The following is a 45449-nucleotide window of genomic DNA, read 5'->3' as shown; positions in this document are numbered from 1 at the left end:
CGGGCAGAAGCCGTCCGTGACGGCATCCTGCCCGCTACACTCCCACCGCTCGACGTTTCCCCAGGTCAAGCCACGAAGTACTGCTGGAGTACTAGGAGCTGTTCGGGGTTCGGATCATGTGATTGAGGTGATGTGCTTCAACCACATGATCGAGGCTCTGAGGTGCAGTCCTGCCTCATAGCTCTCGGGGGACTTGTCGTAGCGGGTGGCGAGGCCGCGCCAGGTCTTGATCTTCTGGAAGCAGCGCTCCACGGTGTTGCGCTGCCCGTAGCGGTGCGTGTCGAAGGCGACGGGGCGACCGCCGGCCGAGCCTTTCCTGCGGCGATTGGCGGCCTGGTCGTTCTTTTCCGGGATGACCGCGGTGATCCCGCGTCTGCGCAGGTAGGCGCGGTTGTCCTTGGACGAGTAGGCCTTGTCGGCGGCCACCGCCCCGGGCCGGGTGCGCGGGCGACCCCTCGGACCTGCGACACGGACCCGGTCGAGTACCGCCCGGAACTGCGGGCAGTCCGCAGCCTGACCTGGGGTCAGCACGAGCACCAGAGGCAGTCCCGCCGCATCGACCGCAGCGTGGACCTTGCTGCTCAGACCGCCTCTGGACCTGCCGAGCCCGGCGGCCTTCGCCCTAGCCCGGCGACGACGCCGTGCCGCGGACCGCTTCCGGCCCTCCTCCTGTGCGTCGCCCGCACCGGGTGCGGCCTGCGGCGCATCACCCGCAGAACGGGTCCCTGCTCCGGCAGCGGAACCCCCTTTTCCTCGGTCAGGGCCTGTTCGAGAGCGTCCAGGGTCTCCCCGGCGATCGCCAGGCCTGCCGATTCGTGATGGGCCCGCACGATCGTGGAATCCACACTGACCAGTTCCAGCCCGACCCGCCCGCGTGCGGCCGCCTCGGCGATCAGGCCGTCCATCAACCCCTGGAACACCCCGACCTTCGACCAGGCGTTGAACCGCGAATACACCGTGGACCAGGGCCCGTAGCGCTCCGGGACATCACGCCATCCGCCGCCGGTACGGAACCTCCACAACACCCCGTTGAACTGGTCCCGCACCCGCCGCGGCAGCGGACCCGTCGCCGCCACCGGCAGACGAGCCTCGACCAACGCCCACTCGGCATCCGTCACATCAAAACGCGCCACACCCGACTTCTACCAGCCCGGACCAGCACACCACCGAGCATCAAGAAGATCCGAACTCCGAAAAGCTCCTAGAACCCAGATGGTCGGGCCGACCGTGGCCCCAACCAACCATGGTTGAGGTCTGGTGGTCGGGTTGGAGGTGGCGGGTTTTCTCGTCGTTGACCAGACACTCCCCTCAACAACGGTACGCGGTTGTCGCGATCTCGATGAAGGATCGGATCAACGGGTTGGTGTCGCCCTTGTTCCACGCCGCCACCACTCGGCTCGGAGGCATGTCGATCAGCGGCACCAGGGCCAGTCCCCCGGGCAGGTCGTGCCCGAGCGGGGCCAGGCCGACCGTGCCGTTCCACAGCACGGCCTGCAGGCATTCCTGGACGGCGCGCACCACTGGGCCCTCACGCGGCCTGCCACCGTTCCAGTACGACTGCCAGACAGGGTCGGTGCCCTGCGGGAACTGGAACCAGCGGCGGTCGCTCAACTCTGCCAGCCGCAGCCCGTCGCGGCCGGCCAGCGGATCGTCGGCGCGCAGAACCACGCCGACCGGATCGGTCCGCAGTTCACGCACCGTCAGTGCGGTCTCGTCGAACGGCGCCCGGGTCAGCGCGACATCGACCAGTCCGGCGCGCAGCCCGCAGGTCGGGTCGGTCAGATCGGTCTCGCGGATGCGGATGTCGATGCCGGGGCGGCTGCGGCGGTAGACGGCGGCCAGCCTGGCCACTCCCGGGTCGGTTCCGTCGCCCAGGAGACCGATGGTGATGGTCGCGACGCCGGCCGCCGCGCTCACGCGTACCCGTACGCGGTCGGCATGGTCGAGCAGGGCCCGCGCCTCGTCCAGCAGCACCGAGCCCACTGCAGTGAGCGTGACCCCCGCAGGCGAGCGGGTGAACAGCGGGGCACCGACCTCGGCCTCCATCTGCTTGATCGCCCGGCTCAGCGGCGGCTGACTCATGTGCAGTCGGGTGGCGGCCCGGCCGAAATGGAGTTCCTCGGCAACCGCCACGAAGTAGCGCAGGGTCCGTAGCTCCACGCTGCAACAATACCCACGCGATATCAGCGCCACAGGACGAGTCTTGGACACCGGCGGGTCCCCGCCGGTGAACTCGTGGACATGGCCGAAGAAGCGAAGACCGACAAGCCGCAGACTCACCCCGGTGTATCGGTGGTGGGTGCCGGCGACGGCGAGACGATCGTTCTGGGCACCACACGCATGCGCGTTCTGGAAGACGGCAGCCACACCGGGCACCGCCTCGCGATCGCCGAGTCCGTTCTCGCCCCGTACACCCAGGGACCGCCGCAGCACCGCCACGCCCGCCACGACGAGGGCTTCTACATCCTCTCCGGCACCGTGCGATTCACCGTCGGGGACGAGGACCACGACGCCGCCGCGGGCACGCTCGTGATGGTTCCGCCCGGTACCCCGCACACCTTCGCCAACCCGACCGGCCAACCCGCCGTCATGCTCAGCACCTTCACCCCCGACCTGTACGTCCAGTACTTCCGGGACCTCCAAGACGCGCTCGCCGACGGCCGGCCGCTGACGCCACAGGCCAACATCGACGCGATGAGCCGCTACGCGACCGTGCCCGCCACCGGCCCGGCCTGAAGCGGCATGGCCAAGGACCGTGGGCTGACACCAGGCCGAAACCCCGTACCCGCTGCGTCCGCATGGCGCGTGAGGGGCTCTTGACGCAGAACCGCCGAACTGAAGAGATCGTTCGTGCGGCCGTTCGCAACCTACACAGATCGCTCTGAAAGGGAGACCCGATGCGATTACCGTTGTTCCCTTCCCGTACCAGGACACGCTCCGGCCCACGCGGATCGCGGCTGACCGCCGTCCTGACCTCCGCGCTGCTGGCTGCCGGACTGCTGGTCGGTGCCGCACCTGGCCCGGGTGGCTACTCGGCGCGGGCCGACGACCGGCGGACAGACCCATCGTCAGACGGCAGCCTGTCGTTCGCCACCTACAACATGCAGGGTTCCAGTCGCGGGTTGCGCTGGAACGGCGAGGTCGGACCACTGACGATGCGACACCAGGTCGTCGCCCTCCAGGAGGTCGGCAACGGACCGCCCCCAGAACCGCACCAGACCCGGGCACCGGTGAATCGATCCCCATCCCCGGTCCGTTCCCGGCCGGCCTGCCGAACCATGTGAGCCACACGCAGTGGGAGTACCACCACCACCGCCTTCACGTCTACTACCTGCAGACCGACCCGCGTCGCGACAGCGCCACGGGACGGGATCGCTGGCAGGGCGGCCGGGTCAACCTGGCAGTCGTCACGCACGCCCGCGCGGCCGAGGTCCGCGTCATCGAGAACCCGCTGTACGACCGCGACGAACCTCGCGACGACTACCGCTACCGCCGCGCCCTCGGGGTACGGATCGGCAACACCGTCTACTACAACGTGCACGCCCGCGGCGGCGACGTCCCCGGCCTGCTCGCGGGAATCCGCGCGGCCGCCCGGCCCGGCGAGAACTGGGTCATGGTCGGCGACTTCAACCTCAACATCCGCAACCGTACCGACCAGCAGGCCAGGAACCAGAGTCTGCACCTGCGTGCCAACGAGCAACTGGCCCGTCCCGACCGCCCCACCCACCAACAAGGCGGCGAACTCGACTACGCGATCACCCGCGGTACACCCCGGTTCAACGCGGACATTCCCGCGGCGCGCGGGGCGGACCACTATCCCGTCCAGTTCGAACCGGCTCCCACTCCCGTTCCGGCCGCGCCCGACGGCCCGGTGCACAACTTCACCTCGAGCCTCGAGAACGCCCGGACCGGGTTGGTCCTGGACGCCCAGAACAGAGCCTGGGGTGAGGTGACCACCACCCAGGAGCGTTACAACCTGCGTCAACGGTTCCGTGTGAACACCGTGCAGGCGCACTGGTACGGCTTTGCCGTCGGCAGCAGCCCCGCGGCGAGGTCCGGCGCCCGAAGCGCTCTCGCCGACCGCGCCACCGGGATGTGCCCCGGCCTCAACCCGTTCCTCCCTCTGTCCGTCATCGTGCTGTCGTGCGACTCCCCCCTCGCACAGTGGCAACCCGACGACCTCGGGACACCCGGCGGCCCGCTGCGCTGGCACAACTCGGCCTATCCGGGCCTGTGTCTGACCGGTCTGGGCAACGAACAGCGTGTCCTGGCCCTGGCGTGCAACGACAGTCCCTCACAGCAGTGGTGGGACAATTCCCGCGGGGTGTCCGACCGCGCGTGGGAGGACGGTGACCTGCGGGTCCGGCTGCGTGCCTGGAACGGCCTCTACCTGGACCAGTTCGGGGAGCCCGGCCGTGACGGCACCCGACTGACCACCCGTTCGCGCAACAACGTGTTCACCCAGCGCTGGGACATGGAATACGCCGGCCTGGGCGACAACATCGTCCGGCTGAAGGCGTTCGGCAGCGGTGGTCGCTGCGTCGACATCCTGGACACCCATCAGCCCCGGCCCGGCGCACCATCCCTGCTGCACGACTGCAGCGACCGAGGCGCCAGGGACGACGGCACGGGGCACCGCTGGCAGGCGGAGATGTACGAGGACGGCTCCCTCCGTTTCCGCAACGAGGCCGCACACCAGTGCCTGGTGCCGTCGGCGCGGGAAGCGGCCTACGTGACGATCGAGAACTGCAACGACGACGCCCGGCAGCGGTGGACGATCGTGCCGTAGCCGTGACGCCGTAACCGTCACCTCGCGGCGGCGGGGCGAACCGGGCCTGGGCCGACGCGCAGCAGTCGGCCCAGGCCCCACCGACGGGCCTCCGCCCTCTCCTCACCCGTGCTCAGTGACCGACCGGCCCAGAGCGCCGCGACACCCCTCGACCGGATCACCGCCACGGAGAACTACACACACAGCAGCGGCACGTGGAGGCGTAACGTGCACCCGACGCTGCAGCGAAGAGCTGGCGCCAGACATGATCCGTTTGTTGCGGGTGTTGACGCCTTCGGTCCGACCATTGTGGTGCGGGACGGTGAAGCTGGCGTTGACGGCCGCGCGGTCGAGTTCGAGGCCCGAGGCGGTGGAGCTCGGCACGCGCTCTTACGACGAGTCCGGATTGGACACGGTCCGCCGTCGTACGGCACGCCCGGTGAACATCTCGGCGTAGGTACGGCCGGGGGTCAATCGGTCGTTCTGGGAGCCGGATCCGGTGATGCGGCCGCTGCCGAAGACGTGGATGGTGTCGCAGAACTCGCCCCGGGCCACGGTGCGTTGCGCGCCGACATCGAGGCCGCGCACGACAGAGGCACCGCCGAGCGCATCCCCCGTGAGAGCTACCGGCGCTGTCCGCCCACGGGTGAGTCGCGGAGGTCGTGGCGTTCCTAGCCTGATCACAGGGCCGCCGCCTGCGCGGCCCGTACCAAGGGGGAGGCCATGATGCACACGACATCCACCACACACGACGAGACAGGCCCGGACCGGCTTCCGGACGGCTCCGGTCCGAACGGCGGGCGCGTCGGGCGGATCTGCCGCTCTCCGTTGGGCTGGATGCTGACCGGAATCGTCGGCGTCGGCGTGGTATCGGCCGCGACAGCGACCGGCCCCGGACCGGTGCCGGTGCTGGGGGCCGCCGTCGCGGTGGCCGTGTACTGGGCGGTCATGCGGTTCGTCGCACGACGGCCGGTGCCGGAGATCGCGCGGCGGGGGGCCGTGCGGGAGGCGGTGCTCGGCGGCGGGATCGGCCTGGGCTTCATCCTCGTGTCCGCCCTGGCGATCGCGGCGTTCGGAGGCTACTCGTTCTCCTGGGCCGGAAACGGCTTCTTCTCCGTTGTGACGTCCGCGGTCGTCGTGCAGGCGGGTGCGGCGGTCACGGAGGAGCTGATGTTCCGGGGCTTCGCCCTGCACGCCCTGGAGCGGCTGTTCGGCAGCCGTGCCGCTGTCGCGATCACCGCGCTGCTCTTCGGCGCCCTGCACCTGGCGAACCCCGGGGCCACCGCGTGGAGCGGGCTGGCGATCGCGGTCGAGGCCGGCGCGCTGCTCGGAGCGGCGTTCCTGTGGCGGCGCAGCATCTGGTTCGTCGTGGGTCTCCACTTCGCCTGGAACGCCACCGAGCAACTGCTCGGCATCCCGGTCTCGGGCAACAAGGCGAACGGACTGCTCTCGCTGCACACCAGCGGTTCGGGCCTCCTGACGGGCGGAAGTTTCAGTCTGGAGGCGTCGATCGTTACCGTCCTCATCAGTGTGGCGCTGACGGTCCCGATGTTCGTCCTCGCCCACCGACGGGGCGGTCTGCTGCCCCGCCGGGGCGTTGCCCGCTGAACCCCCCCGCGGCACCCCCGGCTGACCGGAACGGAACGGAGACGGACGTGATGACGCCCAGGTGGTCCCGGACACCGCTGCTGCCGCGGAGGCCGTTCAACTGGCTGACGGAGCGTCAGCAACCTTTCAAGGACGGCGTTCTCGCGCTGGTTCTCACCGTGCTGGCCTTCGTGCCGACCCTGTCGCAGATCGGGGCGCAGATCGGCGACCTGTCCGATCGCCCGTCAAGTCCGTTGACCGTCGGGCTGACCCTGGCGCAGACCCTGCCGCTGGCGGTACGCACCCGACGGCCCGCGCCCTGCCTGGCCGTCGTCGGCGGCGCCTTCGCCGTGCATCAGGCCCTGGGCGGTCCGGCGACGTTCGGGAGTGTCGGGCTCTACGCGGCCCTGTACTCCGCCGGAGCCCATCAGGTCTCCTTCCGCCGCGCCCTCGCCGCCGTGGCCGGGGCGGGCTATGCCGTGCTGGCGGTTGTCCTGCACCGCCTGGGCTCACCGGAGCGGATCCCGGACTACCTCGCGTTCTTCCTGGTCCTGGCCGGGGTCTGGCTGGTGGGCGGCGGCGTCCGCAGGTGGCGGGCAGAGGAATCCGAGCGGCGGCGGCTGGCCGCCGAGGTGGCCGCCGCCGACGAGCGCGCACGCATCGCGCGCGAACTGCACGACGTGGTGACCCACCATGTGACGGCCATGGTGGTGCAGGCCGACGCGGCGCAGTTCCTGCTCACATCCGCGCCGGAACGTGCTGGTGACGGTCTGACAGCTGTCAGCGACACCGGCCGCAGGGCGCTGACCGAGCTGCGGTACCTGCTCGGCGTGCTGGAGGCGACCGGCCAGTCCGCGTCCGTGGACCGGGCACCCACCCCGGGAAGGGTGGGGGACCTGGTCGCGCAGGCCCGTATGTCGGGCCAGCCCGTCGAGTTCACCGAGCGGGGCGAGTGGCGGGCGCAGGGCGTGGACGTGGAACTGGCCGTGTACCGCGTGGTGCAGGAGGGGCTCACCAACGCGATGAAGCACGCGGCCGGGCAGCGGACACAGGTCCTGGTCCAGTACGGTGACGAGCACATCGAGATCGAGGTGGCCACCGAAGGATCCGCCCCCTCCTCGGCGGCCGTACCCGCCGCCCGCGGAGCGGGCCGTGCTGGAGGACGTGGTCTGACCGGGCTGCGTGAACGGGTGCGGATGCTCGATGGTGAACTGGTGGCCGGGCCCCGCCCCGACGGCGGGTTCCGCGTCCGTGCCGTGATCCCCGCCCAGCCCGCGCAGGAGTAAGCCGTGAGCGATGTGCCGCCGATCCGTGTTCTCGTCTGCGACGACCAGGCACTGGTGCGTACCGGCTATGTCACCATCTTCTCCGCCCAGCCCGATCTGGAGGTCGTCGGGGAGGCCGAGAACGGGCACGCGGCAGTCCAGGCCGCGCAGCGGCTGCGCCCCGACGTGGTCGTGATGGACATTCGGATGCCCCTGCTCGACGGCATCGAGGCGACCCGCATGCTGGCCGGCCCCGACGCCTTGGCACCCCCGAAGGTACTGGTCGTCACCACCTTCAACGTCGACGCCCACGTCTACGACGCGTTCCGGGCCGGAGCGAGCGGCTTCCTCCTGAAGGACTCACCTCCGGCGGAGCTGGTGGGCGGAATCCGTACGGTCGCCCGGGGCGAGGCACTGCTGGCACCGGCCGTCACCCGCCATCTCATCGGCCACTTCGCCGAACGGCTGCGCCCGGCGGACACCTCCCGGCCGGCCAGGGAGGAAGTCGTGAGCGCGCTGACCCTCCGTGAACTGGAGGCGCTCCGACTGATCGCCGGGGGACTGTCGAACGCGGAGATCGCCGCGGCGATGTTCATCACGCCCGAGACGGTCAAGACCTATGTGTCGCGGATCCTGACCAAACTCGACCTGCGCGACCGTGTCCAGGCTGTCGTCCTCGCCCACCGGATCGGCCTGGTGTCCGCCACGCCCTGAGCCGGTGCGGCCTCAGGACACCGTCACGACGATCTTCCTCCCGGCGTGGAGCCCCTTCTCGAGGTGCCGGTGTGCCTCGACGACGTCGTCGAGGGCGAACACCTTGTCGTCGACGGCGGGCCGCAGGGCACCGAGGCCCACACCCGCGTTCAGGAAGGCCGTCATGCGCTTCACCACGACGGCGTCGAGAGTGTGCTCGAAGCTCCGGTAGCTGAAGATCGTGAGCGGCGGGCCTCCCGGGAAGGGTGTGGGCCGCGGGTCCAGGAAGCCCGCGGCGACCAGTGTTCCGCCGGGGCGGGCCGCCCTCAGGAGATCCTCCTGGCCGGGGCCCATGACAAGGTCGAGGACGATGTCCGCGCCGGTCCCGCCGGTGTGGTGGCCGACGGCTTCGGCGATGTCCTCGTGGTCGGTGGCGACGACCGCGGCGGCGCCGGCGGCGAGCAGCTCGTCCTTCCTCGTGGAGTGCCGGGTGACGGCGATGGGCACGGCACCGATCTGACGGGCGATCTGCGTCGCCGCCCGGCCGACGCCGCCGGACGCGGCGGTGATCAGGACGTGGTCGCCGGGCCGCATCCCCGCCTTCTCGACGAGCGCGCCGTAGGCGGTGGAGTAGGCGACCCAGATCGCCGCCGCCTCCGTGATTCCGAGCCCGGCCGGCCGGGCGGCGACCCGGCTCGCGGAGACCGTGGTGTATTCGGCGTAGCTGCCCCGGGCGCTCGCGTCGGGAACGGCCGTCAGGATGACCGGATCGCCGATCTTCAGCCCGGTGGTCCCGGGGCCCAGCGCGTCCACGACGCCGGTTCCTTCGACACCGAGGCGAGCGTGCGGCAGGGGGACGGGTGCGGGCGAGGTGCCGGAACGCATCATCCGGTCGAGCGGGTTGACGGCGAACGCCTCGATCCTGACCCGGACCTCGCCGGCCGCGGGTTCGACGACGGGCTCCTCGACGACGTGCATGACCTCCGGCCCGCCGAACTCGTCGAACACGACGACTCGTGGCATGGTGACTCCTCCGCATTCGGTGCTGGCTGATTGCTCGAGGAAGACGTTACGGAGCCGTGCGTTACCTCCTGGTACCTTCGGTTTCCATGCAGAACGTGGACGGAGCAGCCTCCCTCGCCGACTGCCCCACGCGTCTGGCGGTCGAGATCATCTCCGACAAATGGGCCGTGCTCGCGCTCTTCGGGCTCAGCCAGAGGCCTCGCAGGCATGGCGAGCTCGTCGACCTCATCGGCGGCGTCTCGCGCAAGGTCCTCACCCAGACGCTGCGCCGGCTCCAGCAGTACGGCCTGGTCGACCGCCATGCCGAAGCGCCGCGGCGGGTCGAGTACAGCCTCACCGACCTCGGCCGGACCCTCATCGAGCCCATCGAGGTCCTGACGAACTGGGCGAGGGAGTACGGCGGGGACATCGCCGACTTCCAGGAGACGGCGGAAGCCACTGCTTCTGCCCGGGTTCGCCCGGCGGGTTGATCTCGGCGAGAGGCGGCGCCCCGCCGGTGGGGCGAAGGCAACGCCGGTGTCCCGCGGCCTCCCGGCACGGGGCGGCGCGGCCGGCCGGGCTCACACGGTGATCGACTCTCCCTCCGGGACGATGGTCAGAGGCACCTCGGTCAGCGCCGCCGGGCTCAGGAACCGGGCCATCGACTCCTGGCCGGTCCGGCTGAGCATGATCTCGTGGATCTGGACGAGACGGTTCGGGGCGACCTCGCGTACGTAGTCGGCCGCCCGGCCGAGCTGGGTCCACGGTCCGCTGGTGGGCAGCAGCAGCGTGTCGACGGGCGCGGGCGGTACGTGGTAAGCGTCGCCGGGGTGGTGGACCCGGCCGTCGACGAGGTAGCCGACGTTGGTGACGCGGGGGATGTCGCGGTGGATCGCGGCGTGCAGGTCGCCGGACACCGCCACGTCGAAACCGGCGACGTCGAGGCGGTCGCCGTCGGCGACCGCGATGACCTGGCCGCGCCGGGCCGCCCAGCGTCCGACCACACTGTCCGGTCCGTAGACCCGCAGGCCGGGGCGGGCGTCCAGGGCCCGGGCGATCAAGTCCTCGTCGAAGTGGTCGAAGTGTTCGTGCGTGATCAGGACGGCGTCTGCGGCGGCAACCACCTCCTTCGCGTCAGGGGTGAACGTGCCCGGGTCGATGGCGATCCGCCTGCCGTCCTCGACCAGCGACACACATGCGTGGGCGTGCTTGATCAGCTGCACTGCCGGCTCCTATCGGTGTGATGTACAGGGTTCGCTGCGCAATATGTACAGGGCACACTGTAATACAGCTCCCCCTGTATTTCTTTGCTAGGTTGAGGGATGTGAACGACGCGCCTTCGAACGAACCGGCTCCCCTCTCCGACGAGTTGGCCGTCCGCCTCCGGGCGGTTGTCGGCACCCTGGTCCGTAGCACCCGTACCGTCGATCGGCTCGCGTCCGTCCCGGCGGCGGTGCTCGGCCTCCTCGACACGCGGGGGCCGATGACCACGGCGGACCTGGCGGCGACCCGCGGAGTGCGCCACCAGACGATGGCCGCGACCGTCAGGGAACTGACCGAGGCCGGCTTCCTGGCCTCACGCGCCGATCCGGGCGACGCCCGCAGGAAGGTCCTCACTCTGACGAAAGCGGGGAAGAAGGCGCTCGACGCGGACCGCCGTCAGCGCGTCGGCGTGCTTGCCGACGCGCTGGAGGAAACGCTGGACGAGGAGGACCGGCGCGCCTTGGCGCATGCCCTCGATCTCATCGACCGGATCAGCGGCAGCATCCGGGGCGGCCACTCCTTCTCCGGCGAGCGCGAGTTCAACAGCGGGGCATGGTGACGAGGCTCAAGTAGCCCGCAGCTCGTACACGTTCCGGACCATGGGGGTCGTGTCGGCACGAGGAACTGTCCAGCGCGGGCCCTCCAACTCCTCGAGGGAAACGCAGGCGGGAGGCCTTCCCGTCGGAGTGAACCGATCTTCCTGAAAATCTTAGGGTCGGATGCGTGCCCGTGTAGAGTGCCGAGCGCCCTTGACCTGCAGAAAGCAGGCAGGGAGCAGACAACCCGGGAGTTTCTCCGTGCTTCGAACCATGTTCAAGTCCAAGATTCACCGTGCCACCGTCACCCAGGCCGACCTGCACTACGTCGGATCCGTGACCATCGACGCCGATCTGCTCGACGCCGCCGATCTGCTGCCCGGTGAGCTCGTCCACATCGTCGACATCACCAACGGCGCCCGCCTGGAGACGTACGTCATCGAGGGGGAGCGCGGATCGGGTGTCGTCGGGATCAACGGAGCGGCGGCGCATCTCGTGCACCCCGGTGACCTGGTGATCATCATCAGTTACGCTCAGGTCACCGACGCCGAGGCGCGGGCGCTGCGGCCGGCGGTCGTGCACGTGGACCGCGACAACCGGATCGTGTCCCTCGGCGCCGACCCGTCCGAGCCGGTACCGGGCTCGGACCAGCAGCGCAGCCCGCAGGCCGTCGCCACCATCGGCTGAGGCGCGGCGGCATCGCAGCACCCCTGGAACCGAGGACCGAGGAGTGGCCGTGAGCGACATCGAGATCCGTGACGACAGGCCGGCCGGCCGCCTTGAGGCGTTCGCCGACGGTCAAGTGGTCGGGCACATCGAGTACTTCGTCCTGGAGGAGCCCGCGCGAGCCCTCGTCCCGGTGCACACCATCGTGGAACCGGAGCACGAGGGCCACGGCATCGCCGGCTCCCTCGCCCGCGAGCTGTACGGCATCGCCGCACGCGAGGGCGTCGTCGTCGCACCGCTGTGCCCGTACGTCGTGAAGTGGGCGCAGCGGCACCCCGAGGAGGCTCCGGCGGCCGACCCCGAGCTGCTGAAGGCGGCGATGGACTGGCTCAAGGCGCACCCGGGGCGCTTCTGATGGCCCCCGGCCCGGACCCCGCGCCGGTGTCGCCCCCGCCCCGGTCCGGACCGCTCGCCCTGCTGCACACCTCACCGGCGCACATCCCCGCCTTCGACGCGCTGCGCGACGCGGACCACCCGGACCTGGAGCTGCGCCACCTGGTCGACGAGGAACTGCTCGCTCGGGCCCGGCGTGAAGGACCCGAAGCGGTGGCCGACGAGGTCCGGGTCCTGCTGGCCGGCGCCGTGGCCGACGGCGCCCGGGGCGTCCTGTGTACGTGCTCGACCATCGGCGCGGTCGCCGAACGGACCGACGCCGGGGTGCCCGTGCTCCGCGTGGACCGGCCGATGGCCGCCGCCGCGGTGGCCGCGGGTGCTCGGGCCGGTGCGCGGGTCGTCGTCCTCGCGACGGTGGCGAGCACGCTGGAGGCGACCGTCGCCCTGATCGACGAGGAGGCCCGGCGGGCGGAGCGTCCCGTCGAGATCCGTACGGCCCTGGTCGAGAAGGCTTGGGCGTTGTTCGAGGCGGGTGACACGGACGGCTGCGCCCGCGCGGTCGCCGGTGCAGCCGACGCGGTCGCCGACGCGGATGTGATCGTCCTCGCCCAGGCGTCCATGACCGCGGCCGGGGGATACATCACGACCTCGGTGCCGGTGCTGTCGAGCCCCCGCCCCGGCCTCGCCGCCGCGGCGGCCGCGCTCCGCGGGGTGCGCGCCGCGTAGAGCCTCGGCGGGAGTGGCCTGCGGGGTGCGCGCCGGACAGGCCTCCGGTTGCCGCGTTCCGCGGGGTGCGCGCCGGACAGAGCTCCGGCTGTCGTGGCCCGCGGGGTGCGCGCCGGGCAGGGCCCCGGTCGTGGCGGCGCGCAGAGTGCACGCCGAGGCAGGACGATGGGCGTCGTGGCCCGTACGGTGTACGACGGACACGGTCCCGGCCGTCTTCCGGGTGTGGGGCCGACTCGCCCGCCGGCGTCCACCCACTGGTCCGGTGGTGCGTACAGGACTGGGCCGTCCGGGCGCCGTCCCCGCGCGAAGGAGTGAGTGGGGGCTCGGGCGCTGGGTACGCGGGAGACAAGTCCAAAGGGCCGCCGTAACCGACTGGCTGGAGGACCGCCATGACACAGCCGTATCCCGACCCCGTGCCGCCGGGGCCCACCCCCGGGCCGAGCCCCGAACCTCCGGGGCCGTCACCCTTCCCCGACCCGGTGCCGAATCCGGGCGGCCCCGATCCCGCGCCCAGGCCGAAGCCCGGGCCGAGGCCCGGCCCCACCCCGGTGCCGAACCCGGGCGGGCCCGATCCCGTACCGGGTCCTGAGCCCGTCCCCACACCGTCCCCGGTCCCGAAGCCGCCGGGCCCCGATCCGGTGCCCGAACCCCAGCCCCGGCCCGGGCCGCTGACCTGACGGGTTCGAAGGACCGACCGCCCCGGTCACCGGACCGACCGGCCCCGGTCATCAGATCCCGGAGCCGTTCAATACACTCCGCGGGTGAACGACATACGGTGCACTCAGTGCGGTGTTGTGGGGCTGGAACCGGGCTTCGTCGAGGACTCCGGGCAGGGCGCTCGCGGGTTCTCGCGGTGGGTCGAGGGCGTGCTCCAGCTGGGTCCGCTGGGCGGTGCCCGGCTGATGGGCCGGCCGCGCTGGCAGATAGAGGCCTTCCGCTGCCCCAACTGCGCCCACCTGGAACTGTTCGCCGCCCAGCGAAGCTAGAGGCTGACCGCGCCCGACAGCCCGACAGCCCGGGTGGCCGGTAGCCCCCCGCCGCTCGCGCCCCGCACCCCGCACACACCGAAGCCGTCACGCGTCCCCTTCCGGGAGCGTGACGGCTTCGACGCGGGTGCGAACTCAAGGTCGCCTGGTGGCGGCCCCGCCGGGTAATGGTGACGGCCCCGCCGGGATCTGGGGAGACCCCGCCAGGTGCCGCTACGCCTCGACCTCCGACCGGTCGCCGCCCCACAGCGTGTGGAACGACCCCTCGCGGTCCGTCCTGCGGTAGGTGTGCGCTCCGAAGAAGTCCCGCTGCCCCTGGGTGAGCGCGGCCGGCAGGCGTTCGGCGCGCAGGGCGTCGTAGTAGGCGAGGGCCGCCGAGAAGCCGGGGGTGGGCACGCCCTGGCGGGTCGCCGCGACGAGGACCTCGCGCCAGTCGTCCTGGGCCGCCCCGATCTCCTGGGCGAACGTCTTGTCCGACAGCAGGCTCGGCAGGTCGGGCCGGGCGTCGTACGCGGCGCGGATGCGGTCGAGGAAGGCCGCCCGGATGATGCAGCCGCCGCGCCAGATGGAGGCCACGGAACCGAGGTCGATGTTCCAGTCGTACTCGTCGCTGCCGGCGGTGATCTCATGGAATCCCTGCGTGTACGAGACGATCTTCGACGCGTACAGCGCCTGCTCGACCCGGTCCGCGAAGGCCGCCGCCTCGGACTCCTCCAGCCGCCGCGCCGTCGGACCGGCGAGGTCGCGCGAGGCCTCGCGCAGGCCGGCGTGTCCGGACAGCGAGCGGGCGAACACCGCCTCGGCGATACCGGACACCGGCACACCCAGGTCCAGCGCGATCTGCACGGTCCAGCGGCCCGTGCCCTTCTGCTCGGCCCGGTCCTGGACCACGTCCACGAAGGGCTTGCCCGTCGCCGCGTCCACGTGCGACAGCACCTCGGCGGTGATCTCGATCAGATACGAGTCGAGCCGGCCGGTGTTCCAGGTGCGGAAGATGTCCGCGATCTGCGCGGGGGAGTACCCGGCGACATCGCGGAGCAGCTGGTAGGCCTCGCCGATGAGCTGCATGTCGGCGTACTCGATGCCGTTGTGGACCATCTTCACGAAGTGCCCGGCGCCGTCGGGACCCACATGCGTGACGCACGGCGACCCGTCCGTCGCCTTCGCGGAGATCTTCTCCAGCATCGGGCCGAGCGAGGCGTACGACTCCACGGAGCCGCCCGGCATGATGCTCGGCCCGTTCAGCGCGCCCTCCTCGCCGCCGGACACACCCGTGCCGACGAAGTGGATGCCCTGTTCGCGCAGCGCGCGCTCGCGGCGCCGGGTGTCCGCGAAATGGGCGTTGCCGCCGTCGATGATCATGTCGCCGGGCTCCAGGAGCGGGGCGAACTCCTGGATCACGGCGTCGGTCGGCTCGCCCGCCTTCACCATGATCACCAGGCGTCGGGGCCGCTCCAGCGCCGCCACGAACTCCTTCGCCGTCTCGGCCGCCACGAACGTGCCCTCGTGGCCGAACTCCTCCACCAGCGCGTTCGTCTTCGCCGCCGTGCGGTTGTGCACGGCGACCGCGTAGCCGTTGCGTGCGAAGTTGCGGGCGAGATTGCGCCCCATGACCGCGAGACCCGTGACGCCGATCTGGGCTGATGTGCTCATTAGGTTGGCTCCTAAGAAGTGCGGTAAGTCCGTTGGCCGGTAGGGGACATGTTCCGGTGCCGATGCCGCCGGTCGTGCCCGTCCGTGCTGTTCGCCAGTATTGCCCCAGGCCATCCTGACGTGTCGCAGGTGTCCACGCAGGGGGACGTCCCGGCGGTGCGGGGCGAATTTCGGACAGACCGTGCGGGGCCGGACCCCGGCGGCCGGCGCGTCGCGCGGCCCGGGCGCGGTCGCGGCTTCCGCGCGGCCGGGGCGGCCGAACGGGCCCGACGCCCGTCGCCGGACACAGGAACCCGATGTCCGCGGGCCGTGGAGCGGCCGGCGGCGCACTCCGGTCCCGCGGGGCACGGTCACCCACCGTGCGGCGGCCACCTCGCCCGGCGACGGTCCGAAAGTCGGCCAACCGCCTTTTCGGAGCGACCGGTTGCCGCCTTGTCCCGGCCTGTTCCCAGCGCTTACTTTTGCCGCTCCTGACGCATGTCTAGGGGGGCTCCCTCATGGCCGTACGCGGCCGGCACCGCCGGTATCAGCCGAACAGGATCAACCGCGCCTCACTCACCGTCACGGTGGGCGGTGCCGGGATCGCGCTCCCGCTGGTCGGGGCCGGACTCGCCCACGCGGCCGACGTCGGGACCTGGAACAAGGTCGCCGCCTGCGAATCCAGCGGCAACTGGAGCATCAACACCGGCAACGGCTATTACGGCGGACTCCAGTTCACCCAGTCCACCTGGGAGGCGTACGGCGGCAAGGGCTACGCCCGGCGCGCGGACCTGGCCACCAGGGACCAGCAGATAGCCGTGGCCGAGAAGGTGCTCAAGGGGCAGGGACCCGGCGCGTGGCCGGTGTGCTCGGTCCGCGGCGGGCTGACCGGAGGGGGCGCGGCCCCCGACATCAGCCCGGCCGGGACAGCGCCGCAGACGGCGAAGCAGCGGTCGGTTCGTGACGTGAAGCCGCAGACCACCCCGCAGTCGCAGGCCGGGACCGCCGAGATGTACACCGTCGTGCGCGGCGACACCCTCTCCGGCATCGCCGACTCCCGACATGTCCAGGGCGGCTGGCAGGGGCTGTACGCCGCGAACCGCACGACCGTCGGCTCCGATCCGGACCTGATCCTGCCGGGCCAGCGGCTCGCCGTGAACGGCCGGACCAAGGCACCCGAGCACACCCGGCACACGCCGGCGAAGAGCCCTTCGAAGACGCACCCCCGGACGCCGGAGAAGAAGACGCCGGCCCAGAAGGCCTCGGCCGAGCGGCCGTCCTCGCACACGACGACCCGTCCCGGGACCGGGACGCACGGACTCGTGGCCCCGGTGCACGCGGCGACCGGCACTCCGTACCACGCCACCGGCTCGCACTGGTCGAAGGGCTACCACACGGGCGTCGACTTCCCCGTGCCGACGGGCACCTCCGTCGCGGCGGTCGCCGCCGGGCACGTGGTCAGCTCGGGCTGGGGCGGATCGTTCGGCTACGAGGTGGTGATCCGGCACGCCGACGGCCGCTACACGCAGTACGGCCACCTCTCCGCGATCTCCGTCAAGGCGGGGCAGAGCGTGGTGGCCGGCCAGCGCATAGGCCGCTCGGGGTCCACGGGCAACAGCACGGGCCCGCATCTGCACTTCGAGGTGCGGACCGGGCCCGGCTTCGGATCCGACATCGACCCGATGGCGTACCTCCGGGCCGGCGGCGTCAGGATTTGACTCGGGTGCGGCGGTGGCTCACGAACGGCATCGGTACGTAGGGCACGCCGAGCATGAAGGTCGGGTAGAGCGGTTCGTCCCCGGCCGCCGGGTTCTGCGCGGCGACGACGTCCATCGCCGGCACGGCGGCCGTGGGCGAAGGCGCGGCCGGTACGAACGCGCCCGCGACCGCAGGCTGCGCCGCCGGGGAGAACGCGCTGCCGCCGGCCGCCCCGGGAGCCAGTGGCGCGCTCCCGGCACCCGGCTGCGCAGTCGGTACGAATCCGTCCGCGCCCTCCGCGGGTCTGGGCAGCCCGGCCAGCAGTTCCGCCACGGCGGTCTCGGTGACCGTGAGAGCCCCGAGGCCGGCGACGGCCGGGACAGCGGGCTCCGCCGGGCGCGGGCGCCCGACGGCCGGCTCGGGGAACCGCGGCTCGGTCGGGGCCTCGGCGACCGGGACGGCGGTGGGCGGGTGCCCATTGTCGGTCACGGAGGCCGGGACGGGGGTGGGCCGGCGTCCTTCGTCGGCCGGCTGCCCGGCGTCCGCTTCCGGTACGGCCGCGGGCCCCGGGCTGGCGGCCACGACTCGGTCGCCGCTGCCGGTCTGCTCGCTGCCGGTCCGCTCCGAGGTGATCCGCTCGGTGGTGAGCAGGATCAGACCGCCCGCCGCCACGACGCCGCAGGCGAGGGCGAGCGCGGTGCCGGTCGCGCCGTAGCGGAAGGTTTCGCCGAACATCGTGATGCCGACCGCGGCCGCCACGACGGGGTTCACGACCGTCAGGGTGGCCAGCGGTGCCTCCAGGCCGGCACCTCGGTAGGAGGCCTGCGAGATCAGCATGCCGGCGGTCGCGAAGGCACCGATGGCCGCGAGGCTCGACAGGTCGGCGAGCGAGACGTGCCGCGACCAGTCGACGGCCACGGTCTTGGTGAACACGGAGGACATGCTGAACGCGATGCCCGCCGCGACAGCCAGCAGCACACTGCGCACGGCCGCGTGCCGGTGCGCCGCGCGTCCCGCCACCATCAGGGCCGCGACCGCGCCGCCCGACACCACGCCGAGCGCCAGACGCTGGGGATTGCTCAGGGACTGCGCGTCGGACGCGCCGACCAGGGACAGCAGGCCGGCGAGGCCCACCGTGGCCATGATCGCGCCGCGCCAGGCCGTGGCTCCGGCCTTGCGGCCGACGAACAGGGCCGCCATCGGCAGCGCGAAGACGATCGTCAGCGCGCCGAGCGGCTGTACGAGGCTCAGCGGGCCGAAGGCGAGGGCGACCACGTGCAGCAGACCGCCGACGCCGGTCAGCGCGACGGCCGCCCACCAGCCCGGCCTGCGCAACGGAGCGTAGGTCTGGCCGGGAGAGGTCACCGCGACCCGCTCCTGGATGATCGCGCCGCCCGCGTACGCGACGGCCGAGACGAACGAGAGCACCACGGACAGAGCGAGGGCACTCATGAGTCCCTCCTCTGCGTACGGCGCGGAGCTGCGGTCCGGCGCGACGAACGGTCGGCTTCCATGCAAACAACGATGCCGTGCGATTTAGTTCTCGTCGTCGTCCCTGAGCAGTCATTGGGTCCTACTGCCGATGGAGTACGAATCGCCCCTTGTCCTCCCCAGGGTGGGCGACACCACGGTCCGATCCACTGGTGGTCCCCCCTAGGGGGCTTGGTACTACTGCTCTTCGTGGACCTCGACCCCCGGCTCAAGGCGCTCGACGCGCTCGGCGGCTTCTTCGTACTACGTACCGGCGTACCGCCGCGCGGCCCCCTGCCGACCCTCGCGAACGCGTTCGCGGAACCGCGATCCGCGACCTCCCCGGAGGTTTACGGAGATCCGATGACTTTTCGCGTCGACAAGGTCGCGCGAAGTATCCGGGCCCCGGAACCGCGGGTCGCGGCCTCGGTGGCGCAGCAGGGTCTCGCGGCCCGCTTCTGGTCGGTCGCGCTCGGCGCCGCCGCGCTCTGCGGCCGGCTGCCCGACCTCGATCCGGAGCTGCTGTTCTGGGACCCGGACGCCAGTGCCCCGGACGACCTCTGGCTCGGCGAGGTCCGCTTCCGGCCCGTGACCGATCTCGACGCGGTCGTACGTGCCGGGCTCGTCGTACCGCTGAGCGCGGCCCTGCGCTCGCGCCACCGTGTCTCGGCGGCCCTGCTGTGGGGCAACGCGGGCTCCGCCCTGGCCGGGACCGTCCGTCAGCTGGACCGCTGGGCGCTCGTCCACGGACGCCCGGACGTGGGGGAGCGGGCCAGGGCACTGGCGGGCGGGCTCTTCGCGCACCCCGATCTCGCCGGCACCCTCGACCCCGCGACGCTACGCCGCCGCAGCTGCTGTCTCTACTACCGGGTACCCGGCGGCGGAGTCTGCGGCGACTGCTGCTTCGAGCGCCCACCGCGCCCGGCACCCGGCCGATCCTGACGCACGGGTTCCGCCGCACCCGCCCCAGCGCCCCGCCGCACCCGACCCGACCGCTCCGCCATGCCCGGCCCGGCCGCCCTGCCTGGCGCGATCCGGCTGCTCCGCCATGCCCGGCCCGGCCGCCCCGCCGGGCCCCGCGCCGTCGCCCACCGGATCGTGCACCGTCACTCACCCGATCCGGCACCGTCGTCCACCCGATCCGGCACCGGCCTACGACGGACCGGACGCCGGCGGCCGACGGACCCCGGCGTCGGTGCCTGCCCCGGCATCCCACCGGACCCGGCGCGGGCGCACCTGTCGCGGTCTTCCGTATCGGCTTCAACTGAGTGACCATGAGGGGCACCAGCCGGTTAGGACGGGGGTTCTGTGTGCGCGTGGGACTGCTGACCCGGGAATATCCGCCGGACGTCTACGGCGGCGCGGGCGTCCATGTCGAGTTCCTCGCGAGGGAGTTGCGGGCCCTCACCGAACTCGACGTGCACTGCTGGGGCGAGGGCGGCTCCGGCGGAGTCGTCCGTCATCGGCCCTGGCCCGCGCTCGACGGCGCCAACGACGCCCTGCGCACCTTCTCCGCGGACCTCTCCATCGCCGCCGCGCTCGAAGGCCGCGAACTCGTCCACTCCCACACCTGGTACGCCAACCTCGCGGGACACTTCGGAAAGCTCCTGCACGGCATACCGCACGTGATGACAGCCCACTCCCTCGAACCGCTGCGCCCCTGGAAGGCCGAGCAGCTCGGCGGCGGCTACGCCCTCTCCAGCTGGGCCGAGCGCACCGCCATCGAGGCCGCCGACGCCGTGATCGCCGTCTCCGGCGCCATGCGCGACGACATTCTCGGCTGCTACCCGGACCTGGACCCGGCCAGGGTTCGTGTCGTGCACAACGGCATCGACACCTCCCTCTACCGGCCCGACCACGGAACGGACGTCCTGGAGCGGATCGGCCTGGACACCGGGCGCCCGTACATCCTGTTCGTCGGCCGCATCACCCGGCAGAAGGGTGTGCCCCATCTCCTGCGCGCCGTAAGGGACATCGACCCGGCCGCGCAGGTGGTGCTGTGCGCGGGTGCCCCCGACACACCTGAGATCGACCGTGAGTTCCGTGAGTTGTACCAGGAGTTGAGCGCCGTCCGCGACGGCGTGCACTGGATCCCGCAGATGCTGCCCCGGCCCGAGGTCATCCAACTCCTCACGCACGCGGCGGTGTTCGTCTGTCCCTCGGTGTACGAGCCGCTCGGCATCGTCAATCTGGAGGCGATGGCCTGCGGGACGGCGGTGGTCGCGTCGAGTGTCGGCGGCATTCCCGAGGTGGTCGAGGACGGCGAGACGGGCCTTCTCGTGCCGCTCGGGGACGACTTCGAGGCGGGGCTCGCGACGGCGCTGGACTCCGTTCTCGCCGACCCCGGCACGGCCCGGCGTATGGGCGAGGCCGGACGGCGGCGCGCGGAGGGGGAGTTCGGCTGGGACACCGTGGCCCGACGAACCGTCCAGCTGTACGAGGAAGTCCTCAAAGCTGGGTAACCGTTCAGTCGGGCGAACTTCATTCGGACGAACTTCAGTCAGGCGGACTCCGGTCGGGCCATCTTCGGTCAGGCGGACTACGAGCAGGCGGACTTCGGCCGGGCCAACTCGGGTCAGGCCGGCTTCGGCCGGGTGAACTTCGGCAGGTGAACTTCGGAACGCGGGACGGGTCCGGGCAGCCGGGCACGGCCCGAACGGGCGTGGAAGGGGCGGCAGCATGCGGCGTGGTGGGCGCGGTGGACCTTCGGTGCTGGGAATCGTACTGGCGGGAGGCGAGGGCAAGCGGCTGATGCCGCTGACCGCGGACCGGGCGAAACCGGCGGTGACCTTCGGCGGCACGTACCGCCTCGTGGACTTCGTACTCTCCAATCTCGTCAACGCCGACATCCTGCGCATCTGCGTGCTGACGCAGTACAAGTCGCACTCGCTCGACCGGCACATCACCACCACCTGGCGGATGTCCAGCCTGCTCGGCAACTACGTGACGCCGGTCCCGGCCCAGCAGCGGCTCGGGCCCCGCTGGTATCTCGGCAGCGCGGACGCGATCCTCCAGTCGCTGAACCTGATCCACGACGAACAGCCCGAGTACGTCGCGGTGTTCGGCGCCGACCACGTCTACCGGATGGACCCCCGGCAGATGCTCGCCCAGCACATCGAGAGCGGGGCGGGGGTGACGGTGGCCGGAATACGGGTGCCGCGCGCCGAGTCGTCCTCCTTCGGCGTCATCAGCCCCGGTCCCGACGGTCAGAGCGTGCGGGGCTTCCTGGAGAAGCCCGCCGACCCGCCGGGGCTCGCGGACGACCCCGAGTGCGTCTTCGCCTCGATGGGCAACTACATCTTCACCACCAAGGCGCTGATCGAGGCGCTCCAGCGGGACGCCGAGGACGACGGCTCCGTGCACGACATGGGCGGTTCGATCCTGCCCGCGCTCACGGAGCGGGGCGAGGCGCAGCTGTACGACTTCAGCGACAACCACGTGCCCGGCGAGACCACCCGGGACCAGGGCTACTGGCGCGACGTGGGCACCCTCGACGCCTACTACGACGCCCACATGGACCTGATCGCCGAGCGTCCCACGTTCAACCTGTTCAACCGCGGCTGGCCCGTCTACACCAGCTCGGGGCAGCTCTCCCCGGCGCGCTTCAACGCCGGGGGCATCGCCAGCGAGTCCATCATCAGCGCGGGATGCCTGATCCGCGGGCAGGTGACGCGATCGGTGCTGTCGCCGGGCGTGGTCGTCGACCCCGGCGCTGTGGTGCAGGGCTCGGTCCTGCACGACAACGTCAAGATCGGGCGGGGGGCCGTCGTGCGGGGCGCGGTGCTCGACAAGAACGTCGAGGTCCCGCCGGGCGCGACGGTCGGCGTCAATCCGGAGCGCGACTCCGACCTCTACACCGTCTCCAAGGGCGGCGTGATAGCCCTGGGCAAGGGCCAGCGAGTGCCCTGACGGGTCTCACCGGTCCGACCGGCCCGACGTCGGGCCGGCCTGGCCGGTCCGACCGACCCGACGTCCGACCGGCTTGACGGGCCCGGTCGCCTCACCGCCCCGACGGGGCAGACCCCCTCACCGACCAGACCGACCTGACGGGGCCAGGTGGGGGTTCCGCCGTGCTCCGTGCATGACGGGGTCCCGCGCATGACGGGGCCCCGCGCATGACGGGGTCCCGTGGACGACGGTGCCCCGCGCCCCGGACCACCCCCTCGGACACCGCGCCCCGCGCAAAACGGCCCCCCGGACCACAGCCATGCAAGCCCCACCCCGACCCACGGCGACTTCCGGCCGTTGTCACCCCGCACTTGTCATGTCCCTGGACGGAGTGCGGAATCCCGTGCTGTCATGCCAACTGCCGCCGATGACACCGTCGTACAGCTCTGACAACGATGTCATCGCCCGGGGCGGTCCCGGACCCGCCGTGCCCGGACGCGACGCGTTCCGCTCGTTCCCGTCCGGTTGCCCGGAAAGCCGGCCCCCCGCCCCGACCATGCATGAGGACAACGATGTCGATCACCCACCGGAGGTCTCCCGCATGAGATGGACCCGGCGCCTGCGTCTGTGCACGGCGGGGCTCGTGACAGCGTCCGCGCTGTTCGCCCTGCCCACCGCACAGGCCGCCGAGCCGCGCGACGGCCAACTCACCGATCTGGTCAATCCGTTCATCGGAACGCAGAACGAGGGCAACACCTACCCCGGCGCGGCCGTGCCCTTCGGCATGGTGCAGTTCTCGCCGGACACCGGCCACAACACCGGCTACGACCACTCCCAGAACCACGTCCGCGGCTTCTCCCTGGTCCATCTCTCGGGCGTCGGCTGCGGCCTCGGCGGCGACCTGCCCGTGCTGCCCACGACGGGGGACATCACCCGGACGGACGACGCCCAGTACGCGGAGGAGTTCAGCCACGAGACGGAGGAGGCCCACCCCGGCTTCTACCGGGCGGACCTGAAGTCCGGGATCGAGGCGGAGCTGACGGCCACCGCGCGCACGGGTGTGCAGCGGTACACCTTCCCGGCCACCGACAAGGCCAACGTGCTGCTGAACGCCGGTCAGTCGCTGCACAGGACGCTCGCCACGAAGGTCGAGATCCTGGACGACCGGACCGTCCGCACGGAGATCACCGGCAGCGGATTCTGCCAGGCCACCAAGCCCTACACGGTGTACACGATCACCCGCTTCGACCGCCCGTTCACCACCTCGGGCACCTGGAACGGCGACACGGTCACCGGCTCCAGCGAGGCGGCCGGCACCACGGGACGCACCGGGGCCTTCGTGCGCTTCGACACCACCAAGGACCGCACGGTCGAGGCGACCACCGCGCTGTCGTACGTGGACGCCCGCGGTGCGGCCGTCAACCTCCGCTCCGAGGGCGGCCGTTCCTTCGAGGAGGTGCGCGCCGCCGCCCGCAGTGCCTGGGAGGACCGGCTCGACGACGTACGCGCGAAGGGCGGCAGTGACACCCTGCGCCGCACCTTCTACTCGTCGCTCTACCGTTCCTTCCTCGCGCCCAACGTCGGCAGCGACGCCGACGGCCGCTACACCGGCTGGGACCAGCGGATCCACCGTGCCAAGGGATTCACGTACTACCAGAACTGGTCGCTGTGGGACACCTACCGCACCCAGTCGCAGCTGCTGGCCCTGCTCGCTCCGCGCGAGGCGCGCGACATGGCGATCTCCGTCCTCAGGATCTCCGAGGACAGCGGCTGGCTGCCCAAATGGGGCTACGGCACGGTCGAGACGAACATCATGACCGGCGATCCGGTCACCCCGTTCCTCACCAACGCCTACCAGCAGGGCCTGCTCAAGGGGTACGAGGAGCGGGTCTACCGCGCGCTGAAGAAGAACGCGGACGGTGTGCCGCCGGCCGACTCGCCCGCGGTGGGCCGCGAGGCCGCCAGGGAGTACATCGCGAACGGGTTCGCCCCCTACCTCAAGGGCCGCCCGCACACGAAGTCCGGCGACTCGGACTACGACCACGGCGCCTCCGTGACCCTGGAGTACGCCCTGTCGGACGCCGTGCTCGGCGAGATGGCGCGGGAGCTGGGCCACGACGAGGACGCGGCGCGCTACCTGGCGCGCTCCCAGAACTACCGCGCGATCCACGACCCCTCGACCGGCTTCTTCCGTGCCCGGGACGCCTCCGGGGCCTTCACCGGCCCCGTCGACCCGGCCCAGAGCGTCGGCTTCCACGAGGGAACGGCCTGGCAGTACCAGTGGCTCGTGCCGCAGGACCTGCCCGGCATGGTGGGCCTGATCGGCGGCAAGCAGGCCGCGAACGAGCGGCTCGACTCGTTCTTCGCCTACGGGCAGTTGCTGAAGGACCCGGCGAAGACCGCCCGCGAGGTCTGGGTCAACGGACCGTACGCCTACTACAACGCCGACAAGTACAACCCGCAGAACGAACCCGACCTGATCGCCCCGTACACCTACCTGTCCACCGGGCAGCCGTGGAAGACGACCGACGTCGTGCACGCGGCGCTGACCCTGTTCACCGACGCGCCGACCGGTATGACGGGCAACGACGACCTCGGCACCATGTCCGCCTGGAACGTGCTGTCGTCCATCGGGATCTTCCCGGTGCAGCCCGGCTACGACACGTGGGGCCTGTCCACGCCCGTCTTCGAGCGGGTCGACCTCACCCTCGACCGGCGCTACTACCCGCGCGGCGCCCTGACGGTCACGGCGCCGGGCACCTCGGACACCGACCGCTACATCCGGTCGGCCAGCCTCGACGGTTCGCCGTACGGCCGTACGTACCTGACGACCGGCACCCTGAAGGGGCTGAGGTCGCTCCGCTTCACGGTCGGCCCTGAGCCGTCCGAGTGGGGAACGTCGGCCTCGGCGGCACCCCCGGTCCTGAAGTGACGGCGCTCACGGTCCTGACGTGACACCCTGCCCGTCCTGAGACGAGCCGAGTCCCGTCCCTCCTCCGAGGGACGGGACTTAATCCGCTGTTAACTGTGCGTAACTTGCACGTACTTGACCGTAATCACCAGTCCGGGTTTGACTTCAGGTCCACCCGTCGTCGACGCGAGAGCAAGCCCTTGATCTCCGACCTCCTCGCACCACTCGACCTGGCGTTCTGGAACATCGAGTCCGACCGGCACCCGATGCACCTGGGAGCCCTGGGTGTCTTCGCCGCGCACTCGCCGACCGCGGGCGCCCACGCCGCGGACCTGCTCGCGGCCCGCGCCGCCGCCGTTCCGGGGCTGCGCATGCGCATCCGCGACGTGTGGCAGCCCACCGCACCGCTCGCCTTCGGCAGCGCGGCCCGCGAGCCCGCGCCCGACTTCGAGCCGCTGGACCACGTCCTGCTGCACAAGCCGACCGCCGACTTCCACTCCGAGGCCGGCCGGCTCATGGAACGCCCGCTGGAGCGCGGCCGGCCTCCCTGGGAGGCGCATGTGCTGCCCGGCGAGGACGGCACGTCCTTCGCGGTGCTCTTCAAGTTCCACCACGCGCTCGCAGACGGGCTCAGGGCGCTGATGCTCGCCGCCGCCATCATGGACCCGATGGACCTGCCGGAGCCCCGCCCGCGCCCCGCCGAGCCGCCCCGGGGGCTCTTCCCGGACGTCCGCAAGCTGCCCGGCCTGGTCCGCGGCACCCTTTCCGACATGGGCCGCGCCCTCGACATCGGGACCTCGGTGGCCCGCGCCACACTCGGCGTGCAGTCCTCGCCCGCCCTCACGTCCGCGCCCACCGGCACCCGGCGCACGGCCGGGGTGGTCATCGACCTCGACGAGGTGCACATCGTCCGCAAGACCGTCGGCGGCACCGTCAACGACGTCCTGATCGCCGTCGTCGCGGGTGCCCTGCGGCGCTGGCTCGACGAACGCGGCGACGGCAGCGAGGGAGTCTCCCCGCGTGCCCTGATCCCGGTCTCCCGGCGCCGGCCGCGCACGGCGCAGCCACAGGGGAACCGGCTCTCCGGCTATCTGATACGGCTTCCCGTCGACGATCCGGACCCGCTCGGCCGGCTCCGTGCCGTACGGACGGCGATGGACCGGAACAAGGACGCCGGACCCAACCGGGGCGCCGGCGCCGTCGCGCTGCTCGCCGACCATGTCCCGCCGCTCGGGCACCGGATCGGCGGGCCTGTCGTGGGCCAGGCGGCCCGGCTGCTGTTCGACATCCTCGTCACCAGTGTGCCGCTGCCCAGCCTCGGCCTGAAGCTCGGCGGCTGCCCGCTCGCCGAGGTCTATCCGTTCGCCCCGCTGGCTCGTGGCCAGGCTCTCGCGGTGGCCGTCTCGACCTACCGGGGGAAGGTCCACTACGGGCTCGTGGCCGACGCCGAGGCCGTTCCCGACCTTGATCTGCTGGCCCGTTCCCTGGCCGAGGAGGTGCGCGTACTGATCACCGCCTGCACGCCATGATCACAACGGGTTTGGTGCCGCGCGCGATTGGTCCGTAAAATTCCGCCTTCGAAAGCGAGCGCGGTTTCGAACGCGGCGCACAACCCGAGGAACGGCAGCGATGACGGTGACAGAGGACGGCCGGGCGACCCCCGCCGTGGACACGACAGATGTGGCGGCCGTCGCGTTCGGTCCCGGTATCGACCCCGAGCGACTGGCCGTATGCCTCGGCGTGCTCGACGAACTCGAGAAGATCGACGTCGACCACCCCGACGCCATCGCCGTGCGCCGCGCCACAGCCGGCGTCTACCGGACCGTGAAGCAGCGCCGCCGCCAGGAGCGCCGCGCGGCCAAGACGGCCCACGACAAGCAGGTCACCGAGTCCACCGCGACCGGCTCCGCCCAGCGCATCGACGACGAGACCGAGGGCATCCTGCCCTCGTCCGTGACCGAGGCCGGCCGGATCGCGGGGATACTCCAGCGGCCGCGCTCCTGCTACACCTGCAAGACGCGGTACGTCGAGGTCGACTACTTCTACCACCAGCTCTGCCAGGACTGCGCGGCCCTGAACCGCTCCCGCCGCGACGCCCGTACCGACCTCACCGGCAAGCGGGCCCTGCTCACCGGCGGCCGCGCCAAGATCGGCATGTACATCGCGCTGCGGCTGCTGCGTGACGGCGCGCACACCACCATCACCACGCGCTTCCCGAACGACGCGATCCGCCGCTTCAAGGCCATGGACGACTCGGCGGACTGGATCCACCGTCTGGAGGTCGTCGGCATCGACCTGCGCGACCCGGCCCAGGTCGTGGCGCTCGCCGAACGCGTCGCCGAGCAGGGTCCGCTCGACATCCTGATCAACAACGCCACCCAGACCGTACGCCGGCTGCCGTCCGCCTACGCCGCGCTCGTCGAGAGCGAGAGCGCCCCGCTGCCGGCCGGCGAGCTGCCCGCCCAGCACGTCATCGGCGCCTTCAACTCCGGCGCGGTCGACGGACTGACGGCGCTGCCCGTCGGCGTCTCCGGCCTCGACGCGCAGAAGGTGGCCGACCTCGCCCTGGTCGCCGGAAACGCCAGCGTGGTCCGGCACCGCGAGGGCACCGCCATCGACGCGGGCGGCCTGGTCCCCGACGTCGTCGACAGCAACACCTGGGTGCAGACCATCGAGCAGATTTCCCCGGTGGAGCTGCTGGAGACCCAGCTCTGCAACTACACGGCGCCGTTCATCCTGATCAGCCAGCTGCGGCCGCAGATGGCCGAGGCGGCCCGTACGGCGTCCACGGAGCGCGCGTACATCGTCAACGTCTCCGCGATGGAGGGCGTGTTCGGCCGCGGCTACAAGGGCGCGGGCCACCCGAACACGAACGCCGCGAAGGCCGCCATGAACATGGTGACGCGCACCAGCGCCCAGGAGATGTTCGACACGGACGGCATCCTGATGACCTCGGTCGACACCGGCTGGATCACCGACGAGCGCCCGCACTACGACAAGCTGCGCCTGGCCGACGAGGGCTTCCACGCCCCGCTCGACCTCGTCGACGGCGCGGCCCGCGTGTACGACCCGATCGTCCGCGGCGAGCTGGGCGAGGACCTGTACGGCGTCTTCATGAAGGACTACGCGCCCGGCAAGTGGTGAGCCTCCCGGCTACCCCTCGGACCCTCGCGCGTCGGGGGTCCGTCGCCGCAGCCGCTCGTGGACGGCGTGGGCGGGGGAACCCGGGTGGGCCGCCCTCACCCGGGTTCCCCCGTCGACCAGCAGGTCGGCGCCGGTGATCCAGCAGGCCGCGTCGGAGGCCAGCCAGGTCACGGCACGGGCGACGTCCTCGGGCCGTCCGATCCGGCCGAGCGGGAGCGAGGCGCCCAGTTCGTCCTCGGAGTCCTCCCACACGAAGCGGGCCATCTCGGTGCGGACGAGGCCGGGGGAGACCGAGTTGACCCGCACCTTGGGGGCCAGCTCGCCGGCCAGCTGCGTGGTGAGGTGGAGCAGGGCGGCCTTGCTGGTGCCGTACGCGCCGACCTGCGGGCCGACGTGTCCGGCGCCCTCCGTGCAGACGTTGACCACGGCCCCGCCGTGCTCGCCCATCCAGGCCCGCCAGGCGTACTGCACCAGCCGCAGCGGAGCCTCGACGTTGACGGTGAACGCCTCACGCCAGCGCTCCGGGTCGGCGTCCATGAGCGAGCCGTAGGGCTGGTTGGTCGCCGCGTTGTTGACCACGATGTCCAGCCGTCCGAAGGTGCGCAGCGCGAAGCCGGTCAGCTCGCTCAGATGCGCCCCGTCGGCGACGGAGCCCGCGAGGCCGATGCCGCCGACCTGTTCTGCGGCGCGCCGCACCGCGTCCGGGTCCCGCGCGCTCACACACACCCGGACACCCGCTCCGGCGAGCGCCTCGGCGACGGCGAGACCGATTCCGCGCGAGGCACCGGTGACGATGGCGGCCCTGCCCTCGAGTCCGTACGGCGGCGTCATCCGCGTACCGTCTCATGACGGACCGTCAGCTGACAGGCCTCTGCATCGACCGCTGCCGGGCATGGCGGGGTGAGTCCCCGCGGCGGACACGGCAGGGACGGCTCATGCGGCAGATGTGGCGGGTAGGGCAGCCGTGGCGAGCGGGGCGGGCGTGGGTCGTGCGGTGGTGCGTTTCAGTCCGAGGCTCCCAGTCGCGCGGAACGCTCCGCGACCAGCTCCAGCAGCGTGCGCCAGTCCTCCATGTCCCCGGCGTACAGGCCGGGGACCCTGCCGGCGTCGTCCGCCTGCCGCAGGATCACCGCGTCCTCGGCCAGCGGGTCGTGCTCGAAGGCCGCCGCCTCCCGCGGGGTCATCGGGTTCCCCGGAGCTGCCGGGGGGCGCGTGTCCCGCGGGGACGGCCCGGGACCCGGCGAGGTGGCCGCCAGATAGCGCTCCGCCGCCACGTGCAGGCGTACGAGACCGGAGACCCGCTCGCCGAGGAGCGGCCGTACCGCGTCGGCGGCGCGGTCGGCGTGCCTGGCGTCGTCACCCGGCCCGAGCAGATGCCCGAGGTCGTGCACCAGGCCCGCGACCTGGAGCTCCTTGTCGCTGGGATGACCCCGGCGCAGCAGCGCGGCGGTCTGGAGGGCGTGGTCGTGCAGATCGACCGGGTCGCCGGCGGGCGTTCCCCCGTTCGGGCGAAACCGGGAGCGGGAGAGTTCCGGGGTGTCCCGGACGCCCCGGCAGGCGTGCAGCAGATCCATCAGCTCCTCGACGCTGCGCAGCTCCATGCGTCGGTCCTCCCGCGAGAAAAGCCGTTGCCGTGCGACAGCAGAGCATGGACTCCTTGCGAACCGGCCAACGGGACCTGAACTGCGTGGCGTCCTGGGCACCGGATGCGCCGACGGCCGTCGGCCGATGGTGGCGCAGTCCTGCCCGTGACCGGCCCCGACGCCCCCGCCCAGGGGCGATATTGAGCCGAATGGGTGGTCGCGAATTGGGCATCATGTTTCAAATCGCCGCAGATCGAGGCCTGATGGGTCCTGAAAGACGTGTGACAGTAACCTCACGTTTTCAGCCCCATAGAGCAGGGGGCCGCTCATTTGGTTAGGCTGTAGGCCGACGGACAGACTTACTGGGGTCCACCCACACCCACGGTCCGTCCCGGGACACGCCGGTCACCACGGCTTGCTCTCACACGAGTTACCGGCGCCACCGCGTCCCTAACTGCTTCGACTCAGACCCGAGCGGGCGTCAGGCGACCCGAAAGCACCGGGCCCTAACGTCCCGAGGGTGACCCGACACATAAGGAGTGCGCGGTGACACCAGAGAAGACGAATCGCGATCACGGTCCCAAGGAACGCACGGAGCGCCGCGGTGGGTCCGACACCAAACTCGGAAGCCTGGACGTGTGGGCCAGGTCAGCTCCCATCCGCCTCGCGGGCTACGAGGACGACCTCGCCGAGCCCCATATCCTGCCCAGCGTCGACTGACCGACACCGGGGAGCAGGCGGGACCGGCGACGGCACGTGAGTGCCGGACCCGCGCTCATACCGAGCGGAAGCCGCGGCCGAAGACCGGCCGCGGCTTCGGCGTGTGCCACCGCGTCAAGGCCGGACGACGGCCTCCGGCCCGGCGCCACGCGCCCCGGCCGGCCCGCGACGCCCTCCGGCCGTACGCCACCCCTCAGCCGAGCGGCGCCGTACGCCGCCACGGGTGCAGTACCTCAAGCTGCCCGGCCACATCGAGCAGAGCCGCCTCCGAGCCGGGCAGACCGACGAGCTGCACGGCACACGGGGCGCCGTTCGGCAGCTTTCCGAACGGAACCGACATCGCCGGCCAGCCGGTGAGGTTCCAGGGCGGGGTCATCGGCGAGTAGTTGGTGTTGGCCAGCACGTTGCGCAGCCAGCCCCGCTTGTGCCAGTCGACGGAGGCGGGACTGCGCCGTGCGAGCGCCGGTGTGAGGAGCACGTCGTGCTCCGCGAAGAACGCGGCCAGCCGTCCGCGCAGCTGCTCGCGCCGTTCCCCCTTGCGCGCGCCCGTCACGAAGCGGCGCCCGACAGCGGCGTGCACGCGCGTGCGCCGGGCCAGCCTGCGCGGGTCGAGCTCCTCGGCGTCGACCGCCGTGCCCGCCGTCCAGTGCGCGAGCGAGGTCGTGCTCAGCCACAGCGGGTACGGCGGGTTCGCGGTCCGCACCCGGTGGCCCGCCTCGGCCAGCAGGGCGGCGGCCTCCCGGGCCGCGTTCGTATACGGACGCGTGACGTGGATTCCGGCCAGCGGGCTGCGTACCGAGACGGCGATCCTGCGGGTGGCGGGCTCCGCGGGCGGCGCGGGGTCGATGTCGGCGAGGAGGGCGTACATCAGCCGGGCGTCCTCGACCGTCGTGGCCAGCGGGCCGTTCTCCGACATGCCGAACCAGTCGCCGTGACCGATCCCGGCGGGGATCACCCCGTGGCCCGGCTTCAGGGTGACCAGACCGCAGTTGGCGGCGGGGATGCGCAGTGAGCCCATGCCGTCGTTGCCGAGCGCGATCGGCACCATCGCGGCGGCGACCGCCGCGGCGCTGCCACCCGAGGAGCCGCCCGCGGTGCGGGACAGGTCCCAGGGGTTGCGGGCGTTGCCGTACACGCCCTCCGTGGTGCCGAAGACGCAGAGTTCGGGCACGTTCGTCAGGCCCACGACGACGGCGCCCGCCGCGCGCAGCCGGGCCACCGTGACGTGATCCTCGGCGGCGGGCGCGTCCGGGGTCGCGGCGGAACCGTTGCGGTTCGACTCGCCGCGCACCGCGAGGTTGTCCTTGACCGCCACCGGCACTCCCGCCAGGGGTAGCCGGCCGAGGTCCCTGCCGGCGAGCTCGTCGGCCTCCGCGAGGGCGGCCTCGGCGCGGACCGTGCGGAAGGCGCCGACGCGCCCGTCGAGGCGTTCGATCCGCGCGAGGTGTTCGGCCACCACCTCGCGGGGGGTGACCTTCTTCTCGCGTACGGCTGCGGCGATCTCGGTGGCGGTCCGGCCGGCCCAGGTGGTCACGGGCGCTCCTCACTCGTGTCGTACTGGTGAGTAGTTACGGGGAGCACTCTGCCCGCAGCCGGGGCGCCACGTCGAGAGTGCGCGGCACGGGACCTTTGGACCCGTGAACCGGGACAGGGGGCCTTCGGCCCGGTCTCGCGGGCCACCTCCGTCCGACCGAAGCGTGTCCGAGGCTGTACGCGGGCCGGTGGATGGGGAGATCCTCGGGACCGAGCACCGCCCCGCACCCGGCCATGGACCCGCTGTCGCCGACGGAAAGGCCCGCCGTGCCCCCGACTCCCGCCCGCGTCGTCTCGCTCGACACCCACGACATCCGCTTCCCCACCTCGCGCGAGCTCGACGGCTCGGACGCGATGAATCCGGACCCCGACTACTCGGCCGCGTACGTCGTGCTGCGCACCGACGCCGCCGACGGGGCCGAGGGGCACGGCTTCGCCTTCACCATCGGGCGGGGCAACGACGTCCAGGTCGCGGCGATCGAGGCGCTGCGGGGACACGTCGTCGGACGGCCGCTCGACGAGCTGTGCGCCGACCCCGGCTCCCTGTCCCGGGACCTCGTCGGCGACAGCCAACTGCGCTGGCTCGGACCCGAGAAGGGCGTGATGCACATGGCGATCGGCGCCGTCGTCAACGCCGTGTGGGACCTGGCGGCCAGACGGGCGGGCCGGCCGCTGTGGCAGCTGCTCGCCGAGGCCGACCCCGAATGGCTCGTCGGCCAGGTCGACTTCCGCTACCTCACGGACGCGCTGACGCCCGAAGAGGCACTGGAACTGCTGCGCCGGGGCAGGGAAGGAGCCGGGGCACGCGCCGCGGCCCTGCGCGCCCGGGGCTACCCCGCGTACACGACCTCACCCGGGTGGCTCGGCTACGGCGACGAGAAGCTCACGCGTCTGGCCGTCGAGGCCGTCGCCGGGGGATTCAGGCAGATCAAGCTGAAGGTGGGCGCGGACCTGGAGGACGACCTTCGCCGTTGCCGCGCCGCCCGTGCCGCGGTGGGCCCGGACATCCGTATCGCCGTCGACGCCAACCAGCGCTGGGACGTGGACGAGGCGATCACCTGGACCAAGGCCCTCGCCGAGTTCCGGCCGTACTGGATAGAGGAGCCGACCAGCCCCGACGACATCCTCGGCCACGCCGCCGTGCGCCGGGCCGTCGCCCCCGTCAAGGTCGCCACCGGCGAACACGTCCACAACCGCGTCGTCTTCAAGCAGCTCCTCCAGGCGGGTTCCATCGACATCCTCCAGATCGACGCGGCACGGGTCGGCGGCGTCAACGAGAATCTCGCCATCCTGCTCCTCGCCGCCAAGTTCGGCGTCCCGGTCTGCCCGCACGCCGGAGGAGTGGGCCTGTGCGAACTCGTCCAGCACCTCTCGATGTTCGACTTCGTCGCCCTGTCCGGCACCACCGACGACCGCGTCATCGAGTACGTCGGCCATCTGCACGACCACTTCACCGACCCGGTGGTGATCCGTGACGGCCACTACACCGCGCCCACCGCGCCGGGCTTCTCCGCCGCGATGCGGCCCGAGTCCGTAGCGGAGTTCACCTATCCCGGCGGTCTCTTCTGGGCCGCCGACCTCGCCTCGCGGAACGCCGACGACCCGAAGGGAAACGCCGTATGACGGACACTCAGGAATTCGAGGGGCTCAAGGCGCTGGTGACCGGGGGAGCCTCCGGGATCGGCAGGGCCACGGCCGAACTCCTTTCCGCCCGTGGCGCCCGGGTCGCCGTCCTCGACCGTGACCCGTCGTCCGTGAGCGGACCGCTGACCGGCCACCGGGCGGACGTCACCGACGACGTCTCCGTGCGCGCGGCCGTGGCCGCCGCGGTCGCGGACCTGGGCGGCCTCGACATCCTGATCAACAACGCGGGTATCGGCGCCCGCGGCACTATCGAGGACAACGACGACGCGGAATGGCACCGGGTCCTGGACGTCAATCTCCTCGGCATCGTGCGGACGACCCGCGCCGCCCTGCCCCATCTGCGGGAATCCGCCCACGCGGCCGTCGTGAACACCTGCTCCGTCGCCGCCACGGCGGGACTGCCCCAGCGGGCGCTGTACTCGGCCTCCAAAGGCGCCGTCCTCGCCCTCACCCTCGCCATGGCCGCCGACCACGTGCGTGAGGGCGTCCGCGTCAACTGCGTCAACCCCGGTACGGTGGACACCCCTTGGATCGGCCGTCTCCTGGACGCCGCTCCCGATCCGGCCGCCGAGCGCGCCGCGCTGGAGGCCCGCCAGCCCACCGGCCGTCTGGTGTCGGCACCGGAAGTCGCCGCCGCCATCGCCTACCTGGCGAGCCCGCTCTCCGGATCCACCACCGGCACCGCGCTCGCGGTGGACGGCGGGATGCAGGGGCTGCGGCCGCGCCCGGCGGTCCGGTGAACTCCCTCGGCGCCAGTGGCGTCCCCGTCAGCGCCCTGTCCTTCGGCGCCGCCGGTATCGGCAACCTGTACACCGAGGTCACCGACGAGCAGGCGTACGAGGCGGTCCGCGCCGCCTGGACGAGCGGCATCCGCTACTTCGACACGGCCCCGCACTACGGACTCGGGCTGTCCGAACGGCGCCTGGGCGCGGCCCTGCGGGACCTGCCCCGCGCGCAGTACACCGTGTCGACCAAGGTGGGCCGCCTCCTGGAACCGGTGGACGCCGGCGGCGACGACCTGGCCGACGGCTTCGCGGTGCCCGCCACACACCGTCGCGTCTGGGACTTCAGCGCCGACGGTGTACGACGGAGCCTGGACGCCAGCCTCGAACGGCTCGGCCTCGACAGCGTCGACGTCGTCTACCTCCACGACCCCGACGACCACGCCGAACAGGCTTTCCGCGAGGGCCTTCCCGCACTGGCGGAGCTGCGCTCGCAGGGCGTGGTGCGCGCGATCGGCGTGGGCATGAACCAGACGCGGATGCTGACCCGGTTCGTCCGCGAGACCGAGATCGACGTGGTGCTGTGCGCGGGCCGCTACACCCTCCTGGACCACGGCGCTCTCACCGGACTGCTGCCCGCCGCCCGGGAGCGGGGCACCTCCGTCGTCATCGGCGGCGCCTTCAACTCCGGTCTGCTGGCCGACCCGAGGCCCGGAGCGACGTACGACTACTCCGTCGCGCCCGGCGAGCTCCTGGACCGCGCCCTGCGCCTCAAGGAGATCGCGGACCGCCACGGGACCAGCCTGCGCACCGCCGCCCTGGCCTTCCCTGCCGCGCACCCGGCCGTCGCCGGAGTCCTCGCCGGTGCCCGCTCGGCGGCCGAAGTCCGCGACTGTGCCGAGCGGTTCGCCACACCGGTACCCCCCGACTTCTGGCGGGAACTGCGAGCCGAGGGCCTGCTCCCCGCCACCGCACCCCTCCCCGCCCCGGGGCAGATGTGACAGCCGACGCCCACCACCACGTCATGCTCGCGGGCGGACAGCGCCCTCCAGCCGGGTCGGCGGGAGGAAGTCACGTACATAGGTCCGGTGCCAGCAGGCGCCCGTCTCGCGCAGCTCGCGCCAGGTCGTGTACCGGTAGCGGAAGAGACGGGCGCGGATGTAGCGGGGCGGTGTCCCGGCGGGGAACGGGGAGCGGCGCAGCAGCCGCAGTGTGTCGCGGTCGTTCTCCAGGAGCCGTTCCACCAGACCCGAGAACCATGTGCCGGCGTACCCGGGAGACAGCGCCACGAACCACATCAGCCAGTCGAGCCGCAGATGGTAGGGAGCGAACTGGCGCGGCCAGTACCGCGGATCACCGGGCTTGCCCTTGAACTCGTACTCCCGCCAGTCCGCGTCCTCGCGCGGCACCTCGTCCGCCGTGCCCTCGACGATCACTTCGTGTCGCATCCTGCTGACACTGCCGAACGCCCCGTAGGTGTTCACCAGATGGAGTGGGTCGAAGGACCGGTTCATGACCTGCCGCCGCGAGACCAGATTGCGGGCCGGCCGATAACTGAGCGCCACCAGACATGCGGCCACCACCAGCACGACCACCTCGTACCACACCGGCGCGGCGGGAGTCCGCGGCGCGGTGCCGGGCAGTTCGGTCACGCTCAGGGCGAGCACGATCGTCGTCCAGTTCAGCCAGGCGAAGTTGCCGGAGAGGACCAGCCACAGCTGGGTCAAGACCATCAGCGAGGCCGCGGCCGTCGCGATCGGCTGCGGGGTGAACAGCAGCACCGGAATCACGAGTTGGGTGAAGTGGTTCGCGGCCACCTCGACGCGGTGGAACGGCCGGGGCAGATGGTGGAAGAACCAGCTCAGCGGACCCGGCATCGGCTGGGTCTCGTGGTGGTAGTAGAGGCAGGTCAGCTTCCGCCAGCAGGCGTCGCCGCGCATCTTGATCAGTCCCGCCCCGAACTCCACCCGGAACAGCACCCAGCGCATCAGGAACAGCACGACGACCGGTGGCGCCACCTCGTCGTTGCCGAGGAACACCGCGAGGAAGCCCACCTCCAGCAGCAGCGACTCCCAGCCGAACGCGTACCAGGTCTGGCCGACGTTGACGACCGACAGGTACAGGACCCACGGCACGAACCACAGCAGCATCGCGCCCCACAGCGGCAGCCACCCGTCGAGCCCGGCCGCCAGCGCCACCGACACCGCGCAGCCCGTCCAGCACCAGGCGGCGAAGAAGCGGTCCGAGTAGCGCCAGTGGAACACGCTCGGCGCGTCCCGGAACGCGACCTGCCGTACGAAGCGGGGCACGGGCAGCATCCCGCGTTCCCCGGTCAGCGCACGGAACTGGAGGGCCGCGCCCAGGAACGCGACCAGATAGAGCACGGCCAGCCCGCGCTGGAACACCAGCCGGCTCAGCCAGTAGCCGGGTGCGACGAACCACTCCATGGCGCGGGCTCCTCTCTCTTCCATTGTTACGCTGGGTGACCGTTTTCCGCTTGCGTGCGCCAAGAGAGTGACGCAGAGAATGAGGCACCAACTGCCCGGGACGAACGGGAGAGACGTGGTGCACATACCCACCAGGACCTTCGCCGCGGCCTGCGCGCTCGCGGCCGCGCTCCTTGTCGTCGCGGGCTGTGGCGGCGGTGGCGGGGACACGGCGCCGAACGGATCCACCGGCGGCGAGGTGGTCCTCCAGCCCCTCGCGGACCGGGGGCCCGACCCCTTCACGGCGCCCACCGACACCACCCCCGCGACCCGGGCGCCCGTCACCCGAACGCCGCAGCCTTCGGCCACCGGCACGCGGGGCGTGCGCTCCGTCTCGGGCGCCACCCCGGGCCTGTACGGCGGCACCCGCAACACCGGCAGCTGCGATGTCGGGAGACAGATCCGCTACCTCGCCGCCGACCGGGCCAGGGCCCGCGCCTTCGCCGAACTCTCCGGCATCTCCCCGGGGTCCGTCCCCGACTATCTGCGGCAGCTGACCCCGGTCGTGCTCCGCGCCGACACCGGCGTCACGGACCACGGATTCGCCGCCGGACAGGCGACCGGCTTCCAGGCCGTGCTCCAGGCAGGTACGGCCGTCCTCGTCGACGACCGGGGCGTGCCCCGGGTCCGCTGCGCCTGCGGCAACCCGCTCGGCCGGCCCACCGTCATCGACGGGAACCCTGACACCCGGGGCAGGCCCTGGAGCGGATACCGGCCCGCCCAGGTCGTCATCGTTACGCCGGCTCCCGAAGTCATCACCGACATCACGATCCTCGACGTCGGCGACAGCACCTGGATCGAGCGGCCGGTCGGGTACGAGGGCCACCGCCACGACCACGTCGTACCGCCGCCCGAGAGCCCGACCCCGAAGCCCCACGACTCCGGTTCCGCGCACGAGCCCACCGCAGGCACCTCGCCGGGCGGCCGGAGTCCCTCCCCGGACGCCTCGGCCCCCGACTGCCTCACGCCGACCGGGACGGTGCCCCCGGTGCCGGGCACCGGCGACGGCACCCCTGGCGAGAGCGCCGGGCCCGGCACCGCGCCCACCGCCGCCCCGACGGACGGCGCCGCCATGGATGTGGCCGCGCCGGGCCGCCCGGCGAGCCCGAGCGCCGAGCCCTCGCACTGCCCCAGGGCCACGGTCACGGCGTCGCCGACGACGGAGCCCGGCACCACCCCGGCACCCTCGGACGGCACCACGGCGCCGCGGACCGACCCGGCCGCCCCCGGCCGCTCCGGCTCCCCGGATCCGCGGGCACCCTCCGGCGATCCGGGCACGCCGACCGAGGACCCCGCCCCGGACAGCCCCGACGCACCGGACGGCGGGCTGATCCCGGACGGGCCGACCGGACCGGACAGCGTCTTCGACGTCTCGGCCGACGCTCCCGGCACATGAACGCCCTCGCGTCCCGTGGGGCCGGAAACAGGCTTCCCAGAAGTCGAACAATCGGGCAAATGCTGGCATGGTGGCCCCATGGTTGATCGGGGAGCGAGCGCCCTGTCACTCCCGGACGACTGGCCCGCCCACCCGGATCCGATCCTGGCGCTCAACCGCATGGGCAGCTTCGACTGGGACCTGGACACCGGTCTGATGCAGATGGACGCCCAGGCCCACGAGGTCTTCGACGTGCGCCCGGACGAATACGACGCGCACCCCGCCACCCTCGCCATGCGCGTCCCGCCGGCCGAGTCGCGCCGGCTCGACACGCTGGTCTCCCACGCCCTCAAGGACGGCAGCGAGAACTACGGCGCCTACTTCCGCATCCGCCGCCGCGACGGCGCACTGCGCTGGACCCACACCCAGGGCTACATCCGCCGCGACGAGAACGGCCGGCCGCGCCGCATCATCGGCATCGTCCGCGACGCCACGGCGGAGCTCGACGAGGGCGTGGCACGCCGTGAACAGGCCGCCCAGCACGAGGTACGGCGCCAGCAGACCAGCGTCGTCCAGCTGACCACCGCCGCGCTGGCCCACGCCGTCACCGTGCAGGACGTCATCGACGTGCTCCAGGACACCCACGGCCTGACCCACCTCGGAGCGGCCAGCCTCGTCATGGGGCTGGTGGAGGCCGGCCGCATCCGCATGGTCGCCACGGGACCCGTGGACAGCTACGTCCCCGGCACCCGCGTCACACGCCTGGACGCCCAGTACCCGATGAACGAGGTCGTACGGACCCTCGTACCGCACTTCATCGAGTCGCCGGAGGAGTTCGCCGAGTCGTACCCGCTGCTGTGGCCGAACATCACCGACCTGAACATCACCTCGGCCGCCTATCTGCCGCTCATCGTGCAGGCCCGTCCCATCGGCGCGATCGGCCTGCTCTACAACGACCGGCACGGCTTCTCGGAGGACGAGCGCAACGTCCTCGTCGCGCTCGGCAGCAGCATCGCCCAGAGCCTCCAGCGGGCCATGTTCTTCGAGCAGGAGAAGGACCTCGCCCAGGGGCTCCAGCAGGCCATGCTGCCGCGCTCCATCCCCAGCGTGAGCGGCGCCGACATCGCCGTCCGCTACCGCTCCGCCTCGCTCGGCCGCGACATCGGCGGCGACTGGTACGACCTGATCCCGCTGCCCGGCGGACGCGTCGGCGCCGTCATCGGCGACGTCCAGGGCCACGACACCCACGCGGCCGCCGTCATGGGCCAGCTGCGCATCGTCCTGCGCGCCTACGCGGCCGAGGGCCACACCCCGGCCACGGTGATGGCCCGCGCCTCGGTCTTCCTCCACGAACTCGACACCGACCGCTTCGCGACCTGCCTGTACGCGGAGATCGACCTGTCCACCGGAGTGACCCAGATGGTCCGGGCCGGACACATCGACCCGCTCGTCCGCCACACCGACCGGACCTGCCGCCGGCTGCCCCTCGAAGGCGGCCTGCCGCTCGGCCTCTCCGCGGAGTTCGGGCGCCTCGAATACCCGGTCGCCACCGTCGAACTCGACCCCGGCGAGACCCTGCTGCTGTGCACCGACGGACTCGTCGAGGAGCCGGGTGTCGACCTCGACGAGGGGGTGCGCATCCTCGGGGAACTCATCCGCGGCGGCCCGGACGACGTCAGCGACCTCGCCGACCGGCTCATCGACATGGCCGAGGACCGCGGCGGCGACGACGACGTGGCCCTGCTGCTCCTGCGCCGCCACGGTCTGATCGACCAGCGCGTGGGCGGACGTCTCCAGCAGCATGTGGCCCCCGGCGACCCGGAGGCGCTCAGCGAGGCCCGCCACATGATCCGGGCCGCCGTCGGCGCGTGGGGAGCCCGCGACCGGGCCGACGAGATCGAGCTGGTCGCCGACGAACTGATCACCAACGCCCTCATGCACACCGAGGGGTCGGCCATCGTCACCCTGCGCGTCCTGGCCGGATCCGACCGCAGGCTGCGCGTCGAGGTCGAGGACTCCTCCAGCGCGCTGCCGCGCCGCCGCGAGGCGGGCGAGTCCGGTGTCTCGGGCCGCGGACTGCTGCTCGTCGACCGCCTCACCGACGTCTGGGGAGTCGAGGCGCGCGGCGGCGGCAAATGCGTGTGGTGCGAGTTCATGGTCGGCGAACGGAGCTGATTCCCGGCGCCGTCCGTGCCGGATGGCACTCTGGACGTATGCCGGAACTGCCCGAGGTCGAAGCGCTCAAGGAATTCCTGGCCGGCCGCGTCGTCGGCCTCCGGATCGTGCGCGTGCTGCCCGTCGCCGTCAGCGTCCTGAAGACGTACGACCCTCCCGTCTCCGTCCTGGAGGGACGCGAGGTCACGGCCGTCCGCCGGTTCGGCAAGTTCCTCGACATCGACGCGGACGGCCTGCACTTCGTCACGCATCTGGCCCGGGCGGGCTGGCTGCACTGGAAGGACACGCTCCCCGACGGCCCGCCCCGGCCCGGGAAGGGGCCGCTGGCCCTGCGCGTCGCGCTGGAGACAGGCGAGGGCTTCGACCTCACCGAGGCGGGCACCCAGAAGCGGCTCGCCGTCTACGTCGTCGAGGACCCGGAGCGGATTCCGGGCGTCGCCCGGCTCGGACCCGACCCGCTGGCCGACGACTTCGACGAGCCGCGCCTCGCCGGGCTGCTCCACGGGGAACGGCGCCGGCTCAAGGGCGCGCTCCGCGACCAGAGCCTGATCGCGGGAGTCGGCAACGCCTACAGCGACGAGATCCTGCACGCCGCCAGGATGTCCCCCTTCAAGATCGCCTCCTCGCTGACCCCCGAGGAGACCGGGCGGCTGTACGAGGCGCTGCGCGGCACGCTCACCGACGCGGTGGAGCGCTCCCACGGGCTGGCCGCCGGACGGCTGAAGGCGGAGAAGAGGAGCGGTCTGCGGGTGCACGGGCGGACGGGCGAGGCCTGTCCGGTGTGCGGCGACACCGTCCGCGAGGTCTCCTTCAGCGATTCCTCGTTGCAGTACTGCCCGACCTGCCAGACGGGCGGCAAGCCGCTGGCGGACCGGCGGATGTCCCGGCTGCTCAAGTAGGCGGACGGAGCGGACGGACCGTCAGTGACCCGGGCCGTGAAGCAGGCGTGGATCAGGGGGAGTTGAGTGTCACGAGGTGGTCGCCGTCCGCCGTGCGCACCTCGAACCGGCGGATCTGGTCGGTCCGCATCGACGAGCCGCCCTGCATGGTGAGGGCGCCGTCGTCGCCCCCGGGCTCCATCCAGCTGGTCACCGACTGCTCCGAGCCGTCCTTGCCGACGGCGATGAGCTCGCAGGAGCGGGGGCCCTTGGCGTCCTTGACCGCGACCTCGATCTCGCTGCCCCACAGCCGTTCCCGCGTAGTCACCTGGGCCCAGACCCCGGTCTCCGCGTCGGTCCTGGCCATCTGGCTCGACGGGGGGTCGGCCGCGACGACCGTGCCCGAGGGCGAGTCGTGGCCGACGACGAGCGTCAGCGCGGATCCGCCCGCGGTGAGCGCCACGGAGGCGGCCAGGGCGAACAGGAAATGCCGGCGTCCGGCCCGGTTGCGGGTGGCCACCTCGCCGAGCAGCCGGTCGAGCAGTCGCGGCCCGGGGGCGGCGAAGGGGTGCACGCTGCGCGGGGTCGACCGGCGGTACAGCATCAACTGCCGTGTGGCGGGCCGGTACTCGCTCACGAACGCGGTGCACTCGGCGCACTCCACGAGGTGGTCCTCGAAGCGGAAGGCTTCCGCCTCGCCGAGCACGCCGAGCGCATAGGCGCCGACGTCGCGATGCCGTTCCAGGGACCTCATACCGAATACCGAATCCTCGTGGCTTTGGTGCGGACTGTGAGTGGTGTTGCTGTTGCCCACGGGTACGCAGCAGACCGTCGAATCACTCAAGACTCGTCAGGAATCGGGGTCAAGACGTTCGGAGCGGGGGAGCTCGCGGATTGGTGCGAGCCCGGGAATTCTGTTCCCGGCGCGGTCGAGGCCGCCGCCGGACCCGATTTCGGCACGGCGGCGGTGGCCGACGGAAGCGACTTCGGCCCTGTCACGGCCGCCTTCGGAAGCGGCTTCGACGGGGCCACGGACACCTTGGGAAGCGGCTTCGACGGGGCCGCGGACGCCTGTGAAGGGGACTTCCGCGGGGTCGGGGCCGCCGTCAGAAGAGGTGGATGGCCAGATGCCCGAGCGGAAGTCCCAGCCGCCAGGCCGCCGTCCACACCTTGGGGCCGTCGTCCTCACCGGGCAGGGAGCCGCCGCCGGGAACCGCGTCCAGGTCCGGGGCGAGCAGTTCCGTCTCCTCCAGCCATCGCCAGGCCGCGGACGCCAGCTCCAGATCGGGATCGGGCGCGGCGCATCCGGTGGCCTCGGCGGAGCGCAGTTCCAGATGTTCGCGCACCCAGGTGTGCCACGGCTGGTCGTAGGCCGTCAGCGAAAGCCAGGTCTCCAGCTGGGTGATGACCCGGATCCCGGAGAGTTCGCCGCCGCTGTCGGACAGGAAGATCGTCAGCGCGAGGGCGTCGCGCCCGGCGCGGAACTCGAAGGAGGTGGGCGGCATCAGGTCGCCCGTCCGCAGCAGTTCGTCGGCGATGTACTCGGCGTACAACCAGGCCATGGGGACGGTGAGTTCGCCCCCGCCGGTGCCGTCCGTGCTCTCTTGCCCTCTGTGCAGCATCCCTTCCTGCCTTCCTCCGGTGCGTGCGCGTCGCCCGACCCCGGGCCCCAGTCCGGAACACGGATGAGGCAAGCTGATTGCTCAACCGGGGTCCTCGGCAAGGCGCTTTACGGAGGTTTGACCAAGCCTTCGGTTTCACCGCAGGTCGGCCGCATATCCGGGAAGTACCCGGCGCAGGGCGCGCAGCGCGTAGTACGCACGGGACTTCACCGTACCGGGTGGGATACCCAGTGCCGCGGCGGCCTCCGCCACACTCGCCCCCTGGAAGTACACCAGCACCAGGACTTCACGGTGTTCGGGAGTGAGTGTCTTCACAGCCTCCCGCACATCGAGCGTCGCCGCCGACCGTTCGGCGTGATCGGCGCAGACCCGCGCGTTGTCGAGGTCGGCGTCGCCGACCTCCGGGGGCCGTGCCCGACGGGCCCGCCGTGCGTCGATGGCGAGCCGCCGCCCCACGGTCAGCAGCCAGGGCAGTACGGAGTCGAAGTCGTCGGCACGCAGGGCCTCGGGATGCTGCCAGGCGCGTACGAACGTCTCCTGCACCAGGTCCTCGGCGCGCTGGCGGTCCCCGTCGGACAGGCGCAGCAGCAGGGCGAAGAGGGGGCGGCCGTGCTCGCGTTGCAGCGCGGCGAGCTCGTGCTCGGCGGTCGTCCTGGGGGTGATGGTGGTGGTTCCGGCCGTCATGGCCTGTATGCCAGCGCCCCGCGCCCCGGGCGGACAGGCCGGGAACACGGTTGTGCGGTGGGCGGTCGAAGCGGTCGGCGAACGGTGCGCCGAACGGTCGGCCGAGGTGGAGGCCCGAATGCGGTGACCCCATGTTCGTACGGCCGTTCGCACCGGCCGACCGGCGTGCCGGTGAACGCCGAACGAGTGAGCCCCGGGGGTGTCTCCTTGACTGTCGACGGCCCGTACCTGTGGATTCGTATCTATTAGTAGTTAAATGCGACTGCATGGGGCCCGGCATGATCACACGCGCGCGACAGATCAATCTGGCCCTCGCGGCCCTCCTCATCGCTGCCGCGGTGACCACTCGGGCCCACGACACGCCCGCCCACCACCGCGGCGGGCAGCCCGGCCCCGCCGCCGCCCGCGGCTTCACGCTCGTCGCCGGCGGTGACATCCTGCCGGACAGCTCGGTCCTCGAACGGGCGGGCTCCGACGCGGGAGGCGCCGGATACGACTTCCGGCCGATGCTCGCCGGCGTCCGGCCCGTCGTCTCCCGTGCCGACCTGGCGATCTGTCACATGCGGACCGTGTACGACACCGGGGCCGACCGCACCGGCACGTACATGTTCAAGTCCCCTCCCCAGGTGGCCGAGGGCCTCGCCGCCACGGGCTACGACTCCTGCTCCACCGCCTCGGGCCACACCCTGGACGACGGCGCCGACGGTGTCCGGCGCACCCTGGACGCGCTGGACCGTGCCGGCGTACGGCACGCCGGATCGGCGCGCAGCGCACCGGAGGCGAACGCCGTCACTCTGATGCGGGCGGGCGGCGCCCGCGTCGCCCATCTCGCGTACACCGACGGTACCGGCGGACTCCCGCTCCCGCCGGGGCAGCCCTGGGCGGTCGGCCTGAGCGATCCCGCCAGGATCGTCGCGGACGCCAGGGCCGCCCGGCGAGCCGGCGCCGACGTGGTCGTCGTCTCCCTCGACCAGGGCACCGAGTGGCAGGACCAGCCGGACGAAGGCCAGCTGAGCCTGGCCGGGCAGCTGACCGCCTCCCGCACCGACGGGCGCCCCGACATCGACCTGATCCTCGGCACCCGCTCCCACGTCCCGCAGGCGTACGAGAAGGTCAACGGCACCTGGGTCGTCTACGGCACGGGCGACCAGATCGCCGGTGAGATGTACGACGACCAGGGCGTCCAGGACCCGCGCGGCGACCAGAGCACCATCGGCCGTTTCACCTTCTCCCCGCCCGCGCGGCGCTCACAGCGGTGGGAGGTGACGAAGGCCGAGTTCATCCCGCTGGCCTTCGACCTCGACGCCGGCCGGGTCGTCGATCTCGACGCGGCGCTGGAACAGGGCGCCACGGTCGGCGCTGTCCGCGACCGGATCCGCGACGTCGTCCTCGCCCGGGG

At 71.9% G+C, this 45449-nt stretch carries 39 protein-coding genes and 1 pseudogene (1 of these 40 cut by a window edge); 26 read left to right on the top strand and 14 right to left on the bottom strand.

The window, feature by feature from the left end; genetic code table 11:
- Positions 1 to 114 precede the first annotated feature (114 nt).
- Positions 115 to 1133 (bottom strand): annotated as a pseudogene (locus ABZV42_RS24450) (IS5 family transposase).
- A 175-nt stretch (positions 1134 to 1308) separates the two neighbouring features.
- Positions 1309 to 2145 carry a LysR substrate-binding domain-containing protein gene (locus ABZV42_RS24445; RefSeq protein ID WP_355984839.1) on the bottom strand — a complete coding sequence of 279 codons (837 nt, stop codon included), beginning with the start codon at positions 2143 to 2145 and terminating at the stop codon, positions 1309 to 1311.
- A 96-nt stretch (positions 2146 to 2241) separates the two neighbouring features.
- Here ABZV42_RS24445 and ABZV42_RS24440 point away from each other — a divergent pair, with 96 nt between their 5' ends.
- Entirely contained in the window at positions 2242 to 2736 is a 495-nt protein-coding gene (locus tag ABZV42_RS24440) for a cupin domain-containing protein (RefSeq protein WP_355984831.1), read from the top strand.
- Between the two features lie 544 nt (positions 2737 to 3280).
- Positions 3281 to 4789: a hypothetical protein gene (locus ABZV42_RS24435; RefSeq protein WP_356053578.1), complete on the top strand. Its 1509-nt coding sequence runs from the start codon at positions 3281 to 3283 to the stop codon at positions 4787 to 4789.
- Between the two features lie 369 nt (positions 4790 to 5158).
- Here ABZV42_RS24435 and ABZV42_RS24430 read toward each other — a convergent pair whose 3' ends face one another.
- Positions 5159 to 5356: a hypothetical protein gene (locus ABZV42_RS24430; RefSeq protein ID WP_355984827.1), complete on the bottom strand. Its 198-nt coding sequence runs from the start codon at positions 5354 to 5356 to the stop codon at positions 5159 to 5161.
- Between the two features lie 135 nt (positions 5357 to 5491).
- Between ABZV42_RS24430 and ABZV42_RS24425 the strand changes: the two genes are divergently transcribed.
- Genes ABZV42_RS24425 through ABZV42_RS24415 form a run of 3 tightly spaced genes read left to right on the top strand, consistent with a single transcriptional unit; the run spans position 5492 to position 8334 of the window.
- Entirely contained in the window at positions 5492 to 6376 is an 885-nt protein-coding gene (locus ABZV42_RS24425; protein WP_355984826.1) for a CPBP family intramembrane glutamic endopeptidase, read from the top strand.
- A 47-nt stretch (positions 6377 to 6423) separates the two neighbouring features.
- Complete coding sequence (locus ABZV42_RS24420) at positions 6424 to 7641, top strand: histidine kinase (protein WP_356053577.1); 1218 nt, start codon at positions 6424 to 6426, stop codon at positions 7639 to 7641.
- Positions 7642 to 7644: 3 nt separating this feature from the next.
- The gene (locus ABZV42_RS24415; protein WP_355984824.1) at positions 7645 to 8334 is read left to right on the top strand and encodes a response regulator transcription factor; all 690 of its coding nucleotides are present in this window, start codon (positions 7645 to 7647) and stop codon (positions 8332 to 8334) included.
- 12 nt (positions 8335 to 8346) lie between these two features.
- Here ABZV42_RS24415 and ABZV42_RS24410 read toward each other — a convergent pair whose 3' ends face one another.
- Positions 8347 to 9336 (bottom strand): zinc-dependent alcohol dehydrogenase family protein, encoded by a 990-nt coding sequence (locus ABZV42_RS24410; RefSeq protein ID WP_355984822.1) that lies wholly within the window; start codon positions 9334 to 9336, stop codon positions 8347 to 8349.
- An 86-nt stretch (positions 9337 to 9422) separates the two neighbouring features.
- Between ABZV42_RS24410 and ABZV42_RS24405 the strand changes: the two genes are divergently transcribed.
- Positions 9423 to 9806, top strand: a complete 384-nt coding sequence (locus tag ABZV42_RS24405) for a helix-turn-helix domain-containing protein (RefSeq protein WP_356053576.1) — start codon at positions 9423 to 9425, stop codon at positions 9804 to 9806.
- A gap of 90 nt (positions 9807 to 9896) precedes the next feature.
- Here ABZV42_RS24405 and ABZV42_RS24400 read toward each other — a convergent pair whose 3' ends face one another.
- Positions 9897 to 10538: an MBL fold metallo-hydrolase gene (locus tag ABZV42_RS24400; RefSeq protein ID WP_355984818.1), complete on the bottom strand. Its 642-nt coding sequence runs from the start codon at positions 10536 to 10538 to the stop codon at positions 9897 to 9899.
- Positions 10539 to 10639: 101 nt separating this feature from the next.
- Here ABZV42_RS24400 and ABZV42_RS24395 point away from each other — a divergent pair, with 101 nt between their 5' ends.
- The 5 genes from ABZV42_RS24395 to ABZV42_RS24375 all read left to right on the top strand — a co-directional run bounded on the left by ABZV42_RS24395 (position 10640) and on the right by ABZV42_RS24375 (position 13885).
- The gene (locus ABZV42_RS24395) at positions 10640 to 11137 is read left to right on the top strand and encodes a MarR family winged helix-turn-helix transcriptional regulator (protein ID WP_356053575.1); all 498 of its coding nucleotides are present in this window, start codon (positions 10640 to 10642) and stop codon (positions 11135 to 11137) included.
- Between the two features lie 238 nt (positions 11138 to 11375).
- Positions 11376 to 11801, top strand: a complete 426-nt coding sequence (gene panD, locus ABZV42_RS24390) for an aspartate 1-decarboxylase (protein WP_355984814.1) — start codon at positions 11376 to 11378, stop codon at positions 11799 to 11801.
- Between the two features lie 49 nt (positions 11802 to 11850).
- The gene (locus ABZV42_RS24385; RefSeq protein ID WP_355984812.1) at positions 11851 to 12195 is read left to right on the top strand and encodes a GNAT family N-acetyltransferase; all 345 of its coding nucleotides are present in this window, start codon (positions 11851 to 11853) and stop codon (positions 12193 to 12195) included.
- Positions 12195 to 12899: an arylsulfatase gene (locus ABZV42_RS24380; RefSeq protein ID WP_356053574.1), complete on the top strand. Its 705-nt coding sequence runs from the start codon at positions 12195 to 12197 to the stop codon at positions 12897 to 12899. The genes ABZV42_RS24385 and ABZV42_RS24380 overlap by 1 nt, the downstream gene beginning before the upstream one ends.
- 761 nt (positions 12900 to 13660) lie before the next feature.
- Positions 13661 to 13885: a hypothetical protein gene (locus ABZV42_RS24375; protein ID WP_355984809.1), complete on the top strand. Its 225-nt coding sequence runs from the start codon at positions 13661 to 13663 to the stop codon at positions 13883 to 13885.
- 213 nt (positions 13886 to 14098) lie between these two features.
- Here ABZV42_RS24375 and gndA read toward each other — a convergent pair whose 3' ends face one another.
- Positions 14099 to 15538: an NADP-dependent phosphogluconate dehydrogenase gene (gene gndA, locus ABZV42_RS24370; protein ID WP_355984807.1), complete on the bottom strand. Its 1440-nt coding sequence runs from the start codon at positions 15536 to 15538 to the stop codon at positions 14099 to 14101.
- Between the two features lie 497 nt (positions 15539 to 16035).
- On the opposite strand from gndA, the gene ABZV42_RS24365 reads away from it, so the two are divergent.
- The gene (locus ABZV42_RS24365; RefSeq protein WP_355984805.1) at positions 16036 to 17235 is read left to right on the top strand and encodes a transglycosylase family protein; all 1200 of its coding nucleotides are present in this window, start codon (positions 16036 to 16038) and stop codon (positions 17233 to 17235) included.
- On the opposite strand, the gene ABZV42_RS24360 is transcribed toward ABZV42_RS24365, so the two are convergent.
- Complete coding sequence (locus tag ABZV42_RS24360; protein ID WP_356053573.1) at positions 17225 to 18667, bottom strand: DMT family transporter; 1443 nt, start codon at positions 18665 to 18667, stop codon at positions 17225 to 17227. The genes ABZV42_RS24365 and ABZV42_RS24360 overlap by 11 nt on opposite strands.
- 210 nt (positions 18668 to 18877) lie before the next feature.
- Between ABZV42_RS24360 and ABZV42_RS24355 the strand changes: the two genes are divergently transcribed.
- The 6 genes from ABZV42_RS24355 (at position 18878) to ABZV42_RS24330 (ending at position 28628) form a co-directional block, all read left to right on the top strand.
- Complete coding sequence (locus tag ABZV42_RS24355; RefSeq protein ID WP_356053572.1) at positions 18878 to 19627, top strand: (2Fe-2S)-binding protein; 750 nt, start codon at positions 18878 to 18880, stop codon at positions 19625 to 19627.
- Positions 19628 to 19995: 368 nt separating this feature from the next.
- Positions 19996 to 21147: a glycogen synthase gene (gene glgA, locus ABZV42_RS24350; RefSeq protein ID WP_356053571.1), complete on the top strand. Its 1152-nt coding sequence runs from the start codon at positions 19996 to 19998 to the stop codon at positions 21145 to 21147.
- A gap of 217 nt (positions 21148 to 21364) precedes the next feature.
- Positions 21365 to 22594, top strand: coding sequence for a glucose-1-phosphate adenylyltransferase (gene glgC / locus ABZV42_RS24345; RefSeq protein ID WP_355984797.1), 1230 nt, complete (start codon positions 21365 to 21367; stop codon positions 22592 to 22594).
- Positions 22595 to 23174: 580 nt separating this feature from the next.
- Positions 23175 to 25505 carry a GH92 family glycosyl hydrolase gene (locus ABZV42_RS24340; RefSeq protein WP_356053570.1) on the top strand — a complete coding sequence of 777 codons (2331 nt, stop codon included), beginning with the start codon at positions 23175 to 23177 and terminating at the stop codon, positions 25503 to 25505.
- Positions 25506 to 25684: 179 nt separating this feature from the next.
- Positions 25685 to 27013, top strand: a complete 1329-nt coding sequence (locus ABZV42_RS24335; protein ID WP_356053569.1) for a wax ester/triacylglycerol synthase family O-acyltransferase — start codon at positions 25685 to 25687, stop codon at positions 27011 to 27013.
- A 100-nt stretch (positions 27014 to 27113) separates the two neighbouring features.
- Positions 27114 to 28628, top strand: coding sequence for an SDR family NAD(P)-dependent oxidoreductase (locus ABZV42_RS24330; protein WP_355984791.1), 1515 nt, complete (start codon positions 27114 to 27116; stop codon positions 28626 to 28628).
- Between the two features lie 9 nt (positions 28629 to 28637).
- Here the strand turns inward: ABZV42_RS24330 and ABZV42_RS24325 are convergent, their stop codons facing one another.
- Positions 28638 to 29459 (bottom strand): SDR family oxidoreductase, encoded by an 822-nt coding sequence (locus ABZV42_RS24325; RefSeq protein WP_356053568.1) that lies wholly within the window; start codon positions 29457 to 29459, stop codon positions 28638 to 28640.
- A gap of 173 nt (positions 29460 to 29632) precedes the next feature.
- Complete coding sequence (locus ABZV42_RS24320) at positions 29633 to 30229, bottom strand: metal-dependent phosphohydrolase (protein ID WP_355984788.1); 597 nt, start codon at positions 30227 to 30229, stop codon at positions 29633 to 29635.
- A gap of 528 nt (positions 30230 to 30757) precedes the next feature.
- Between ABZV42_RS24320 and ABZV42_RS24315 the strand changes: the two genes are divergently transcribed.
- Positions 30758 to 30931, top strand: a complete 174-nt coding sequence (locus tag ABZV42_RS24315) for a hypothetical protein (RefSeq protein ID WP_355984786.1) — start codon at positions 30758 to 30760, stop codon at positions 30929 to 30931.
- A gap of 193 nt (positions 30932 to 31124) precedes the next feature.
- Here the strand turns inward: ABZV42_RS24315 and ABZV42_RS24310 are convergent, their stop codons facing one another.
- Positions 31125 to 32465, bottom strand: a complete 1341-nt coding sequence (locus tag ABZV42_RS24310; protein ID WP_356053567.1) for an amidase family protein — start codon at positions 32463 to 32465, stop codon at positions 31125 to 31127.
- A 266-nt stretch (positions 32466 to 32731) separates the two neighbouring features.
- Between ABZV42_RS24310 and ABZV42_RS24305 the strand changes: the two genes are divergently transcribed.
- Genes ABZV42_RS24305 through ABZV42_RS24295 form a run of 3 tightly spaced genes read left to right on the top strand, consistent with a single transcriptional unit; the run spans position 32732 to position 35831 of the window.
- A complete protein-coding gene (locus ABZV42_RS24305) occupies positions 32732 to 34087 on the top strand; it encodes an enolase C-terminal domain-like protein (RefSeq protein ID WP_355984783.1) in 1356 nt (451 codons plus the stop codon).
- Complete coding sequence (locus tag ABZV42_RS24300) at positions 34084 to 34848, top strand: SDR family oxidoreductase (protein WP_356053566.1); 765 nt, start codon at positions 34084 to 34086, stop codon at positions 34846 to 34848. Before ABZV42_RS24305 ends, ABZV42_RS24300 begins: the two co-directional genes overlap by 4 nt.
- Complete coding sequence (locus tag ABZV42_RS24295; RefSeq protein WP_355984778.1) at positions 34845 to 35831, top strand: aldo/keto reductase; 987 nt, start codon at positions 34845 to 34847, stop codon at positions 35829 to 35831. Before ABZV42_RS24300 ends, ABZV42_RS24295 begins: the two co-directional genes overlap by 4 nt.
- Positions 35832 to 35852: 21 nt before the next feature.
- On the opposite strand, the gene ABZV42_RS24290 is transcribed toward ABZV42_RS24295, so the two are convergent.
- Complete coding sequence (locus tag ABZV42_RS24290; protein WP_355984776.1) at positions 35853 to 37277, bottom strand: lipase maturation factor family protein; 1425 nt, start codon at positions 37275 to 37277, stop codon at positions 35853 to 35855.
- 115 nt (positions 37278 to 37392) lie between these two features.
- Here ABZV42_RS24290 and ABZV42_RS24285 point away from each other — a divergent pair, with 115 nt between their 5' ends.
- The 3 genes from ABZV42_RS24285 (at position 37393) to ABZV42_RS24275 (ending at position 41765) form a co-directional block, all read left to right on the top strand.
- Complete coding sequence (locus ABZV42_RS24285) at positions 37393 to 38712, top strand: DUF6777 domain-containing protein (protein WP_355984773.1); 1320 nt, start codon at positions 37393 to 37395, stop codon at positions 38710 to 38712.
- A 78-nt stretch (positions 38713 to 38790) separates the two neighbouring features.
- Positions 38791 to 40866, top strand: coding sequence for a SpoIIE family protein phosphatase (locus ABZV42_RS24280; protein WP_355984771.1), 2076 nt, complete (start codon positions 38791 to 38793; stop codon positions 40864 to 40866).
- Between the two features lie 38 nt (positions 40867 to 40904).
- Positions 40905 to 41765: a DNA-formamidopyrimidine glycosylase family protein gene (locus ABZV42_RS24275; RefSeq protein WP_355984770.1), complete on the top strand. Its 861-nt coding sequence runs from the start codon at positions 40905 to 40907 to the stop codon at positions 41763 to 41765.
- A 52-nt stretch (positions 41766 to 41817) separates the two neighbouring features.
- On the opposite strand, the gene ABZV42_RS24270 is transcribed toward ABZV42_RS24275, so the two are convergent.
- The 3 genes from ABZV42_RS24270 to ABZV42_RS24260 form a co-directional block, all read right to left on the bottom strand.
- Positions 41818 to 42498 carry a zf-HC2 domain-containing protein gene (locus ABZV42_RS24270; protein ID WP_355984768.1) on the bottom strand — a complete coding sequence of 227 codons (681 nt, stop codon included), beginning with the start codon at positions 42496 to 42498 and terminating at the stop codon, positions 41818 to 41820.
- A 352-nt stretch (positions 42499 to 42850) separates the two neighbouring features.
- Positions 42851 to 43366, bottom strand: coding sequence for a hypothetical protein (locus ABZV42_RS24265; protein WP_355984766.1), 516 nt, complete (start codon positions 43364 to 43366; stop codon positions 42851 to 42853).
- A gap of 135 nt (positions 43367 to 43501) precedes the next feature.
- Positions 43502 to 44050, bottom strand: coding sequence for a sigma-70 family RNA polymerase sigma factor (locus ABZV42_RS24260; protein ID WP_355984763.1), 549 nt, complete (start codon positions 44048 to 44050; stop codon positions 43502 to 43504).
- Between the two features lie 278 nt (positions 44051 to 44328).
- On the opposite strand from ABZV42_RS24260, the gene ABZV42_RS24255 reads away from it, so the two are divergent.
- Positions 44329 to 45449: the 5' portion of a CapA family protein gene (locus tag ABZV42_RS24255; protein WP_356053565.1), read on the top strand. Its footprint extends 34 nt past the window's final position; the window shows 1121 of its 1155 coding nt (coding positions 1-1121); its start codon is at positions 44329 to 44331; its stop codon lies beyond the right edge, outside the window.

The organism is Streptomyces sp. NPDC005281 (assembly GCF_040607495.1).
In the GTDB taxonomy this organism is placed as follows: domain Bacteria; phylum Actinomycetota; class Actinomycetes; order Streptomycetales; family Streptomycetaceae; genus Streptomyces.
The sequence above is the reverse complement of the archived record's forward strand: the minus strand, read 5'-3'. Positions and strand labels throughout refer to the sequence as shown.

Bases quoted from the DNA above. Each gene is read 5' to 3' on its own strand.
- ABZV42_RS24440 (WP_355984831.1), top strand. From the start codon at position 2,242: ATGGCCGAAGAAGCGAAGACCGACAAGCCGCAGACTCACCCCGGTGTA.
- ABZV42_RS24425 (WP_355984826.1), top strand. From the start codon at position 5,492: ATGATGCACACGACATCCACCACACACGACGAGACAGGCCCGGACCGG.
- ABZV42_RS24410 (WP_355984822.1), bottom strand. From the start codon at position 9,336: ATGCCACGAGTCGTCGTGTTCGACGAGTTCGGCGGGCCGGAGGTCATG.
- ABZV42_RS24405 (WP_356053576.1), top strand. From the start codon at position 9,423: ATGCAGAACGTGGACGGAGCAGCCTCCCTCGCCGACTGCCCCACGCGT.
- ABZV42_RS24380 (WP_356053574.1), top strand. From the start codon at position 12,195: ATGGCCCCCGGCCCGGACCCCGCGCCGGTGTCGCCCCCGCCCCGGTCC.
- gndA (WP_355984807.1), bottom strand. From the start codon at position 15,538: ATGAGCACATCAGCCCAGATCGGCGTCACGGGTCTCGCGGTCATGGGG.
- ABZV42_RS24365 (WP_355984805.1), top strand. From the start codon at position 16,036: ATGGCCGTACGCGGCCGGCACCGCCGGTATCAGCCGAACAGGATCAAC.
- ABZV42_RS24360 (WP_356053573.1), bottom strand. From the start codon at position 18,667: ATGAGTGCCCTCGCTCTGTCCGTGGTGCTCTCGTTCGTCTCGGCCGTC.
- glgC (WP_355984797.1), top strand. From the start codon at position 21,365: ATGCGGCGTGGTGGGCGCGGTGGACCTTCGGTGCTGGGAATCGTACTG.
- ABZV42_RS24340 (WP_356053570.1), top strand. From the start codon at position 23,175: ATGAGATGGACCCGGCGCCTGCGTCTGTGCACGGCGGGGCTCGTGACA.
- ABZV42_RS24330 (WP_355984791.1), top strand. From the start codon at position 27,114: ATGACGGTGACAGAGGACGGCCGGGCGACCCCCGCCGTGGACACGACA.
- ABZV42_RS24325 (WP_356053568.1), bottom strand. From the start codon at position 29,459: ATGACGCCGCCGTACGGACTCGAGGGCAGGGCCGCCATCGTCACCGGT.
- ABZV42_RS24320 (WP_355984788.1), bottom strand. From the start codon at position 30,229: ATGGAGCTGCGCAGCGTCGAGGAGCTGATGGATCTGCTGCACGCCTGC.
- ABZV42_RS24300 (WP_356053566.1), top strand. From the start codon at position 34,084: ATGACGGACACTCAGGAATTCGAGGGGCTCAAGGCGCTGGTGACCGGG.
- ABZV42_RS24290 (WP_355984776.1), bottom strand. From the start codon at position 37,277: ATGGAGTGGTTCGTCGCACCCGGCTACTGGCTGAGCCGGCTGGTGTTC.
- ABZV42_RS24280 (WP_355984771.1), top strand. From the start codon at position 38,791: ATGGTTGATCGGGGAGCGAGCGCCCTGTCACTCCCGGACGACTGGCCC.
- ABZV42_RS24275 (WP_355984770.1), top strand. From the start codon at position 40,905: ATGCCGGAACTGCCCGAGGTCGAAGCGCTCAAGGAATTCCTGGCCGGC.
- ABZV42_RS24270 (WP_355984768.1), bottom strand. From the start codon at position 42,498: ATGAGGTCCCTGGAACGGCATCGCGACGTCGGCGCCTATGCGCTCGGC.
- ABZV42_RS24265 (WP_355984766.1), bottom strand. From the start codon at position 43,366: ATGCTGCACAGAGGGCAAGAGAGCACGGACGGCACCGGCGGGGGCGAA.
- ABZV42_RS24260 (WP_355984763.1), bottom strand. From the start codon at position 44,050: ATGACGGCCGGAACCACCACCATCACCCCCAGGACGACCGCCGAGCAC.